We start from the raw sequence: 56,832 nt of genomic DNA, 5'->3' as shown, positions 1-56,832 counted from the left end.
GGGCGGAACGGGCGAAAACGGGAACGCTTGCCGGGGGCGGCGATGTGGTCAAGCTGGCCGATGCTGCCGTCGCCCTCAACATGAAGCTGGGCACGCTTCGCCGCCTGGTCAAGGAAGGCATGCCGACCGTCAGGCGAGCGGACGCGAGGGGCGGCAGGGGCAGCACGACCTTGTTGCACTTGCCGACCTGCCGGCAATGGCTGGCTGCCCGGCAGCAACCGGGGCAGCCGGTTGAAGTCCTGCTGCTTCAACTCGCTGGCGAGCTACCCGCCGTTGTCGCTGCCGGACTGGACGATGCCGCCCGACTGTGCGACGGCCCGCACAAGCACGCCCTGCTGCGTATGCTACCGGGCATCTGGTGGCTGGTGGCGACCGCGCTGCGCGATCATCTGACCGAGCACGGGGCACCCACGCTGCGCGACCTGACGCATGCCGACCTGCCGCCGGCACTGGCACGTCTACTTAATAGCGAACTTCAATCGAAACGTTGAAGTTTATAGCGTTCGCGTATTCTGATTTCACACTAACCCCTCAGGAGATATTCAAAATGGATTCCCTTCAACAAGCAATGATTTTCCGCGCTCAGGGCGCCTTGCAAGCCGCCGTCAGCGATCTGCCGAACCGCCGCAAGGCCGCTGCCGGCTTTATCGAAGTCGCCAAAGAGATCATGCTTCAACCCCGTGCCGGTATGACCCGGCGGGCCTTCGAGTCGCTGGCCGGGCATGAAAATCCCTACGTCGCCAAGGCGGTCGGGGCGATCAGTTACCGAGAAGAAATTTTCGACACGGCAGAAGTCAAAGCGATGGTCGACGCCTACCTGGAGACGCTGGCCGAAACCTGTCTGCTGGACGCGCTCGCCCTGTTCGTTCCGACGCTGAACGTCAGCACGCGCAATGCCATGCTGGCGTCTGGCAGTGCCGGCAGTGCGACGGAAGGCGGCATGAAGATCGTTACCAAGCCGACCTTGACCCGCACCGATGCCGAGCCGTCAAAGGCTGCCGCCATCGTTGCGATGAGCAAGGAATTCTTGACGCTCGGGGGCGATGCCGCGCTGGGTATGGTGAAAACCGAAATGTCGACCGCCATCTCGAAAACGGTCAATCAGATGCTGGTCGCCCAACTGATCGACTCCAATACCGTGGCCATCCCGGCTTCCGGCGATGCGGTCGCCGACCTGAAAGCCGGCATTGCCGCTGCCGGTGGCGCCGCCGGCTACGTGATCGCCGCAGCGTCTGGCGTCGCTGCCGCGCTGGCTTTGAGCGTTGAGAACCGGGGCGGCATGGGCGTTCGGGGCGGTGCATTCACCACCGACGTGCATGTGGTTGCCACCGACGAGGTCGACGGCATGATGGTGATTCCCTGCCGCGATCTGGCGATCTTCGACAGCAAGCTGGAGTTGCATCCGTCCGGCGAGGCCGCCATCGAAATGTCCGACTCGCCGACCGGCGACGGCACGCTTGTCAGCCTGTTTCAGACCGGCAGCGTTGGCCTGCTGGCGGAGCGTTCGTGGCATATCGGCGGTGATGCGGTGGCCGTTATCGTGGAGGGTTCGTAACATGAGCGCCGTAACCTTCGAGCAATATCTGGACGATCCCGACGCTGCCGCTACGCTGATCGAAGCCGAAGTCGAACGGGAGCTACAGGCCAAGGGCTTGCCCAAAACGACCAAGGCTTCGTTCCCCCACCTGCTGACCCACATCAAAACCAACGGCTTCGAGTTGCAGCGCCTGCATCGGCGTATCAAGGCGCTCGAAGCCGAGGCCGCAAAGCCACGCCCGGTGATGGTTTTCGCGGGCGATTGGATCGAGGGCAGCGAGTATGACGCCGGTTCGCTTGTCCAACACGCTGCCGACCTGTGGCTGGCGATTCAACCTATCGAGCCGAAAGCACCGCCCTCCCGTGCGACTGGCTGGACGCTGCTTGTCCAAGGGGCACAACCGTGACCGACCACGACGCCCACGAACTGCTGGCAATCGTCCGCGCGACGATCCGCGAACTACTGAAGGAGTACCAATCATGACCAGCTATTTGAACGACGACCTACGCACCGCAATCATGAACCGTGTGTTCATGCAGACCCACCACACCCTGCATGAGAACTTCGCGCCCGACATTGCCCGCCAACTGTTCAGGCAATCACGTGTGTCCGAAGGCATCCGCAACCTGACCGGCGAAGTCATGCACTCGGTTTGCGAGAACGAAGACGCGGTCGACGAGGTATTGCACGAGGTCTGCCAGCGCCTGCACGAGTTTTGCGAAAGCAACGGCATTGCATGCGACATCAACCTGCTTGCTGCCGAAGCAGTAGCAAGCCGCCTTGTGTGTCACGGTGAAAGGATCGGCCATGCTGCCCCGGTCTGCTGACATCGGGCACGCGATGCACCTGGCGCAGCAGGCCCGCGTGTTCGTCCAGAAGCCGCGCCGCCCCGGCCTGCCGTTCAGCGTTCATGAACGCCGGAACATGCCGCCATGCTTCCAGACGCTGCACGTCAGCGAGTTGACGCGCTACCTCAAGCAGCGACTACTGACGGTCGAGAAGTGACCGACCGGCCCGAACCCCCCTGCCCACAAGGCATGGGGGGCAGTCCGTACATTTCCTATGAATAAAATACTGGAAATCGCGCGCCTCCCCATCTAAATATTATGTCGTCCCCACGGCTTTTTGCTAACCAGACTCTGATATGCCGCTGACATTCAAGAAACGCAAGTTCGCCGAAGCCCTGACCCGTGGATTACCCGCCCAGCAAGCCGCGCTGGCCGCTGGCTATCGAGATGGCAGGGGCCTGAAGGTGACGGCATCCCGACTGCTGCGCGATAGGCATGTGGTGGATCACATGACCCGGCTGGAACAGTTCGCACACCTGCCGGCCCGACCGGCGACCACCGACCCGCTGAAATTCTTGCTGGCCCTGATGGCCGATCCGAGAGAGCCGCCCGTCCTGCGGCTTGAGGCGGCTATTGCCGCCGCGCCGTACAGACACCCACGGTTGCCAGCAAAGCGCCCGGCCCGCTGACCCGCCCCCAGCGTGACCACCGCCCCCCGAAGCCCGGCGACCTGTCGGGCTTTTTGCCGTCAGTGACGGTAACGAAGAACCAATGACACTGGATAACAAAACTAGGTATATGCCATTATGAAGGTGCTAAAAAAAAGGAACTCTATATGTCTCCGGCAATCTTCCTCCCCTTATTTCTACTTCCTCTGGCTGCGCACGCAGAGCGAGACTGCGACCTTGAAGTAGCAGAGGCGAAGGTGGCCATGTATCACCGTCAGTACATCAATGACTTGCAAGACCTGCTTAAGCCTGGTCTTTCGCCAAGGTCACGAGCCTTATTGATCCGCGCTTTTCAGCAACCCCGCGAAACCTCGATCGATAGAATCAGCGATGCGGTCAAAGACTTCGGCAACGAGGCGTTGCTGTCCTGTCTTCAATCCAAAGAGAAAAAATCAAGATGACTTCGATTTTCGAGGAATGCACACTCTGCAAAACCTACATTTGCTCAGATTGAATTTTACTTAAGGGGTAGCGAAATGTTTTTTATACGCTTTGTGGTTTTGCTTTTTTGGGTTGCTTACAGTTGGAGCATGGGGCAATTTCCTACAAGCGAGTTGAACGAGTTCGGGCGAATTGTCTCCCTGAGTTTCTTCTTGGCACTACCGGCACTCTACTTTTTACCGACCTTTGAGGCATGGAAGAAATCGCACCCAAACCTTACAGCGATATCGTTGGTGAACCTCTTTCTAGGCTGGTCTCTTTTGGGGTGGGTTGTGGCCGTCGTTTGGGCTTTCAAGCGCACGGAGCACGTTAGTAATTCCGAGACGCCCAAGTTCGACACAAAAAAATGTCCTTTTTGTGCTGAAGAAATTCTAGTAGCTGCGATTAAGTGTAAACACTGTGGAAGTGAGTTGCCCGAGACCCCACAAACGTCAGACTGACTGGCTACACGGTTTTACGCTGTGTTACCGCAACCGATCCGCCCGGTAACATAAATGGTGACACGACAGAAACGAAAAAGCCGCAAACCCTTGCAGGATGCGGCTTTACGCTATTTGACTGGCGGAGAGGGCGGGATTCGAACCCGCGGTGGGCTATTAACCCACACACGCTTTCCAGGCGTGCGACTTAAACCGCTCATCCACCTCTCCGGAAGCCGCGCATTGTAGCAGAAGCGCGGCGCCGGTCAAACCGATTTGCCGAAAATTCAGGGATCAACCGACCCAGCGGCGGGCGTTGCGGAACATCCGCATCCACGGCGAATCCTCGCCCCAGTTTTCTGGGTGCCAGGACATCTGCACGGTACGGAAGACGCGCTCCGGGTGCGGCATCATGATCGTGAACCGGCCGTCGGCCGTGGTCACCGCGGTCAGGCCGCCCGGCGAACCGTTCGGGTTGTACGGATAGACCTCGGTCGGCTCGCCCTTGTTGTCGACGTAGCGCACGGCAGACAGGCACTTGACCTGGTCGTCGGCCTTGTCGAACACGGCGCGGCCCTCGCCGTGCGAGACGACGATGGGGATCTGCGAGCCTTCCATGCCTGCGAAGAAGATCGACGGCGAATCGAGCACCTCGGTCATCACGAAGCGCGCCTCGAACTGCTCGACCTGGTTGCGGCGGAAGGCGGGCCAGTGTTCGGCACCGGGGATGATGGACTTGAGCGCGCTCATCATCTGGCAGCCGTTGCAGACGCCCAGCGCAAAGGTGTCCTTGCGGTTGAAGAAGGCAGCAAATTCATCGCGGCAGCCGTCGTGCATCAGGATGGTCTTGGCCCAGCCCTGGCCGGCGCCGAGCACGTCACCGTAGGAGAAGCCGCCGCAGGCGACGAGGCCCTTGAAGTCCTTGAGGCTGACGCGGCCGGCGAGGATGTCGCTCATATGCACGTCGACCGAAGCGAAGCCGGCGCGGTCGAAGGCGGCGGCCATTTCGTAATGGCTGTTGACGCCCTGCTCACGCAGGATGGCGACGCGCGGGCGGCCGCTGATGTCGCGATAGACCTGGGTGAAATCTTCCTGCGCATCGAACGTCACCTTGGGCGTAAGGCCGGGGTCGGCGACGTCGAGGATGCGGTCGAATTCCTGCTGGGCGCAGTCCGGGTTGTCGCGCATCGCCTGCATGCGGAAGCTGGTTTCCGACCAGGCGCGTTGCAGGTCAACACGCTTCTCGCGCAGCACGCGCTTGGCGTTGCGGGTGACGCGGATTTCGTCCCACTCATTCATGTGGCCGACGAAGTGGTAAGGCACGCCGCAGGCGCGCAGGATCGGCGTGACCGCGGCACGGTCGGCGCGGCGGATCTGGATCAGCGCGCCGAGTTCTTCGTTGAACAGGGCGCGAACGATATTCTCGAAATCGCGGCCGGCCATCAGGTCCGGGCGCTTCTCGGCGCCGTCGACGTCGAGCGCGGCGGCGTCGAAACAGACGCCGTCGAGGTCGAGCGAGACACCGCGGCGGCTGGCGAAGGCCATTTCGCAGGCGGCAACGAACAGCCCGCCGTCGGAACGATCGTGATAGGCGAGCAGCAGACCGTCGCGGTTGAGTTTCTGCACGGCGTCGAACAGGCCCTTGAGCTTGGCCGGTTCATCGACGTCCGGCGCATCGTCGCCGGTGGCGTCATAGACCTGCGCCAGACAGGAGCCGCCAAGGCGGTTCTTGCCGAGGTCGAGCAGCAGCAGTTCGGTTTCGCCCTGGTCGGTGGCGAGCAGCGGGGTTTTCGTCTTGCGCACGTCGTCGACGGCGGCGAACGAGGTGACGATCAAGGATAGCGGCGACACCACCTGTTTCTTCTCGCCGCCCTCTTCCCAGGCAGTGCGCATCGACAGCGAATCCTTGCCGACCGGGATCGACACACCGATCTGCTTGCACAGCTCGGCAATGCCTTCGACCGTCGCGTACAGGCGGGCGTCCTCGCCCGGCACGCCGCACGGCGCCATCCAGTTGGCGGACAGCTTGACCTTATCCAGGCTGCCGACATCGGCCGCAGCCAGGTTGGTCAGCGCCTCACCGATGGCCATGCGGCCGGAAGCCGGCGCGTCAAGCACGGCGAGCGGCGTGCGCTCGCCCATGGCGAAGGCTTCGCCGAGATAGCCCTGGTAACCCATCGTGGTCACCGCGACGTCGGCCACCGGCACCTGCCACGGGCCGACCATCTGGTCGCGGGCGGTCATGCCGCCGACGGAACGGTCGCCGATCGAGATCAGGAAGGTCTTGTCGGCGATGGTCGGCAGACGCATCAGGCGGTAGGCGGCGTCCTTCAGTTCGATGGAAACCGCGTCGAAAGGCACGAAGGTCGACGGCTGCGACGTGACATCGCGCGTCATGCGCGGCGGCTTGCCGAGCAGCGCTTCCATTTCCATGTCGACCGGATTGACGCCGAAGTGCGCGTCGGTGACGGTCAGGTGACCGTCGCCGGTGGCTTCGCCGACCACGGCGAACGGGCAGCGCTCGCGCTCGCACATGGCCTGGAATTCACCGATACGGTTCGGCGGAATGGCCAGCACGTAGCGTTCCTGCGATTCGTTGGACCAGATTTCGGCCGGCGACATGCCCGGCTCCAGGGTCGGCACCTTGCGCAGGTCGAATTTGGCGCCGACGCCGCCCGAATGGGCGAGTTCCGGCAGGGCGTTGGAAACGCCGCCAGCACCGACGTCATGCACGGAGAGAATCGGGTTGTCCTTGCCCATCTGCCAGCAGCGATCGATGACTTCCTGCGCACGCCGCTGGATTTCCGGGTTGCCGCGCTGGACGGAGGCGAAATCGAGGTCTTCGGCATTGACGCCGGCGGTCATCGACGAGGCGGCACCACCACCGAGGCCGATCAGCATGCCGGGGCCGCCCAGTTGCACGAACAGCGTACCGACCGGGAAGGTTTCTTCCTTGAATGATTGCTCGGCCTGGATGGAACCCAGACCGCCAGCGATCATGATCGGCTTGTGGTAGCCGCGCACGGTACCGGCGACGTCCTGCTCGTAGGTGCGGAAGTAGCCGGTCAGGTTCGGACGGCCGAATTCGTTGTTGAAGGCAGCGGCACCGATCGGGCCTTCGAGCATGATGTCGAGCGCCGAGGCGATGCGCGACGGACGACCGTAGGCGTGTTCCCAGGGTTGCGGCGCATCCGGCAGATTCAGGTTGGAGACCGAGAAACCGCAGAGGCCGGCCTTCGGCTTGGAGCCCTTGCCGGTGGCGCCTTCGTCGCGGATTTCGCCGCCGGAACCGGTCGACGCGCCGGGGAAAGGCGAAATCGCGGTCGGGTGATTGTGCGTTTCGACCTTGGTCAGGATGTGGGTCAGCTCTTCCTTGTACGAATAGCCACGGTCGGCATCCGGGTAGAAACGCTGGATGGTCGCGCCTTCGATGATCGAGGCGTTGTCGGCGTAGGCCATGATCGTGCCTTGCGGCGCCGCAGCATGGGTTTCGCGGATCATGCCGAACAGGGTCTTGTCCTTCTTCTGCCCGTCGATCACCCAAGAGGCGTTGAAGATCTTGTGGCGACAGTGCTCCGAGTTGGCCTGCGCGAACATCATCAGTTCGACGTCGGTCGGGTTGCGGCCGGCCTTGGTGAAGATGTCGAGCAGGTAATCGACTTCGTCGTCGGACAGCGCCAGGCCCAGCGTGCCGTTGGCCTCGACCAGCGCCGCCTTGCCGCCGGCCAGCACGTCCACGGTGTTGAGCGGCTTCGGCTCGAAATGGCGGAACAGTTCGCCGGCTTCGGCAAAACCGGCGAGCACCGATTCGGTCATGCGGTCGTGCAGCAGGCCGGAAACGATCTTCTTCTCGTCAGCAGAAAGCGCCCGGTTTTGCTTCACAACCACGTGGAAGGCGATAACGCGCTCGATGCGCTCGATGGCCGGTTCCAGGTCGCAGTTGAAGGCGATGTCGGTGGCCTTGGACGACCACGGCGAAATGGTACCGATGCGCGGCGCCACTAGGAACAGTTCGCCCTTATCCTCGCCTGCCGGCAGTTCTTCCAGCAGCTTGGCCAGCTTGGCGCGCTCGTCGGCGGACAGTGCGCGCTTTTGCGCGATCACGTGCCAGTAGTCGGCGGTTACCGCCTCGATGTCGCTCACCGCCGCATTCAGGCGGGCGAGCAGGCGTTGCAGGCGGAAGGCGGAAAAGGCGGCGTCGCCCTTGAGGCAAAGAATGTCGGCCATGAGGTGAATTCGGCGGTGGCGGAAAGGCGGGCATTATACCCGACGCCGTCACGCCCCCGTGCCGCGCCTTGCCGTCCGCCGCGTCGCTAACTCACCAGTTGCTGCCGGCGCCACCGCCCCCGGAACTGCCACCGCCCCAACTGCTGCCGCCGGACGACGAAGACGACCCCAAACTGCCGCCCGCCCCCGCCGCGCTTTCCCGCACCAGCTTGGGAATGCGATAGGAAGTCGTCTTGCGCTTGCCGCAGAACTTGCAGACATGGATCGTCTCGCCCCGGCCCTGGCTTTCGTAGCTCGCCTTCTCCAGCACGGTGTCGGATTCGAGCGTGTAGGCCAGGCATTTGCACGACGGACATTTCGTGTATTTCGATTCAGTTCCCGGATAGGCCCAGGTCGCCGTCGCGCCGCAGGCCGTGCACAGCCAGACGTCGTGATCGGCCGACTGCAAAGTCTCCTCCATCTGTCGGGCGCGCGAGAGAAATTCGTCCTCCGCCGCCTCGTCGAGTTTGCGCATCGGCGCCTGACACTTCGGACAGGCGCGCGGGTGATTGCGGTAATGCATCCGGCGCTGCCGCTGAAAGAGGTAATGAAACAGGAAAGGCAGCGGAAAAAGGACCGCCATCCAGCCCCAGAAGGCTTGCTCGCGGGCGACCAGTTCGCCGGCGGCGAAATACTCGCCCCGGGCCGCTAGCTGACGCAGCGCCACCTGCTGCCGCCAGGCCTGGAAAGCCGCCAGCAGCGCGAAATACCCGTACAACGCGGCGCCGCAGACAAGCAGCGGCGAGGTCAGCGGCAAGAGGTTACAGGCGACGATGATCGCCGCCGGGCCGAATGCGAAGCCACCCAGCCAGGCCCGCCGCGACCAGCCCGGGGTAATGGGCGGGTTTTCGGGCGCCGCCGCATCGCCGGAAAAGTAACCGTTGGCCGACTTGAAGCCGAAGACCAGCACCAGCGCCACACCACCCAATGCCGAGGCGGCGACGCGAAAGACCTCCCAGGGCGTCGCTTCGGCCGACACAGGCAGCGCCGGCAAAGCCTGGACCTGCGCCGGATCAGCCAGGATGCGATCGACCTTGACGATACCGGCAAGCAGACCGCCGCCGAAATCGCCACGCTGGAAGGCGGGCACCATGAATTCCCGCTGGATGCGCTTGCAGACCACGTCCGGCAGAGCGCCTTCGAGGCCGTAACCGGTATGCAGGCGGATCGCCCGCTGGTCGCGCACCAGCAGCACGAGCAAGCCGTCGTCGCGCCCGGCGTGGCCGATGCCCCAGCTTTCGAACAACTGCTGGGCGAAACTGAAAACCTCGACATCGCCGATCGAATCGAGCGCCACCACGGCCACCTGGACGCCGCTGCGTTGTTCCAGCTGGCGCAGGCGGGCATCGATGCGCACCAGGGTTTCGGCGCCGATGATCTGGTCGGGATCGGCGACATGGCTGCCGTTGACCAGCCGCGGATTGGGCACGCTCTGCGGCGTGTAGGACACGGCCCAGGCGGGCAGCGCGATCAGGCAGAAGAGGAAGAGCAGGAGGCGCATTGCGGGACACCGGAAAAACCGTTGCGGCACCCCCACCCGGGTTGCCGGAAACCGCCCGCGCGCGATGAGCGGCAGGGCAAAGACAGCGGCCAAGCGCAATTCGGCGCCAAGCGGATGAGAAAACTTGCCGGCGGGCGTCGCCGAGCGCCGCTCAATCCTTGTACTTGTCGGTCTTGCGGCAGAGCACGGAAACCGTGCCGTCGTTGTTGCGCTGACTGTCCCGGTATTCAAGACCGATGGCTTCCAGCTTCTCGGCGAAGAACAGGCTCATCGCCTTCGCACGCAAGGTCACCATCGCGTAATGTTCGGACTCGTCCTGCACCTGATATTCCATTGCGATCCCCGGTTATGTCGATTGGCATATTCTAACCGCAGACCGGGGATTGCTGACTACTTGCGGATCGGCGCGTTGCGTCCGGACATGCTGTCGCTCATCCGGTAGGCGGCGTCAATGAACAGGCCTTCCGGATTCTTGCGGCAGTATTGCTCGATGTTGCGCTCGACGGTACCGGCCGAAACATCGGTCACCTGCTGCTTCTGGTTGGCGTAGTTGTGGCCGCTGAGAAAACCGCGCGCCCAGGCCACCTGCGCGGCACGCCGGTCGGGATCGTCGGCCGCCTGCTTCCAGGCGGCGCAGGAATTGTCGTCGAAGGCAAGAATCTTCAGATCGGCCGCCAGCACCGGCCCCATCGCGGCAAGCGCCAGCAGCCCGGCGGCAAGCATTTTACCCATCGCACTCTCCAGGATCGGGATCGTCATCAGGCAGAGCATAGACCAGCTTGCCGGTGCCGGGAACGTCGATTGACCGTGAGCCCGGCGAGCCGGTACTCAACGCGATTGCCAGCCCCCGGCACAGGAACGCAACACCTCGTGCGCAAATGCTGCAAATGGCAAAAGAAGCAAAGCCAGCGCTGCGCACCTGCGCCATAATGAAAAAAAGTTTCGCGCTCAAGCGCAGCGATTCAAGCCGGGCAATCCCGCAGAGAGGAGATGCACAGGCCATGGCAAATTATGAAATGCGCAAGTTCGTCGTCCCCGAATTCATTTTCGGCGCCGGCGCCCGGCACCGGGTGGGCGACTACGCCCGGCACTTCAGTGCGCGTCGGGTCCTGATCGTCAGCGACCCCGGCGTGATCGCCGCCGGCTGGCTGAAGGAGGTGCAGGACAATCTGGCACAGGCCGGCGTTCCGTGGGTGGTCTTCCAGGCCCTGACGCCGAACCCCAAGGATCACGAAGTCATGGCCGGCGCCCTCGTCTATGGCCGCGAACACTGCGACGTCATCGTCGCCGTCGGTGGCGGCAGCGTCGTCGATTGCGCCAAGGGGATCGGCATCGTCCATTCGAATCGGTGCAACATCACCGCCTTCGAGGGCGTAGACCGGGTCAACATTCCCGGCCCGCCGCTGATCTGCATCCCGACCACGGCCGGCGCCGCCGCCGACGTCTCGCAGTTCTGCATCATCTGCAACACGCCGGGCCGCTACAAGATGGCCATCATCAGCAAGAGCATGGTGCCCGACGTTTCGCTGGTCGACCCCGAAACCACGCTGACCATGGATCCCTACCTGACCGCCTGCACCGGTCTGGATGCCCTGACCCACGCCATGGAGGCCTATGTATCGACAGCCAGTTCGCCGATTGTCGACCTGCACGCACTGGCCGCCATCAAGCTGCTCTGGCACAACATCGAAACCGCCGTCAGCCAGCCGATGCTGATGGCAGCGCGGGAAAACATGGTGCTCGGCAGCCTGCAGGCTGGCATCGCCTTTTCCAATGCCAGCCTCGGTGCGGTCCATGCCCTCGCCCATCCGCTGGGCGGTTATCTCGATCTGCCGCACGGCGAATGCAACGCCCTGCTGCTCGAGCACGTGATCCGTTTCAATGCGGCGGCGGCGCCGGAACGCTATCAGCAGATTGCCGAAGCCATGGGCATCGACCCCCGTGGCCTGAGCCCGCGCGAAGTGGTGAGCCGCATCACCGACGCCATTCTCGCCAGGCGTATCCAGCTGGGCGTTCTCGGTAGCCTCGAAACGCGCGGCGTGCGCGCTGCCGACATTCCCGAACTGGCCAGCCACGCCGCCAAGGACGCCTGCCTGGTGACCAACCCGCGACGAGCGACGGTCGACGACATCAAGGCGATTTATGGCGAAGCCCTCTGACATGAACGACGACGAAGCCAGACTCAAGGACATGATCGTCGGCTTGAGCGGGCGTTCTTTCCGCAAAAGCTACTACCCGCAGCTCAGGCAGAATCTTGAGCACCTGGAACGCTTCCGGACGCTGCTCGACCACACTTCGGATTTCGTCATCCTGATCGCCCTGCCGGAGGACAGCGTCGCCGACGCCAATGCCGCGCTCGGCCAGTTGCTCGGCCGGCCGGTCGATACCCTGGTCGGCCTGCCTTTCCTGTCGCTGGGCCTGACCGATGCCGAAAACGTCCTTGCCGTGCTGCACCGCGAGATGGAAAACACCGGTAGTGACGGCGAATCGCCGGCCTATTCCCAGGTCATCGCCTTCACCTCGATCCAGGGCGCCGTCTGGCTCGAAATCTCGTATCGACTGGCGCTGCTCGGCGAGCGCAATTACGGCGTCCTGGTCGGCCGCGACATCACCGAACGCCAGCGCAACGCGCAGATGCTGGCCGAAGTGCTGGCGGAAAAGGCCGCGCTGCTCGACAACGCGATGGTCGGTATCGTGCTCCTGCACGACCGCCAGATCGTCAGTTGCAACCGGCGCTTCGAGGAAATCTTCGGCTATCCGCCGGGGAGCATGCTCGGCCTGCGCACCCGTCAGCTCTATCCCACCGAAGCCGCCTTCCGGACACTGGGCGAAGAAGCCTACCCGCAACTGGCGCACGGTGAGAACTTCAGCCACACACTGAACCTGGTGAAAGCCGACGGCAGCACTTTCTGGGCCGAAATCACCGGCCATTCGCTGAATCCGGCTTCGCCACAGGAAAGCAGCATCTGGATCGTCAACGACATCACGGAGAAGAAGCGGGCGCACGAACTGAGCGTTGCCAAGGAAGCCGCCGAAGCCGCCAACCAGGCGAAAAGCGCCTTCCTGGCCAGCATGAGCCACGAAATCCGCACCCCGCTCAACGCCATCACCGGCATGGTGCATCTGGTGATGCGCTCGGGCGTGACGGCAGAGCAGCAGGATCGCCTGGAGAAAATCGACGCCGCCAGCAAACACCTGCTGGAAATCATCAACGCCATCCTCGATCTGTCAAAGATCGAAGCCGGCAAGTTCACGCTGGAAACGGCACCGCTCAAACTCAACGAAATCTTCAGCAGCGTCGCCACCATGATCGCCGAGCGCGCCCATCTCAAGGGGCTGAGCCTGCTCACCGAAATCCACCCCGTGCCCGACAACCTGCTTGGCGATCCGACCCGCCTGCGCCAGGCCCTGCTCAACTATGCCAACAACGCGGTCAAATTCACCGACCACGGCAGCGTCACCCTGCGCGCCAGCCTGCTTGAGGATGCCACCGATCATGTCCTGGTGCGCTTCGAAGTCAGCGACACCGGCCACGGCATCCCGCCGTCCGCCCTGCCACGCCTGTTTTCCAGTTTCGAACAGGCGGACAACAGCATCACCCGCAAGTACGGTGGCACCGGGCTCGGGCTCTCGATCACCCGCAGCATCGCCGAACTGATGGGCGGCGAAGTCGGCGTCAGCAGCATACCGGAACAGGGCAGCACTTTCTGGTTCACCGCCCGCCTGCTCAAGGACCAGCGCCAAACGCCAACCGCTCAGCCGGCCAACGGCATCGACAACGAGGCACTCCTGCGCTCGACTTACGCCGGCACCCGCATCCTGCTCGTCGAGGACGACCCGATCAACCGGGAAGTCGCCCAGATCATGCTGGACGATGTCGGCCTGCGCATCGACCAGGCCGAGGACGGCGCCCAGGCCCTGCAACTGGCGGCAGAAAACGACTACGGGCTGATCCTGATGGACATGCAGATGCCCAACGTCGACGGCCTGACAGCGACCCGCCGGCTCCGCCAGGACCCGCGCCAGCAGGCCGTGCCGATCATCGCGATGACCGCCAATGTCTTTGCCGAGGACCGACAGCACTGCCTCGACGCCGGCATGGACGATTTCCTGGCCAAGCCGGTCGATCCCGACGAGCTTTATTACAAACTGCTGACCTGGCTGCCGCGCACCGCCCGGCGCACTTAGCGCCAGCGGCACAGGCATCCGCCCGGCCGACGGCAAGGCTAAAATGCCTTCCTTTTTCTCCGGCCAGCCCGCATGCGCCTCCTCCACACCTCCGACTGGCACCTCGGCCAGCATTTCATGGGCAAGAGCCGGCAGGCCGAGCACCTGGCGCTGATCGGCTGGCTGCTCGAACAGGTGGCGGAACACAGGGTCGATGCCGTGCTGATCGCCGGCGACATCTTCGACACCGGCACGCCGCCCTCCTACGCCCGCGAGCTGTACAGCCAGCTGGTCGTCCGCCTGAACGAGGCGAGCGTCGCGCTGCTGCTGCTCGGCGGCAACCACGATTCGCCGGCGACGCTAAGCGAGAGCCGCGAACTGCTGGCGCGCCTCGGGACGACGGTGATCGCCGCGACGCATGCCGATCCGGCGACGCAGGTGGTCGTCCTGACGCAGCGCGACGGCGCGCCGGGCTGCATCGTCGCCGCCGTCCCCTTCGTCCGCCCGCGCGACGTGCTGCACAGCCAGGCCGGGCAGAGCGCCGAGGACAAGCAGTTGTCGCTGCAGCAGGCGATCCAGCAGCACTATGTCAAGGTCGACACCGCCGCCCGGGCCAAGATGGCCGAACTCGGCGTTACCCTGCCCCTCGTCGCCACCGGCCACCTGACCACGGTCGGCGCCAGCGCCAGCGAATCGGTGCGCGAGATCTACGTCGGCGCGCTCGAAGCCTTCCCCACCGCCGCCTTCCCGCCGGCCGACTACATCGCGCTGGGCCACATCCACCGGCCGCAGAAGGTCGGCGGGCTGGAACACATCCGCTATTGCGGCTCGCCGTTGCCACTCGGCTTCGACGAAGCGAAGCAGCAGAAGGAAATGCTCCTGGTCGACCTTGGCGCCGACGGTCTGCAGGCGGTGACGCCGCTGCCGGTGCCGCGCTTTCAGGGGCTGGTGGCGATTGCCGGCAAGCTCGCCGACCTGCCGGCGCAGATCGGTACCGCCGCCGCGCAGGGCACGCCGGAGCGCCCGGCCTGGCTGGAAGTCACCGTCGCCGAGGACGACTACCTCGCCGACCTGCCAGCGCGCATCGAGAAGATGACCGAAGGCTGGCCGGTCGAAGTCCTGCGCATCCGCCGCCAGCGCGGCAACGCCGCCGCCCGGCTGGCAGCCGCCGCCAGCGAGACGCTGGACGAACTCGACCCGCACGAAGTCTTCGCCCGCCGCCTGCAGCAGGAGGAACTCGACGCCGAACTGCAGCAGGCGCTTTGCGAGCGCTATCGCAGCGTCGTCGCCAGCCTGCATGGGGAGGAAGCATGAAGATCCTGACTCTGCGCCTGAAGAACCTCAATTCGCTGAAAGGCGAATGGACCATCGATTTCACCCGGCCGCCGTTCACCGACAACGCGCTGTTCGCGATCACCGGGCCGACCGGCGCCGGCAAGTCGACGCTGCTCGACGCCATCTGCCTCGCGCTCTACCACCAGACGCCGCGCCTGAAGACGATCTCGGCCGCCGACAACGACATCATGACGCGGCACACCGCCGACTGCCTGGCCGAGGTCGAATTCGAGGTCAAGGGCGCCGTGTACCGCGCCTTCTGGAGCCAGCGCCGCGCCCGCGACAAGGCCGACGGCGCGCTGCAGGCGCCCAAGGTCGAGTTAGCCGCCGGCGACGGCAGCATCCTCAGCACCCAGACCAACGACAAGCTGAAGCGCATCGCCGAAATCACCGGCCTCGATTTCCCGCGCTTCACCAAGTCGATGCTGCTCGCCCAGGGTGGCTTCGCGGCCTTTTTGAACGCCAGCGCCAACGAGCGCGCCGAACTGCTCGAAGAACTGACCGGCAGCGAAATCTACGGCGAAATCTCGCGCAAGGTCTTCGAACAGGCGCGCGAGGCCAGGGACAAACTGGCCCAGCTCAAGGCCCGCGCCGACGGCATGGAACTGATGAGCGACGAGCAGCGCGCCGCGATGCAGATGGAAAGCGCCCGCCTGGAAAACCAGCTCGCCGACCTCCAGCGCCGGCACGCACAGACGCAGGCGCAGCGCCAGTGGCGCCTCGACCTGGCCCAGGCCGAACAGGAAGTTGCCGCCGCGCTCACCCGCCAGCAAACCGCCGACGCCGCGCTGGCCGCCGCCGCGCCCGAACTCAAACGCCTGAGCGACAGCGAACCGGCCGAAGCACTGCGCCCACTGCATCAACAATGGCAGCAGGCCGACGCCGCCGCCCGCCAGACCGCCGCCGAACAGCAGGCACTGCTCGGCGAACGCAGCCGCCTGCAGGCCGCCCAACTCGCCGGCCACGACGCCGCCGCCAGCCACGCCGCCGCCGTCGCCGCCCAGGCGCAACAGGCCCTGCAGCAAAGCCGGCGCGACGCCAAGGAGATCGACGACTTCTGCGCCACCCACCCACAGCGCGCCTTGCTCGGCGAACGCCTTGGCGCCTGGCGCCAGCAGTTCGAGCAGCGCGCCCGGCTCGCCCGCGAACTCGCCGCCCAGCGGCAGGCGCAACAGAAACTCGCCGCCGAGCAGACCGCCAACGAAGGTCAACGCGCCACCCAGCAATTGACGGTCGACGCCGCGCAAAAGGCAAAAACCGCCGCCGACGCCGCGCTCGAGACCAGCCGCGCCGAACAGAACCAACGCCTCGCTGGGCAAACATTGGCCGAACTGCGCGCCCACTGGCAGCGCGAACAGGCCGCCGGCAACCGCTGGCAGCAGCTCGACGCCCTCGCCCGCCAGCGCCGCGAGCTCGCCGCCCAGCAGGGCGCGCAGGCGCAGCAACTGCAGCAGGGCGAACCGCAGATCGCCGCTCGGGAAAGCAGGCTGGTCGCGCTGCGCGAGCAGCACAAGGTGCTGAGCGCCCAGGTCGCCGACAAGCAGAAGCTGCTCGAACAGGAACGCCTGATCCGCAGCCTCGCCGACCACCGCCGCCAGTTGCAGCCGGGCCAGCCCTGCCCGCTGTGCGGCGCACACGAGCACCCGGCAATCGCCGACTACGCCGCGCTCGACGTCTCGGCCACCGAGGCCGCGCTGCTGGCGGCGCAGAAGTCGCTCGCCGAGTTGGTCGAAAAAGGCCAGCAACTGCGCGACGAGCAGACCAAGGCGAAGACCGCGCACGCCGCGCTGCAGGAACTGCAGGCGAAGACCGCCCGCGACCTCGACCGCCTCGCCGAAGACTGGCAAGCCCAGCTCGCCGCGCTACCGGCCGGCACGCTGCCGGTCGACGCCTGGCAGGAGGAACCAACTCTCGCCGCCGCCCGCAATCTGGCCGAGCAGTCGCTGAACGCGCTCGCCGCCCGCCTGCAAGCCGCCGAACGCGGCGAACAGGCGCTCAACGCCACCGCCAAGACCGCCGCCGACGCCGCCCAGGCCCTGCTCGCCGCCGGCAACCAACTGCAACTGCTGACCCAGGCCGGGCAAACCGCAGCGCTGCGCCAGGCGGAAATCGCCAAAGCCAGCCAGGGCATCGCCGCCGAACAGTCCGCACTTGACGCCCGGCTCAAGGCAACGCTGGCCGACATCCCCGCCGACCCGGCCGCCTGGCTGGCCGGGCGCGACGCCGAATGGCAGCACTGGCAACAGACCCAGCGCCGCCGCCAGGAACTCGCCACCCAACTCGTCCAGCAGCAGGAACGCGCCGCCGCGGCGCAAACCCAGGCCACGATCTGGGCTGAACAAGCGGCACAACGGCGCGCCGAGCTTGGGGAAAAGACCGCTGAAACGGCATCGCCTGCGGCAACAACCGCCGAATTCATTGCCACCGAAGCCGACCCCGCCGCCGCCCTCGCCCGCTGCGCCGCGCAACTCGCCGAACTCGGCCAGCAACTCGCCGCACTGCAGGGCCGGCAGGCGCAACTCGACGCCAACCTCGCCCGGCAGCAGCAAACCCTCGCTGACGCCACCAACGCCTGGCAAACGGCGCTCGCCGCCAGCCCGTTCAGCGAGCTAGAGGCCTACGCCGCCGCGTTGCTGCCGGCGGAGGAACGCCAGCGCCTGCAACAAGCCCGGGAAACCCGGCAAGCCGCCAAACAGCAGGCCGACGCGCTACTCCAGGCGGCGCGCGAAAAGCTCGCCCGCCTGCAAGCCGCGCCGCCCGCGCCGGTTGCCGCAACGAGCAACGACCAGACGCTCGCCCACCCGATAAGTGACCCAGCCACGCCGTTACCACCGCTCGCCGACCTCGACGCCACCCTCGCCCAACTCGACCAGCAGCGCCGCGAACTCAGCGAACAGCTCGGCGCCCGGCGCGCCCTGCTCGCCCGCGACCAGGAGGCGCTGCAGAGCCAGCAGGCGCTGTTCCAGGAAATCGCCGCGCAAACCGCCGATGCCGACCTCTGGCAGCGCCTCGACGGCCTGATCGGTTCGGCCAAGGGCGACAAGTTCCGCAAGTTCGCCCAGGGCCTCACCCTCGACCACCTGCTGCACCTCGCCAACGGCCACCTGGCCCGCCTGCACGGCCGCTACCTGCTGCGCCGCAAAAGCACCGGCGAACTCGAACTCGACATCGTCGATAGCTGGCAGGGCGAAGTCGCCCGCGACACCCGCACCCTATCCGGCGGCGAAAGCTTCCTGGTCAGCCTGGCGCTGGCGCTCGCCCTCTCCGACCTGGTCAGCCACAAGACCAGCATCGACTCGCTCTTCCTCGACGAAGGCTTCGGCACACTCGACGCCGACACCCTGGAAATCGCGCTGAACGCCCTCGACACGCTCAACGCCAGCGGCAAGATGATCGGCGTGATCAGCCACGTCGACGGGATGAAGGAGCGCATCCCGGCGCAGATCCGCGTCGAGAAGGGCGGCGGGATCGGGTATTCGCAGCTAAGGATATGAACGCATGAGACAAAGGAACGACCTGAAGATCTTGCTCACGTTACTGCTGGCTGCTCAGTTGGCAGCTTGCCAGAAGGAAGTCGTTGTACCGGAAGAATGGCTGCGGGTCGGATCATTTGAAATTGGTCGGTGGAAAATCCACTTCCAGTCGGGGGAAAACAACGCGCGGCCTGATGACTATTACTGGAACAGCATCGTCCGCTTTCAGGGGAAGCCGATCGACTTTTGCACGCCCGCTGGTTGGGGTGGCGAGAGCCTGTGTTCCGAAAAGAGCCGTCGGGGCCGCTTCGCTCACGCCTATGTGGTATCTGATGCACCTCCGGCAATCCTGTTGCAATACGGCGGATCATCCGGAAACAGTGACGGCGAGCTGTGGTTATTCACCGAGAAGGACCAACAGATCGAGCGCAGGCGAATCGCCATCAACTACAGCAATCGATTGCAAGAGCGCAACGATGGCCGCTTCGGCCGCGATGACGATTGGGATTTGCGGAAACAGGCCTTTGTGGTCGTCGATGATGACGTCTGGCTCGAAACCTCGCCCTTTCGTCATCTGGAACTGTCCCACCCGGTCGGCACGAATTATCTGAGGCTGGCCTCACGCTCTCCGGATGGCCAACGCATCGCGCGAATCGGCTATTCCGACTTGTTGGGCACGGAAAACAGATTGCTCATTCTGGTACTTTCGACCCTGTCGAACCCGCTTGTGCCCGAGGTGTACGTGCTGGAAGGCCCGGCAGCCGGCAAAGCAGACGCCCGGGATGAGATCGCCGGACGTTTCGCGGATTATTTTGAGTGGAACACGGAAAACAACGGCCTGCGCGCCTCGGACAGCCTGAAGGACGTCCCGCCGGACAAGCGTTTCCATAACCAGACCCGATTCGTGCCGAGCGCGGACACGACACATCTGCCCGCTTTTTGCGAAGCAATTTTTGCGGGCGTTCCCGACGCCTCTCGCTCAATCGATCTGTCGCCTGCCGAACGAAGCATCGAAATGCAGGGATGGGGCACCATTCACCTGCGTGCCACCGAACGGGGAATCGAAATTTCGGAGCCTTCTTCCAACCATTCTGCGCATGGGGATGCATCGATGAACTACGTCGCATGGGTGCTGCAGAAAGCCTTGTATCGCGGCGAAATATCGTTGACCAATCCAAAAAACCGGGCCATTCGGCCGGCGTGTCAGCGCGCTGGATGAAACGTCCTGGATGACAGGCAACCGGGCAACCGCTTTTTATCTAAACAGCCCCAAAATCTCCCACCGAGGGAACCTCATTCCCTCAATGCACCACAATTTCCACCAAGCCCAAGCTCGTAGCGGCAGCCAGCAGCCGTTTATCACGCGTCCACAACGCGGTGCCCGGGGCGAGACGTACCGCAGCCAGCAAGTGTGCGTCGATGTAGCCGATGCCCATACCGTAGAGGGCATTTTTCTGGATGAAGCTCAGGACCTCGCCTTCCGTGGCGACCGGGGCTTGCGGCAAATCCTGTAGCGCGCCGAGGATCACCACGCGGTTCTGCAGACTCCCCAAGGCCAGTTCGCCGATTACAAAAGGATGGGCCAGCACCCGCCCCTGATTGAGCAGCTTGCTCAGGCGCTCGTCGCGCTGACGTAAATGGTCAATCCAGATCGAGGTATCGACCAGGATCATCTCTGCTCCGTCTGGCGCCTTGGTACGGCGTCGAGTTGCGGCTCGGAACCACCGAGCAGAGCCAGGCGCTTGGCGCTTTCGCGCTGGATCAGCGCGCGCAGGGCTTCGCGGATCAAGGCAGTTTTTTCCGAAAAACCCGTCAAAGCCTGGGCCTTGGCAAGCAAATCATCATCAAGGGCGAGCGTCGTGCGCATGGAGTTCTCCTTTTATCGAACGCTTCAACCATAGCATCACATGATGACAAATTCCATGCTTGAATGAATAAAAGGAGCCCGGATCACATGGTGCTAACTTAAGCCGCACTGTCCGGCGGCGAAAGCTTCCTGGTCAGCCACAAGACCAGCATCGACTCGCTCTTCCTCGACGAAGGCTTCGGCACGCTCGACGCCAGCGGCAAGATGATCGGCGCCATCAGCCACGTCGACGGCATGAAGGAGCGGATTGCGGCACAGATTCGGGTTGAAAAGGGCGGAGGGATCGGCTATTCGCGGCGCCACCTGGCCGGTAACCCTGCCTGGTTCCGGATTGTCGTGACAGCGACGCGACAATCCGGCACGGGGACATTCGGCCACCCCGCCGCAACCTTCACGGACAGGTGACCGCCACACGGACCTGATGCACACCAAGCTGCGGGATCGCCGGCGGGGGCTGCAGGCAGTAGGTGCTTCCGTCCGCGCTTTCGACCTTGACCATGCCATTGCTGTACTGGGAAATGCTCGTCCCAGCACCCTTGTTTTCAAGCGCCTTTGCCAAGCCGGGCAGCAGGGGGCGATCAGCGATCGGCGCCGCCTGTCGCGATGCGCCGTGGCCATCGAGCGGCGCTTCGCTCCGCGCGATTTCCCGCGCCGCGGCGAGAATGGCATCGCGGGAAACCGTGCGGGAAGGAGTCACAACGACGCGGTTCACAGGTTCGGCCAGCGGCTCGCTCGGCGCGCGTCCGACTGCAGGCTACCGAGCTGCGCGTTTCGGTTCGACCGGCGGCGGCGGCGGTGCGACCCGGACGACCGGCGCTGCCGGCAACAAGCGCGCCACCAAGACCACGACCGGCGCAGCCCGGGGCACTGGCGGGGGACGGACAGCAATCGCCACCGCCAGATGCAGCAACGACGACAGCGCCAGTGCCGGAAACAGCCGGAACCTCACGACAACTCCCGTCAGCCGCCGCCCGCATCCCCCGCTGTCTCAGTCCCAGCTTCCGCCGGCACATGAACGAGCAAGTCGCCGGGCTGGCAAGCGAGGAATTCGCAGATTCTTTCCAGGGTCTCGAAGCGGACCCCCTTGACCTTCCCCTGCTTGAGCAGGGAAATATTGGCTTCGGTAATACCCACGTACTCGGCAAGATCCTTCGACCTGGCCTTGCGTTTGGCGAGCATGACGTCAATACGGACAACGATGGGCATGAGCTTTCCTGGCGCGATCAGACAAACGACGCGTTTTCGTCGGCCAGCGCCAGCCCCTCGCCGATGACACCGGCCATCAGCCATACCAGCGCGGCGAAGAACAACAGGAAAAACTGATCCGAGCCCAGCCCGAGCGCCAGCATGCGCTGCCCGGGCAGGTTCGCCAGCGTCACCACCACCGACGCGGCCGCGTCGCAGAAAATCCTGGCAATCGCCGAAGCCACCGACCAGGCGGCAAAACTGCGCAGATAGCCGATTGACTCAACAGTGAATACCCGGCCGCTACCGAGCAGCAGGAAACACTTGCGCGCCTGCCAGACGCCGACCAGCAACAGGCCCAGCGGCACCTCCATCAACAAACCGCCGAGCAGGCGCTGCCAGGTCTGCAGTTCTCCGTGCACGGCGCTGGGCGCCAGATTGGCCCGCACCGCCAGCGTCCCGGCGTCGCTCAACGTCCAGTAGAGGGCGACCGACAGGGGCAACAGGACGATTGCCAGCAGCCCCCCCGAGGCCAGACGGCGAGCGAGTTCGGGAAGATTGGACGTGGCCGGGAAAGGGGTCGCAGTAAGACAAGACCGGCCGACAATAGAGCATCGCCCATCCTATCCTGCTGGCTGCGCCGTCCGCCGCGCTGTCGGCCACACCAGCCACAGCGCCGCGCCGGCGATCATCAGGCCACCTAGCCAGGCGGCGCCGGCCAGCGATTCGCCCAGCCAGAGGACGGCGAAGAGCGCGCCCCACAGCGGTTCACTGCCGAGCAGCAGGGCGACCTTGCTCGGGCTGCCGGCGGCGAGCGCGCGGTTCATCGCCCAGAAGGCGAACAGCGTGCAGGCCAGCGTCAGCCAGGCAATGGCGCCCCAGAATTCGCGGCTGCTCGGTAGCGCCGGCAGGCCGGCGGCGAAGCACGGGGCGATAGCCAGTGCGCCAGCGCCGACGAGCAGGCCCTGGGCTGCGGTCAGGCCCATGCTGTCGATGGCGCGGCCGGCGGTCAGGCGCGTGGTCAGGCAGGTCTGGAAGGCGCGAATCAGCGCCGCCAGCAGCATCAGCAGGTCGCCCGGGTTGAGGCTGCCGCGGCCGATGCCAGTGAGCAGCGCGGTGCCGAGCAGCGACAGCGCGCCGGCCAGCCACAGGCGGGCGCCGGGGCGCTTGCCGAACCACGCCCACTCGACCGGCGGCGTCAGCAACAGGCAGAGGTTGACCAGAAAAGCCGCGTTGCCGGCGCTGGTCTGCGCGACGCCGGCGGTTTCGGCGAGGAAGATGGCGAGCAGGCCGAGGCTGGTCGGCAGCGCGACGAGGAAGGTGTCGCGCCGTTGCGCCGCCGGCAGCGCCAGCCAGTAGCGACCGAGCAGCAGCGCGGTGAGCAGGAAGCGGATGGCGATCACGCCGGCCACCGGGTAATGCAGCAGCGCCGTCTTGACGACGCTGTAGCTGCTGCCCCAGATGGCGGCGATGAGCAGCAGGAGCGGTTCGGGGGGCAGGCGGCGGAAAAGCATGGTGCGGTCCTCATCAGGTCTGGCCGCCAGTATGAAAGCTGGCGATTTCAGCGATAATCCACCGTCAAAGCAAATTATCTTTGCCTCATGAGAACAAATGAACTCCTACCGCTCTTGCCCGACCTGGCCGTGCTGGTCAATGTCGTCGAAACCGGTTCGTTCAGCGCCGCCGCCCGCCTGCAAGGCGCGACGCCGTCGGCGGTCAGCCGGCAAATCGCCCGGCTCGAGGCGGCGCTCGGCCTGACTCTACTCGAACGCAGCACGCGCCGGCTGCGCCTGAGCGCCGGCGGCCAGGAGGTCGTGCGCCACGCCCGGGTCATGCTCGACGCCGCCCGCGCCGCCTGCGACGGGGCAGCCGGCCACGCCAGCCGGGTCGAGGGGCGGGTCCGCCTGTCGGCGCCGAAGGCGGCGCTGCGCCAGCTGATCCACCCGCGCCTGCCGGAACTGCTGGCGGCGCACCCGCAACTGGCGCTCGAACTGCAGGTCACCGACCAGGTCGTCGACCTGATCGCCGAGGGCGTGGACATCGCCCTGCGCCTGGGCGATCCGCCGCCCGGCTACGTCGCGCGGCCGTTCATGGAAGTGCGCACCCTGCTCTACGCGACGCCGGCCTACCTGGCCACCGCCGGCACGCCGCAGCAGCCGGCCGACCTGGCGCAGCACAGTTGCCTGCACCTGGCCGAACTGCCGGGCGACGACGAGTGGTGCCTGGTCAACGGCGACCGCCGCCAGGTGGTCAACGTGCGCGGCCGTTACGCCAGCAACCACAGCGAGATGCGCCGCGAAGCCGCCGAGGCCGGGCTGGGCATCGCCTGCCTGCCCGACTTCAGCGTCCGCCGCCAGGTCGCCGACGGCACGCTGGTCCGCGTGCTGCCCGAGTGGCAGTTACTCGGCCGCTACCAGGGGAGCAGCTGGCTGGTGTATACCGCCGACCGCTACCGGGCGCCACGGGTGCGCGTGGTGGTCGATTTCCTGCTGCACATCGCCGATCGCCTGGGGCGCGGCGAGGCGCCCGCTTGATCGGCTTCTTGGGCAGCGGCAGAAAAAAACCCCGCTGTTTCCAGCGGGGTTCCTTGGCGACTGCCCCCCGGGCTTGCGCCCGGCATGGCGTCAGCGGGTAGCCAATCAGGCAACCTTCTTGGGCGCGGCAGCCTTCGGGGCGGCAACGTTGGCGGCCTTGATGGTCGCTTCGGTGGCGGCGGCAACCGAAGCTTCGGCAACTTCAGCGGCTTGCTTGGCAACCTTGTTCAGGCCGTCCATCGCTTCGTTGGCCGACTTCATCGCGGTCTTGACCGCGGCGACGGCAACTTCGGAACCGGCCGGAGCGGATTCCAGGGCCTTTTCGACGATGCCGGAAACCTTGGCGCTGGTGTCGGCGACGTGGGTTTCGACCTGCTTGGCGATCTTTTCCTTGGCGTCGGTGGCGATGGCGATCACGTTACGCGAGTACTCGATACCCTTTTCCAGCGTCGGCGCAGCCAGATCCTTCTGGACTTCGACGAAGGACTTGAAATCCTTGACGCCGAGCAGCGTGTTGACGTTGCTGACGAAGGCTTCGAAAGCCGAACGCGAGGCAGCCAGGTTGAGGACAGCCAGACGCTCGATGCCGTCGAAAGCGGTGTTGGCAAAGAACAGGGCGAAATTGAAGCCGGACTTGGCGAACTCTTCGGGTTTGATCATGATGAATCTCCAGGATGGTTGGGGGCGAATCGGGATTGGAATCTAACTTGCTTGATCCACACCATCAACATGGTGCGCCGCAGCATGATTCAATTCTATACATCGACGAACAGGAGTCAAGCGCTTTTTGTGCAGTGCAACATACGGACTGAAAAAAGGCCTTGGCAGTGAACAAAAACTAACCAAAGCGCGTTGCAGGGATAAGTCAGCGGGATGACAACCTGGCGTGCGACGGCGCCGCGGCAAACCGCCGACGCCGGGCGAAACTCGCCTCAGCGCGTGGCCGGATCGATCGATTCGCTGTAATGCCGGAAGGCGTCGCGGACGGTATGAATCATCTCCGCATCATCCCAGGGCTTGGTCAGGAACTTGTAGATCTCGCCGCGATTGATCGCCTCGGTCAGGCTGTCCAGCGCGGTGTAGCCGGAGAGCACCATGCGTACCGTCTTCGGATGCATGGCCCGGGCGCGGGCGAGCAGTTCGGTACCACTCATGCCGGGCATCCGCTGATCGATGATGATGACACCGACCTGATGCTCGGCCAGTTTCAGCAGCGCCTCCTCACTGGTCGTCGCAGTCAGGATGCGGTAGTTCTCCCGGCGCAGCAAGCGGGACAGTGAACTGAGGATGCCCGGCTCGTCATCGACCAGTAACAGCGTGGACAGCCCCTCATTGTCGGCGGGGATTTTTGCCGGCTCGTAGTCCTGCAGGAAACGGGTCATCTCCTCCGCCGGCAACGGCCGGCTGATCAGATAGCCCTGCATGACGTCGCAGCGCAGCGAGCGCAGGTAGCGCGCCTGCCCGTTCTCCTCGACGCCTTCCGCGACGACTTCGAGGCCGAGGCTATGACCGAGGGCGATGACCGCCTTGACGATCGACGCGTTGCCGAGGTTAGTGGTCATGTCGCGGACGAAGGAAATATCGACCTTCAGCTTGTCCACTTCCAGACGCTGCAGATAGCCGAGCGAGGAATAGCCGGTACCGAAATCGTCGATCGACAGGCGAATGTTGAGCGCCTTCAATTCTTCCAGCACCTTGAACGACTGGTCGCGGTCGGCCATCACGAAACTCTCGGTGATTTCGAGCTCTAGCTGCTGCGGAGGAATGCCGGTTTCCGCCAGAACCTCGCGGACCGATTCGACGAGCCGGCCGCGACTGAGCTGGACCGCCGAAACATTGACCGCGACCTGGCGCGACGCCAGCCCGCTGTCTGTCCATTGCTTGATCTGCCGGCAGGTTTCGCGCAGCACGCAATCGCCCAGCGGCACCACCAGCCCGCTTTCTTCGGCAAGCGGAATGAACTCCGCCGGCGACACCAGGCCGCGCTCGGGATGCTGCCAGCGGACCAGTGCTTCGAGGCCGATGATTTCGCCGCTGATCAGATCGACCTGCGGCTGGTAATACACACGCAATTCGTTGTTGGCCAGCGCCTGCCGCAGTTCTGCCTCGAGCTTCAGCCTTTGCTTGGCGTGTTGTCCCATTTCCGGCGAGAAAAAACGCAAGCCACCGCGTCCCTGGATCTTCGCCTGATGGAGCGCGACATCGGCGTTGCTCTGCAAGGTTTCAGCGGTACTGCCATCGCCCGGAAAAACGGCAATGCCGATGCTGGCGCCAACGTAGACCTCCTGCCCCTTGAGCGCGAAGGACGCGGCCAGGGCATCGATCATCCGCTGCGCCTGCAGGTCAATCGCCGGCGCTTCGCTGCCGCAGTCGAGGATGATGCTGAATTCGTCGCCGGCCGTGCGGGCGATGGCATCGCGTTCCGGCAGCAGGTTCTGCAGGCGCTGGCCGACTTCGACCAGCAACAGGTCGCCCAGGCTGTGGCCGAGGCTTTCGTTGATCATCGCGAAATTGTCGAGATCGATGCTGAGCAGCGCAAACTGGCTCTGGTTATTGGCTGCATGCAGGATTGCATGCTGCAGCATCTCGGCGAACAGGACGCGGTTGGCAAAGCCGGTCAGCGGATCACGGTAGGCCAGGGTGCGGTACTTCTCCTCGCTGACCTGGAGCAGCGCCGTGCGCTGGGCCACCAGATCTTCCAGGAAGCGGCGCAGGCGCGCCAGTTCGAGGTGGGTGCGAATGCGCGCCCGCACCTCGTCGATGTCGAAGGGCTTGGTGATGTAGTCGGCGGCACCGAGATCGAAGCCCCTGACCTTCTCCTCGGTGGCGTCGATCACCGTAACGAAGATCACCGGGATCCGGTTACCTTGCGGCAAGGCCTTGATGCGCCGGCAGGTTTCGTAGCCGTCAATTTCCGGCATCACGATGTCGAGCAGGATCAGGTCGGGCAGCACGCTGCCCTGCATGACGTCGAGCGCCTTGGCGCCGCTGCATGCGACCATGATCGTGTACTCGCCCTTGAGCGCTTCGAGCAGTTCGTGGATGTTCTCCGGAACGTCGTCGACGACGAGCAGGGTCGGCGGATGCGTCGGGTCTGCATGGGCGGCGATGTCGAACAGCACCGGATGCTGGCGGTAGCGCCTCAGCTCCAGCTGGTTGCGCACGCGCGCCTTGAGCAGATCGGCATTGACCGGCTTGGTGATGTAGTCGGCCACCCCGAGCGAGAAGCCACCCGCCTCGTCGGCCGCCTCGGCGAGCGCGGTGACGAAGATCACCGGAATTTCGGTGGTAACGGGATTGATCTTCAGCGCGGAGAGCACCGAATAGCCGTCCATGCCGGGCATCTTGATGTCGAGCAGGATGAGCTCAGGCTGCGGCTGCATCTGCGCCAGCTCCAGCGCCTTTTCGCCGTTGGTGGCGGCAACGATCGCATAGTTGTCGCGCAGGATGGCCATCAGCGCGTGCAGGTTTTCCGGCACATCGTCGACGATCAGGATGCGCGGGCGCAGGACACTCGTTTCACTGGGAACTGGGGTCATGACGGCAAACTCTCGTCGCGGGCGATTTTCTTCAACTGGGCAACCGCGTTGTCGATATCGAACACATCGACGCGGGCGGCGACCGCAGCGACCGCCGGCGCCAACGGCGTCCCCGCCACCCCGGCACGCAGTTCGTTGAGCAGCGGCTCGGCGGCACCGAGGTCGTACTCCAGCGCATTGGCCAGGCGATCGAGCAGGCTGCGCAAGACCTCGGGCGGCAGCGGCGCAGCCGTCGGCGCCACCGCCGGCGCGGCCGGCGCAGCCAGCGAATCGATGGCCTGCATCGCCTGCTGCAGCAGCATCTCCACTTCGTCGAGCTGTTCCGCGGCGGGCGTCACGCCGCGCTTGAGCAGATCGTCGATGGCAGTGAAACGGTCGTAAAGCGCGTGCGCCCCGAGGTTGCCGGTAACACCCTTGAGCGCATGGCAATGCGCCTCGGCGGCGACCGTCCCGTCGTCGGCCAGGCGTTGCCGCAGAATGCTCACCGCGTCGGCGTAATTTTCGCGGAAACGCCGCAACTGCTTGCGATACGAGGCCACCTTGCCGCCGATCCGGCGTACCCCTTCACGGGCATTGAAAGCGGTCTGGGCCAGCAGGTCGGCCGGTAGATCGTCCACCGCCAGGGCGGCTTCCACCACCGCTGCCGGGCTGGCGGCCGGACGGCTGAGGGAACGGTCGATCCATTTACCGAGGACCGCCATCAGCCGGTCGGGCGCAATCGGTTTGGTGACGTGATCGTTCATCCCCGCCGCCTGGCTTTGTTCGGCGTCCTGCGCCATGGCCAGCGCAGTCATGGCGATGATCGGCAGGCGGGCGTATTTCTCGTCCGGCAGCGCCCGAATCTGGCGCGCCGCTTCCAGGCCGTCCATCACCGGCATCTGGATGTCCATCAGGACCGCATCGTAATCCTGCTGCCTGACCTTGCTGACGGCGACCGCGCCGTTTTCCGCCTCATCGACGACGATGCCTTCGCCACGCAACAGCTCGGTGGCGAATTCGCGGTTGATTTCGTTGTCCTCAACCAGCAGCAGGTGAGCCCCCGCCAGCTGGCCGCTGGTCGCCAGATTGGGAGCGCCCGGGCTGCGACCGTCCTCGTGCGGCTGACCATCGGTGCCGAAGATCCGGCCGCGGCCGAGCACGGTCAGGATCGTGTCGAGCAGCGTCGACGGTGACACCGGCTTGATCAGGAAGGCGTCTACGCCGGCCTGCTCCGAGCGCTTGAACACATCCTCGCGCCCGTAGGCGGTGACCATCAGGATTTTCGGCTGGCGCGGCAGCGCGAGCTCGCTGTGGATGCGCTGCGTCGCTTCGTCGCCATTCATGCCCGGCATGTGCCAGTCCATCAGCACCAGGTCGTAGGGCGCGCTGCTCGCCGCACGCAGGGCGGCCAATGCCGCCGCGCCGCTGGCGGCGGTGCTGACGTCGAGCCGGAAGAAACGCAGCATCTCGGCCATGATCTCGCGCGAGGCTTCGCTGTCATCGACGACCAGCACGCGGATGCCCTGCAGCAGCGGCCCGGCCTGCTCGACCAAGGCCCGCTGGTGCGCCTGCGCAGCCTGGGCGATCGGCAGACGGACGGTGAAACAGATCGTCGTGCCGACGCCGGGCTGCGTATCCTCGACCCAGATCCGGCCGTTCATCATTTCGACCAGATTCTTGCTGATCGCCAGCCCCAGGCCGGTGCCGCCGAAGCGGCGGGTGGTGGTCTGGTCGGCCTGGGTGAATTTCTCGAACAGCCGCTGCTGGACGTCGGGCGTCATGCCGATGCCGGAATCGCGCACGCAGACCTGCAGCGTGACCTCGTCGTCGTTGGCGCTGACACAGTGGAAGGCCAGCTCGACCTCGCCCTGCTCGGTGAACTTGACGGAGTTGCCGCACAGGTTGAGCAGGATCTGCCCCAGGCGCAGCGGATCGCCGATCAGCCGCGACGGAATGCCGGGGTCGTAACGGATCAGGAACTCGATGCCCTTGTGTTCGGCCTGAAAGCCGATCGCATCGGCCAGCCGTTCGAGCACGGTATCGAGGCCGAATTCGATCGCTTCCATTTCAAGCTTGCCGGCCTCGATCTTCGAGAAGTCGAGGGTGTCGTTGATGATGCCGAGCAGCGAATGCGCCGCCCCCTGCGCCTTGCCCAGCTGGTTGCGCACGCTCGGCGGCAGTTCGCCGTTTTTCAGCGCCAGGTAGAGCATGCCGAGGACGGCGTTCATCGGCGTGCGGATTTCGTGGCTCATGTTGGCCAGGAACTCGCTTTTCACCCGCGTCAGGCGCTCGGCTTCCTCCTTGGCGGCGACGTACTGGGCGGTGCGCTGGCTCACCTGCTGCTCCAGGTTGGCGCGTTCCGCCTCCAGTTCGCGGGTGCGCAAGGCCACCTGCCGGCGCAGCAGGAAACTCGCCGCCAGCAACAGCAACAGCGCACTGCCGCCCAGCCCGAGCGACCACAACAGCCAGTGCGGCGCCAGGACTTCCGGCGGCATCGCCATCGCCCGGTGCAGCGCGTCGAAATAGAGCGAGCCGGCATCGCGCCGCCAATCCACCAGATGCTTGTCGATGGCGTCCAGCAGGTCGCCGTTCTGCCCCTTGGCAGTCGCGAAGTACAGCGTCGACGGCAGAAAGACGATCGGCGTCTCGATCAGGTTGTAATTCTGCCCGTTACGGGCGGCGAAGAAACTGTTGGTGACCACCGCATCGGCCTCGCCGGCGCTAACCAGGCGATAGCCTTCGTCAAGCGACTTGACCTGGACCAGCTGGTAGTCAATCCCGCCGTTATCGAGCAACTGCGCGATGAAAGCGGCCTGGATGCCGCCGTCGAGCACGGCGACGCGCATCCCGGCGAGGTCGGGCAGCGTCTGGATGTTGCGTTTGGGGTGAGCATAGATTTGCGACCAGCTGCTCGCCACCGAGAATTTGTGGAAGGAAAAGATCCTCGCCCGCTCGACCGAAAAGGCGACATCGGGCATCAGGTCGATCTCGCCCTGCTGCAGGGCTTCGAGGCATTTGACCCAGTCGCAGCGGACGTACTGCAGCTGCCATTTTTCGGCGCGGGCGATCGGCTCGAGCAGCTCGCCGAACAGCCCGCCGGCCTTGCCCTGCGGGGTGCTAAAGATTTTCGGCGAATTCTCGTACAGGCCGACGCGCACGACGCGCCCCTGCGCTGTGCTGTCTACCCCGTCGCAACCGGACAGTGGCAACAGCAACACCGTGAGCCATGCAAGAAAAATCAGTCGCCGCTTCATGGCAAGAAGTCTAACTCCATTTGCGACGCAGGGTCAGCGATTTGCGGGCAAGCACGGCGATCGCGCATGACATGCAATTTCCTGTCAGCAAGCCGCGGGTCGCCAATTTACGATTCCGGAAAAAACCCTGACTCTGACCTCAGTTATAATTGCGCCCTTTGCCGATCCCGTTCGCGCATGGAGTACCGGTCAATGTCCCAATCCCGCTTCCCGTCCTTGCTCCGCCGCCTCTGCGGCGTGTGCGCGGGAATAGCCGCGTTCGTCATGCCGTTTGTCGCGAGCGCTGACCTCGACGTCCACCCGCGTTTGCAGACCTCGATCCCGTCGTCCTTCCCGACCCTGGGCGAAGGGCTCAACATCATGGAAATCGGTCCGCAACACGAGCTGCCGCTGACCATCGACCTGACGCTGCGCTCGACCGACCTCTGGGAGCGCGTGCGCAACGGTTTCGCGATGACCGATCTCAACGACGATCTGGTCCTCCATTACCAGCAGTGGTACATGGCGCGCCCCGGCATGCTGCGGCAGATGATCGAACGCAGCCGTCCCTACCTGCACCATATCGTCGAAGCGCTCGAAGAGCGCGGCATGCCGACCGAACTGGCACTGCTGCCGATGGTCGAAAGCTCGTTCAACCCGATGGCGCATTCGCCGGCCGCCGCTTCCGGGCTGTGGCAGTTCATCCCGGCCACCGGCCGCCGCTTCAACCTGGAGCAGAACTGGTGGCAGGACGAGCGGCGCGACGTCTTCGCCTCGACCAACGCCGCCCTCGACTACCTGCAGACCATTTACGACATGCACGGCGACTGGCATCTGGCGCTCGCCTCGTACAACTGGGGCGAAGGCGCGGTCAAACGGGCGGTCGAACGCAACGCCGCGAGCGGCCTGCCGACCGACTACCCGAACCTGCGCATGCCCAAGGAAACCCGGCACTACGTGCCGAAGCTGCAGGCGCTGAAGAACATCATCGGCAATCCGGAAACCTTCGCCCGCCTCAACCTGCCGCTGATTGCCAACGAACCCTACCTGGCCACCGCCGCCGCGCCGCGGCCGATGGACGTCAAGACGGCGGCCCGCCTGGCCAACATGAGCGTCGAGGAATTCCGCCACCTCAATCCCTCGCACAACCGGCCGATCATCAAGGCGCACACGCCGCTGATCCTGCCCGCCGACCGTATCGCCATCTTCAACGCCAATCTCGCCAACAACCAGGCGCCATTGACGCAGTGGCAGGCCTACGCGGTGAAGTCGCCGCAGCGGATCAACGACATCGCCAGCCAGCTCGGCGTCAGCAGTCGCGAGCTGATCCAGGCCAACGGTCTGCCCGGCAATGTCCGCCTGGCCGCCGGCTCGAAGCTGCTGGTTCCCGGCAACGGCAGCCAGGAAGGACTGCAGCGCCTGCTCGGCATGCAGTCATCACCGGCCATCATCGCCCCGGAACCCCGGGCCAAGGGAAAGAAGGGAAAGAAGGGCAAGGCTGGCAGCGCCAAGAACAAGAAATCGTCGGCGGGCAAGGCCAAGGCCGGCAATTCCCGGGCAAGCAAGGCGCGCAGCAGCAAGTCTGGCGGCAAGGCAAAAGCGCGCGGCGGCAAGAAGAAGCGCTAAGGCGCTTTCCCGGCCTGCAGCCGACGGCGCCTGGCGCCCTGCTCGCTCAACCGGTGAGCACGCAGGCCACCGTATGCGTCGCCGAGACGGCGACGCTTTCCGGATAACGCTGACGACAGACCTCGCTCGCCCGCGGACAGCGCGGGTGGAAATGGCAGCCGGCCGGCGGCTTGGCCGGCGACGGCGTTTCCCCGGCCAGCGCGATGCGCTGCCCGACGCCGTCGAGGCGCGGCACCGGCACCGCCGAAAGCAGCGCCTGCGTATACGGATGGCGCGGCTGACCCAGCACTTCTTCCGCCCTGCCCTGTTCGACGATGCGACCGAGGTACATCACCGCGATGTCGTGCGCCAGGTATTCGACGACGGCGAAATTGTGGGTGATGAACAGGTAGGCGACGCCCAGCTCCGCCTGCAAGGTTTTCAGCAGGTTGAGGATCTGCGCCTGCACCGAGACGTCGAGCGCCGACGTTGGCTCGTCGCAGACCAGCAGTTGCGGCTGCACCGCCAGGGCGCGGGCGATGGCGATGCGCTGGCGCTGGCCGCCGGAGAATTCGTGTGGGAAACGCTGCGCCGCGTCGGCCGGCAGACCTACCTGCTGCAACAGCACCGCCACCAGCGCCGCCGGATCGCCGGCGACGCCGAGCGCGGCGATCCCCTCGGCGATGATCTCGCCGATGCGCAGGCGCGGATTAAGCGAGGCGAAGGGGTCCTGGAAGATCATCTGCGCCTGCCGGCGGGCGGCGCGCAGCGCGCGGCGGTCGGCACCGACCAGCTGGCGGCCGGCCAGGGTGACGCTGCCGACACTCGGCGCGATCAGTTGCAGCAGCGCCTTGCCCACCGTCGTCTTGCCGCAGCCGGATTCGCCGACCAGCGCCAGCGTGCGGCCGGCTTCGATGGCCAGCGAGACGCCGTCTACGGCGCGAACGTGGCCGACGACGCGCTGCAGGATGCCCTTGCGGATCGGGAAATGCACCTTCAGGTCGGCCACTTCGAGCAGGGGCGCGGCGGACTTCGTCGCCCCCGCCTCCGCCTCCGGGACGGGATCGGCCAGCGCCGCACTGCCCTGCCAGTGGCAGCGCACGGCGTGCCCGGGCGCCGCTTCGCGCCAGTCCGGCGACTGCTCGCGGCAGACCGGCATGACTTGCGGACAACGCCCGGCGAAACGGCAGCCAGCCGGCATCGCCGCCAGCGCCGGCACCTGGCCGGGGATCGTGGTCAGCGCCGTGCCGCGCCGCGACACTTCCGGCAGCGCCGCGAACAACGCCTGGGTGTAGGGATGGCGCGGCGTCGTGAAGAAGTCCGCGCGGCTCGCCACTTCGACCAACTCGCCGGCGTACATGACGCCGATCCGCTGCGCCATGCGGGCAACCACGCCGAGGTCGTGGGTGATCAGCAGCATGCCCATGCCGCGCGCCGCCTGCAGGCCGGCCAGCAGGTCGAGGATCTGCGCCTGCACGGTGACGTCGAGCGCCGTCGTCGGCTCGTCGGCAATCAGCAGTTCCGGCTCGCCAGCCAGCGCGATGGCGATCATCACCCGCTGCTTCATGCCGCCCGAGAGCTGGAAGGGATATTCGTCGAGGCGCCGCTCGGGATCGGCGATGCCGACCTGGCGCAGCAGTTCCAGCATGCGCTGGCGCGCCGCCGCACCGGCCAGGCCGCGGTGGCGTTCGAGCACCTCGCCGATTTGACGGCCGACGGTGAGCACCGGGTTGAGGCTGGTCGCCGGCTCCTGGAAGATCATCGCCATGCGCCCGCCGCGATAGGCGCGCATCTCGGCTTCCGGCAAGGCGAGCAGTTCGCTGCCGGCGAAGCGCACCGAGCCGCCGGCGATCCGCCCGGCCGTCGGCAGCAGGCGCAGGATGCCCTGCGCGGTCGCCGACTTGCCGCAACCCGATTCGCCGAGCAGGGCGAAGGTCTCGCCGCGGGCGATGGCAAAGGAAATGCCGTCGACCGCGTAGAGCAGCCGCTCGCCGGCCAGGAAGCCGAGGCGCAGGTCGGTCACGGTGAGCAAGGGGGTATCGGCCATGGCGGGAATCGGTGACGGTGAGTTCAAACGCAACGGGCCGGATCGCGCCGGATCAGGATGCCGGTGCCGAGCGCAGTCAGCGCCGCCTCGCGGCAGGCCAGTTGGCGGAAATGGCGGCGGCAGCGGTCGGCGTCGCGCAGGACGAGATTAGGCGGCTGATCGTCGTTGCCACTGAAGAAGGCCAACCCGGCCGCGTGCAGCAGTTCGGCCATGCGCTCCGGATCGGCATCGCCGGCCGCGAATTCGGCTTCCGGCATGGCGAACACCCAGGCCGCGGCATGTACCGTGACGCCTGGCGCCAGTTCGCTGGCGAGCAAGGCCTGGACCGCTTCCGGCCCCTGGCGCTTGTAATCGGCGAGATGGATCAGTTCGGACATCGGCTCGGGCTCGGCGTTGAATGGCGGATCATGCGGCACGCGGATCGAAAGCGTCGCGCACCGCGTCGGCGAACAGGTTGGCGGCGAGCACCAGGATGAACATGGCGACGAAGGCGGCGATCAGCGACCACCAGACGACCGGCTCGCGGCCGAGTTCCATGCGCGCGTTGTTGATCATCGTGCCGAAGCTGGTCATCGTCGGATCGACGCCGATGCCGACGTAAGACAGCACCGCCTCGGCCAGCACCAGCCCGGAGAAATCCATGACCAGCGCGATGATGACGATGTGCATGACGTTGGGCAGGATGTGGCGGCCGATGATGCGCCCGCTGGAGACGCCGAAGGCCTGCGCCGCCTGGATGTATTCAAGCTCCCTGAGTTTCAGCGTCTCGCCGCGCAGCAACCGGCACAGCCCGGTCCACGAGGTGATGCCGAGGATGAAGCAGAGCGCCAGCAGGCGCAGGTCGGCGCGCTCGGCGGCGGTGGCAAACCACTGCGGGTGGGTGTCGATCACCACCTGCATCATCAGCACGGCGGCGGCGATCAGCAGCACGCCGGGGATCGAGTTGAGCACGGTGTACACATACTGGATCAGGTCGTCGATCCAGCCGCGGAAATAGCCGGCGACGATGCCGAGCAGCACCGCCATCGGCAGCATCACCAGCGTCGTCACCAGGCCGATGATGAGCGCCGTGCGCACGCTCTTGAGAATCTGGTAGAGCACGTCCTGGCCGACTTTGTCGGTGCCGAAGACGTGGTAGTGGCCGGCCAGCGCGAACAGCGGGCCGAGCGTCAGACAGAGGACGAGCAGGGTCAGCAGCACGGCGTCCCAGGCGAAGACGGTTTCGCGGCGGCGGATTTTCTGCCAGCCGCCAACCGCCGCCGCGCTGGCGCCAGCCACCGCCAGCCAGACCAGGAAGCCGATCGCCGCGCCACGAAAGGCGCGAAAAGCGATGTCGACCGCCGCCTCGGCCTCGCGCTCGCCGAGATGGGCACCGCCGAACTTGAGGCGCGGGAACTCGCGCAGCGTCCCGACACCAGGCCGCTCGACCGTTTCCTTGGCGTAGAGCCGGGTCGCCAGCGGCGCCGAATAGGTCTTCTCGTTTTCCGTGCGCAATGGGCCGGCCAGCGCGTCGAGCGCCGACAGCACCTCGATCGAATACTGCGCCTTGTCGCCCGGCTTGCCGGCCAGCGCCGGCCGGTAATGCAGCGAATCGAGCAGGCCGACGAGCAGGAAGAGCAGCAGCACGGTGGCCGACGCCATACCGGCGCGGCTGCGCCCGACTCGCCGCCAGGCAGCGAGCAGCGCCGGCGTACGGGCGATCAACACACCGACGGCGACGCCGGTAACCAGCAGCAGCCAGACCAGCAGGTCGGACCAGAGGACGACGATCTGGAAGCCCATCATGAGAGACGAATCCGTGGATCGACCAGGGTGTAGGAAATGTCGGTCAGGATCAGACCGACGATGTAGAGCACCGAGCCAATGAAGACCATCGAGCGCACCACCGCGAAATCCTGCGCCTGGATGGCGTCGATCGTGTAGCTGCCGAGACCGGGGATGCCGAAGAAGGATTCGGTGAGCAGCGAGCCCATGAACAGCGTCGGGATGACGACGACGACGCCGGTCAGGATCGGGATCAGCGCGTTCCTCAGGATGTGGCGGAAGAAGACGACGGTTTCGCCCAGCCCCTTGGCGCGCGCGGTGCGCACATAGTCCTTCGATACTTCCTCAAGGAAGATCGTCCGGTACCAGCGGGCCGAGGCGCCGATGCCGGCGACGACGCCGATGACCACCGGCAGGACCAGAAAGCGCCAGGCGTCGAGCCCGTCGCCGTAGCCGGAAATCGGCACCAGGCGGAAGACCTTGGCGAACAGGTACTGGCCGCCGATGATGTAGAACAGCCCGGAAATCGACATCGCGGCGACGCACAGCACGACGCCCCAGACGTCGAAGGCGGTGGCGCGGAAGAAGGCCAGGGTCAGCGCCAGGCTGATCGTCACCAGCAGGCCGAGGACGAAGGTGGGCAGCGCGATGGCCAGCGACGGCCCCATCCGCATGCCGATCTCGCGGGCGATGTCGCGACCGTCCTCGGCGCGGCCGAAATCGCCGACGAAGAGACGGGCCGACTTCTCGAAGAAGATGGTCTCGGTCAGCGTCGCCAGCCCGGGCGCCGCGCCGTTGATGAAGAGCGGCTTGTCGTAGCCGCGCTCGGCCTTCCACTGAGCGATCGCTTCCGGCGTCACGCGCTTGATGCCGAGCTGCATGCGCGCCATGTCGTCGGGCGTGTTGACGACGAAGAAAAGCGCGAAGGTGATCAGGTTCACCCCGATCAGGATCGGGATCGCGTAGAGCAGGCGGCGGAGGAGGAAGGCGAGCATGGCAGCGGATTATCGCAGAAGTCGCCGCCGCTGCTCAGCGGCGGGCGCGCAGATCGGCGAGGAAGCGGCCGTAGATCGTCGCCAGCGCCCGCTCGCTGGCTTCGACGTGGGCGCGCAGGCCGTCGCCGCTGGCCGTTTCCTCGGCAGCATAACGGCGGTCGAAGATCGCCTCGCGCCCTTGCATCACGCGCAGTTCGAGTTCGACCACGGCCTGCCGGCCGACGCGGTCGAAGCGCAGCACGCGGCCCTCGATCCGCCGTTCGGCGAAATCAGCCTGACTGGCGTCCAGCGTCCGCACCAGGTGGTCACGCACCAGTTGCGCCGGCGGATAGAGCCACAGGTGATAGTGGTACTGGCGGGCGGTATGCGGATCGCCCGGATCGCCATAGACCAGCGGCCGCTCGGCGTAGATGCTGTCGGCACTGAAACGGCCGAGCGCCAGGCCGGCGGCGGCACCGACGTCGGCCAGCGGCGTCGCCTGCAGGCGGTAGAACTGCTCCTGCGGCGCCGGCGCGACGTTGCCGCCGCAGGCGGCGAGGCCGGCGACGAGGACGAGGATGGACAGCAGGCGGATCACGGCTTTTCTCCCTGGGCGGTGGCGGCATCGACCGGCGGCCGGCTCTGGATCAGCGCCGCCGGGTTGTTGCGGATGGTGCGGCTGAATTCGTTGAGGTTGCGGCCGGCGGCTTCCAGCTGGTGGAGCAGCGCGTCGGCGTGGCGCAGCGACTGCTGCAGGTCCTGCCCGCTGCCGGCGACGATGACCCGCGAATCCTTGAGCAGGCCTTCGAGTTCGCGGCTGGCGCCGAGGATTTCCTGCGATAGCTGGGCGATGCGCAACGAGGCGTCGTGGCCGTTCTTCAGCATGCCTTCCATGTGCTGGCGGTTTTCCGCCGAAAACATCTGGTCGACGCGGCCAGCGGTGGCGTTCAGACGGGTCATCGCCGAGCGCAGCTCGCGCAGCGTCGCCGGCAGGTTTTCCTCGAGGCTGCCGCCGACGCGGTCGACGCGGCCGGCAATCTGCTCGACCAGCGGCCGGATACCGTCGTTGGCCAGCGTGCGCAGATCGCCGGCCAACCCGGTGACCGAATCGCTGAGGCTGCCGCCGGCTTCGCCCGGCAATTCGGCGCCAGCGGCCAGCATCTCCTGGCTGGCACCGCTGCGGATGTCGACCAGCGGCGCCGCCAGCATGCCCGGCGCCGTGATGCGCGCCCGGCTGTCGGCCGGGATGCCCACCGCTTCGCGCAACTGCAGCGTCACCCGGTAGGCGTTGCGGCCGTCGCGGCGCACCGGCTCGATGCTCGCCACGTTGCCGATGGCGTAGCCGTCGAGCGTCACCGGCGAGCCGGCCTTGATCCCGGCAACGTTGGCGAAATGGGTGACGAAAGGTTCGCCGTTCGCCGCCTGGCCGGTGATCCGGTACAGCGCGTAGAGCAGGACGATGCCCATCAGCAGCACGAAGCTGCCGACCAGCAGGTAATTGACGTTGTCGCGTTTCATGCTCGGAAAATCTCCCGGGTCAGTCGTTCCAGGTAGGCGTCGGCGTCGACCGCGTCGCTGCGCGGCGTGCGGTCGAGCAGCGCGCGGATGCGCGGATGGTCGGAAGCGCGCACCGCCGCCGCCGCGTCCGACATCAGGATGCGCCCCTGGTCGAGGACGGTGATGCGGTCGGCGATCTTGAAGGCGCTTTCCAGTTCGTGGGTGACGACGACGATGGTCATGTTCATCGCGTCGCGCAGGGTCAGAATCAGTTCGTCGAGTTCCGCCGAGACCACCGGGTCGAGGCCGGCCGACGGCTCGTCGAAAAAGAGCAGCCGGGGGTCCATGACGATCGCCCGGGCCAGTGCAGCGCGCTTGATCATGCCGCCGGACAGCTCGGCCGGCATCAGGTCCTCGAAGCCGGCGAGGTTGACCACCTCGAGCTTCATCCGGCTCATGATGCGGATCGTGTTGTCGTCGAGCCGGGTGTGCTCGCGCAGCGGCAGTTCGACGTTCTCGCCGACCGTCATCGAATTGAACAGCGCGCCGCCCTGGAAGGCGACACCCATGTTCTTGCGCAGGTCGTACATCTGGTCGGCGGTCAGCTTGGTGATGTCGTGGCCGAGCAGGCGGATGCTGCCCGAGGTCGGCCGGTGCAGGCCGAGCAGGTGACGCAGCAGCGTGCTCTTGCCTGAACCGCTGCCGCCCATGATGACCATGATCTCGCCCTGGCGGACGCTGAAATTGATGTCGTCGAGAATCTTGCGCGCGCCGTAGTGGGTGACCAGGTGCTCGACCTCGATCGCGTATTCGAAGGCGGATTCGGTGGCGGCCATCGTTCAGCGGCTGGTGAAGAAGGTGAACACCATGTCCACCAGGATGATGGCGATGCAGCACAGCACCACCGAGCGCGTCGTCGCCCGGCCGACGCCCTCGGCGCCGGCGCTGACCGCAAAGCCGTTGCTGGCGCCGATCAGGGTGACGACGACGGCGAACAGCAGGCTCTTGGTCAGGCCGTCGAGGACATCGGCGACGCGCAGGATGGTGAAAGTCCGTTCGAAGAAGATGCCGACCGGCAGGTTGAGGTCGCCGGCGCAGTAGAGCGCGGCGCCGAGCAGCGCCAGCAGGTCGGCGAGCACGGTCAGCGCCGGCAGCGTCAGCAGCATCGCGGCGAGGATCGGCGCCACCAGGTAGCGCACCGGGTTGATGCCGATCACGCGCAGGGCGTCGATCTCCTGCGAAATCTGCATGGTGCCGATGCGCGCCGCGATCGCCGAACCGGAGCGGCCGGCGACGAAGATGCCGGTGATCAGTGGCCCGAACTCGCGCGCCACCGAGAGGGCGACGCCGATCACCACCTGCTCTTCGGCGCCGAAGGTGCGCAGCGTGTAGACGCCCTGAATCGCCAGCATCATGCCGGTGGCGAAGGCGGCCAGGCCGACCACCGGAATCGCCGCGACGCCGACCCCGACAGCCTCACGGAAAACCGCCGGCAGGCGCACCGGCTGCCGCCGCCAGTGGCCGAGCAGCAACCAGTAGCAGGCCTCGACGAGGAGCGCCGCGATATAGCCGAATTCGGCCAGCGCCGCCGTCGTCCGGCGGCCGAGCGCCGCTACGCGCTGGCTCAGGAACTCAGCGGCCACCAGCCAGCGCCTCGTCTTCCGTGGCGTAGAGCGTGAATACCTTGTCCAGCCGAGCCAGGCGCAGCACCGCGAGGACCGGCGGCGCCACCGCCAGCAGCGCGAAACGGCTGCCCTGGCGGCGCGCCGTCTGGAAAGCCTCGACCAGGCAGGCGACGCCCGAACTGTCCATGTAACTGACAGCGGCCAGATCGACCAAAAGGCCGTTCTTCCCCTGCAGCGCGTCGAGCAGCGCCTTGCGCACCTGCGGCGCGGCGTGCATGTCCACATCGCCGGACAAACCCAGCCAGTCGTATTCCCCCGCCTTGCGCGTACTGATTTCCACCCTGTCCCTCATGCCTTGAGTCGTTTGCTGATCTGCAACAGATTATCGTAGCCCGGCGGCGGCGGCAGGTAGGCGATGCCGTCGCTCAACTGGCGCATGAAATGCACCCCCAGCCCCCCCGGGCGCAGCTCGTCCAGCGCCCGCGGACAGAGGTCGTCCAGCCTGGCCGGGCGGCCGTGGTCGAGCAGGTGCACCTGGAGCATGCCGGCATCGCGCCACAGGCGCAAGCGGAAAACCTGACCTTCGGCATAAGCGTAGCCGTGCTGGATGATATTCATGCAGGCTTCGTTGACCGCCAGCACCAGCTCGCCAACCGCTTCAGCGGCAAGGCCGACGCCGTTCAACGCCGCCTCCAGCGTCGCCCGAACTTCGGCGAGGACGCCCGATTCGGCCGGGAACTCGCGGTCGAGCAAGGGCGGCGGGGCGATCGCCAGCAAGGTCAGGTCGTCGCGCAGGCGGCGCCCGCCGGCCTGCAACGTGTCAGCCACTGCCGCCAGCTGGTCGGCAGCGGCGGCACCGGCGTGGGCGTCGAAGATCGCCTGCAGGCCGCTGAGGCCGAGCATGCTGCCATCCTCGCGCAGACCTTCGGTGACGCCGTCGGTAAACACGAACAGGCGGCCGCCATCGAGTTGCAGCGTCACCGCCTCGTAGCTCATGCCGGGCAGCACGCCGAGCGGCGGCCCGGCGGCGGCGAACTCGGCGTAGCTGCCGTCGCGCCGGCGCAGGAGCGGCGGCTGATGGCCGGCATTGACCAGGCGCACCGCACCGCTCGCCGGCTCGTAGGTGCCCAGCACCATGGTGACGAACATGCCGAACAGCGCGGTTTCGGCAATCTCGTCGTTGAGGTCGGCGAGCAGGCGGCCGATGTCGGGCTCGCGCTTGCCCAGGCAGCGGAACAGGCTGATCGTCTTGGCCATGAGCAGCGCGGCGTTCATGCCCTTGCCCGAAACGTCGCCCAGGCCCCAGACGATGCGGCCGTCGGGCAGCGGGAAGAAATCGTAGAAATCGCCGGAAACCTCGAGCGCCGGCAGGTTGATCGCGCACACCGGAAACCCGGGCGGCGACTGCGGCAGCAGGCCGCGCTGGATTTCCCGGGCGAGGTCGAGGTCGCGCCGCATCCGCTCCTGTTCGACCAGCGCCTCGGCCATCCGCGCATTGTGGATGGCGAGCGAGACGACGCCGGCCAGCGCCTGCAGCAACTGGCAATCGTCGGCGTCGAAATTGGCGTCGGCGGCGCGCTTGTTGATCACTTCCAGCGCCCCCAGCTTGCGCCCCTTGACCTGCAGCGGCGCGCACAGGATGGAACGGGTGCGAAAGCCGGTCAGCGCGTCGATCGCCCCGGAAAAATCTCCGTCGGCGGCGACGTCGCGCACCAGTTGCGGCTGGCCGCTGCTCACCGCGCGGCCGACGATGCCCTGGCCGTTGGCGACGGTCAGACCGCGGATGTCGACGGCGCCGGCGCAGGCCAGGCAGGTCAGCGTTGCCTCGCCGGGGTCGAGCAGGAAGATCGACGCCGCTTCGACCTCGAGGTAGCTCATGATGCGGGCGATGGCGTTGTCGAGCGTCTCGGGCATCGACAGCGAGGCGGCGAAATCCTGGCTGAGGCTGGCCAGCCACTGGATGTCGCCGGCGGCGTCGGGCGTCAGGGAATGGTTGCTGGAAGTCACGGCGGCGCTCGGAGGTCAGCGGAATGACCGCGAGGGCGGTCAGCGCCAATGTAAACCCAAGCGCCGCCCGGCTCAAGCCGGCTGGGCGCGGTGGCAGGCGAAAAAAAGCCCCGTCGGCAGGGACGGGGCGCAAGCAGCACAGTGGCTGGAGGAGATCCTTGGCCGCTCAGTGGTGGGCGGTGGCTGGCTGCGGCGTGTGCGCGATGTCCGGCGCCGGCGCGTCGTCGAGGACCAGTTCGGGATGGTCGGCCTCGTCGACCGTCTCGTTGTTGAGGACGGCGCGCAGGCGCTCCTGGTCGAGGGCACCGCACCACTTGGCGACAACCAGCGTGGCGACGCTGTTGCCGACGAAATTGGTCAGCGCGCGGGCTTCCGACATGAAGCGGTCGATGCCGAGAATCAGCGCCAGGCCGGCGACCGGCACGGTGCCGACGGCGGACAGCGTCGCCGCGAGCACGATGAAGCCGCTGCCGGTGACGCCGGCAGCGCCCTTCGAGGTGAGCAGCAGGATCAGCAGCAGGGTGATCTGATGCTGCAGGTCGAGCGGCGTGTTGGTCGCCTGGGCGATGAAGACCGCCGCCATCGTCAGGTAGATCGAGGTGCCGTCAAGGTTGAACGAGTAGCCGGTGGGGACGACCAGGCCGACCACCGACTTCTGGGCGCCGGCGTTTTCCATCTTCGCCATCAGGCGCGGCAGCGCCGATTCCGACGACGAGGTGCCGAGGACCAGGAACAGCTCCTCCTTGATGTACTTGATCAGTTTCCAGACCGAGAAGCCGTGACCCATGGCGATGGTGCCGAGGACGCCGAAGACGAACAGCACGCAGGTCAGGTAGAAGGCGCCCATCAGGCTGGCCAGTTGGGCCAGGCTGCCGACGCCATGCTTGCCGATGGTGTAGGCCATGGCGCCGAAAGCGCCGACCGGGGCGACCTTCATGATGACGCCGACGATGCGGAAGAAGACGTGCGAAAGGCGCTCGATGAAATCGAATACCGGCTTGCCGCGCTCGCCGAAGGCATGCAGCGCGTAGCCGAAGAGGACCGAGAAGAACAGCACCTGCAGCATGTCGCCCTTGGCGAAGGCATCGACGACGCTGGTCGGGATGATGTTCAGCAGGAATTGCGTGGTCGTCTGCATCTGGCCGGGCGCCGCGTACTTGTCGATGGCCGAGGTGTCGAGCGAGGCCGGATCGACGTTCATGCCGACGCCGGGCGCCCAGACATTGACGACGATGAGGCCGATGACGAGGGCGATCGAGCTGACCACCTCGAAATAGAGCACGGCCAGGCCGCCGGTCTTGCCGACCTTCTTCATGTCTTCCATGCCGGCGATGCCGACGACGATGGTGCAGAAGATGATCGGCGCGATGATCATCTTGATCAGCTTGATGAATCCGTCGCCCAGCGGCTTCATCGCCGCGCCGGTTTCCGGATAGAAGTGCCCGAGCAGGACACCGATCGTGATGGCGATCAGTACCTGGACGTAGAGGCTCTGGAAAATCTTCTTCACTGCATTCCCCCTGGATGTAAAAAGGCCGGAACCCCTTCCGGCGCAAGGGGCGGAAGTATCCATGCAGGGCATTGACCGGGGAATTGTGGCTTTCCGTATTGTGGTTAACCACAAGTCTGACGGGAAAGTGGTGCGTCCTGACGGATTCGAACCATCGACCTCCACGATGTCAACGTGGCGCTCTAACCAACTGAGCTAAGGACGCCATAACGGAAAGGCTGTGGAGCGGCAGAAGAGTCTCGAACTCTCGACCTATACCTTGGCAAGGTATCGCTCTACCAACTGAGCTACTGCCGCGTTTCCGTGTGCGAGGCGCGCATTCTACCGATTTTCCGGAAAACGCCAAGACCTTGACAGCGACAGGCTTTCCGGGTTTGGCATCAAGCCGCGCCGAGGCCGGCGCGGTGGCGCTGGGCGCGGACGATGCCAAGAAAGACGAAAGCACCGAGGTTCATCGTCAGCGCATAGACGACGCTCGGCACCGCCAGCTCCGGGCGCTGGAAGACGGCGAGCGCGACGAAGATGCCGAGACCGGCGTTCTGCAGGCCGCATTCCAGGCTGATGGCGATCGTCTCCCGGCGCCGCAGGCCGCCGGCCCAGGCGAGCAGCGCGCCGCCGAGCATGGTCAGCAGGTTGAGCAGGACGGTGGCGCTGCCGACTTCCGGAAAACCATCGATGATGGTGCTGCGGTGCGAAACGAAGGTGACGACGACGATGGCGACGAAAAAGCCGGTCGCCAGGCGGCCGACGATGCGTTCGCCGCGCTCGCCGATGAGCTTGAAGCGCAGGCGCAGCAGCATGCCGACGACGATGGGCAGCGTGGTGACGACGAGGACGCCGCCGAACAGCTTGCCGAGCGGCATGTCGCCCGGCGTGAACGGCGCGGCATCCACGGCCGCCGTCTGCCAGTCGAGCAGCAGCTTGATCACCAGCGGCAGGCTGAACACCGCGAGCAGGCTGCTACATGCCGAAACGACCAGCGACAGCGCGGTGTTGCCGCGCGCCAGGTGGGTCAGGAAGGCGGAACTGACGCCGCCGGGGCTGGCGGCGATCAGCATCAGGCCGAGCAGCATGGTCGGCGACAGGCCGAGGCCGACGCCCAGCGCGCCGGCCAGCAGCGGCAGCATCAGGATCTGGCCGGCGAGGCCGATGAGCAGCGCCCGCCAATGGACGAAGACGCCACGAAAATCGTCCGCGCGCAGCGCCAGGCCAAGCGAAAACATGATGAAGGCGAGCGCCAGCGGCAGGAACAGGGTGTCGATCATGGTCGGGCGATTATACGGAGACCCCGGCCAGGCCAACAGGCTTACAATACCCCCACAACATGAAAGCCTTACGACAGACCAAGCCACCACGGCGAAACGGGAGAACGATGAAATTCTGGCTGGCGCTGTTCCTTGCCGCCCTGCCCCTGTGCGGGCTGGCGGCAGAGACCCTGACGCTGGGCATCTTCGCCTACCGCCCAAAGACCGTGATGGCCGAGAAATTCGACATGCTCGGCATCTATCTGAGCGGCGCCACCGCCGGCCATGTCGTCCGCGTCGAATACCTGGACCACGCCGAAATGAACGCGGCAATCGCCGCCGGGCGCATCGACCTGGTGTTCACCAATCCGGCCCACTACATCCAGTTGCGCCACAGCAACCGCCTCTCCGGCGCCATGGCCACCCTGCAGACACTGGAGAGCGACCAGGCCACCGCCCAGCTCGGCGGCGTCATCGTCACCCGGGCCGACAGCAACATCCGCAGCCTGCAGGACGTCCGTGGCGCCCGGCTGGCAACGCCCGGCGCCGGCGCCATGTTCCTTGGCGGTTACCAGACGCAGGCTTACGAACTGCACCTGGCCGGCGTCGAGTTGCCCGATGACGCGGAAGTGATCGAGGTCGGCAGTCACGACCGGGTGATCCGCGCCGTACTGGCCGGCGAAGCCGACGTCGGCTTCGTCCGTACCGGCATCCTGGAAAGTCTGACCCACGAGGGAAAACTCCAGCCCGGCACGCTGCGCGTCATCAACCGCCAGCAGTTCGCCGGTTTCCCCTTTGCCACTTCGACCCGGCTCTATCCCGAGTGGGCGCTCGCCGCGCTACCCAAGGTGCCGGAAGACACCGTCAAGCGCATCAACCGGGCGCTGCTCCTGATCACGCCGGACATGGCGGTGGCACAGGCGATGGGCATTCACGGCTTCACCATCCCCGGCGATTACCAGAACATCGACCAGCTGACCCGCGCCCTGCGCCTGCCGCCGTACGAGGAGGCCGATTTCCGCATGCGCGACGTCTGGCAGCGCTACCGCTGGCAGATTCTGATCGGCGTTCTCGGCCTGCTGACCATTTCGACGCTGACCGCACGCCTCTGGCACATGCGGCGGCGCCAGGCGCGCGAGGCCGAACGCCTGCGCGCGATCACCGACACCATTGCCGACGGCATCTACGTGCTCGACCGCGGCGGCCGGGTGACGATGGTCAACCCGGCGTTCACCGAACTCCTCGGCTATTCGACCAAGGACGTGATCGGCGCCATCGGTCACGACCTTTTCCACGACCACGGCAGCAATCCGCTGCCGCTGGCGCAGTGCCCACTGTTCGAGGCAGTACGTAACGGCCACGCCTTCCATGGCGAAGTGCAGTTCCGCCATCGCAACGGCAGCCTGCTCGACATCGAGATCGCCGCCCGGCCAATCCGCGACCCGATCGGCCAGGCCACCGGCGGTTCGGTCAGCGCCTTCCGCGACATCAGCCAACGCAAGCGCACGCAGGCGGAACTGCACCGCCACCGTGACCACCTCGAAGCCCTGGTCGAGGAACGCACCGCCGCCCTCATCCAGGCCAAGGAAAACGCCGAACAGGCGAGCCGCGCCAAGAGCACCTTCCTCGCCAACATGAGCCACGAACTACGCACGCCGATGAACGCGATCATGGGCATGACCAGCGTCATCCTGCGCCAGAGCGGCGACCGCCAGTTGCGCGAGCAACTGGGCAAGATTGAAGGCGCGTCGAAACACCTGCTGCACGTCATCAACGACATCCTCGACATCTCCCGGATCGAAGCCGAGCGGATGAAGCTCGAGGAAACCGATTTCCGGCTCGGCAGCGTGCTCGAGAACCTGCACAGCCTGACCGCCCAACGCGCCGCCGAAAAAGGACTGACCTTACGCGTCGAGGTCGACGCCGCCAGCAAGGCGCTGTCGCTGATCGGCGATCCGCTGCGCCTGGGTCAGGTCCTGCTCAACCTGACCGGCAACGCGATCAAATTCACCGACCATGGTCAGGTCACCGTGCGCTGCCAGACCGGCAAGGTTGTCGACGGCAAGGTCAGCCTGCGCTGCGAAGTCGCGGACAGCGGTATCGGCATCAGCCCGGAAACGCAGCGACGGCTATTCACCGCCTTCGAGCAGGCCGACAACTCGATGACCCGAAAGTACGGCGGCAGCGGTCTCGGCCTGGCCATCAGCAAGCGCCTGGTGCACCTGATGGGCGGCGAAATCGGCGTCGACAGCGTCGCCGGCCAGGGCAGCACCTTCTGGTTCACCGCCTGCCTGCGCCACGACGACAACGCCCAGGTGACCGACACCCCTGCCTGTCCAGCCGAGCAGCAGATCATCCGCGAGTTCCTGGCCAGCCGCATCCTGCTCGTCGAAGACGAGCCGATCAATCGCGAAGTGGCGCTCGGCCTGCTCGAGGATTGCGGCCTCTGCGTCGACACCGCGGAAGACGGTGCCGAAGCGCTGGCACTGGCGCAGCGCGAAACCTATGCGCTGATCCTGATGGACATGCAGATGCCGACGCTGAACGGCATCGAAGCGACACGCGCCATCCGCGCCGAATCGCACAACCGCGCCACGCCGATCATCGCCATGACCGCCAACGCCTTCGCCGAAGATCGTCAGCGCTGCCTGGACGCCGGCATGAACGACCATCTCGGCAAACCGGTGGCGCCGGAACGGCTGTTCGACACCCTGCTCAAATGGCTGCGCCAGACCCGGCCGGCGCATTGAGCCGGTACGACCATCGTACAATTCACCGGGAATCATGAAATACAGATAATTGAGGGATGTTGAACACCCTCATTATCCTTCCCCTGGTTTTCATCGGCAGCGCCCTGATGCTGCTCTACCTGCTTGGCTGGATCTGGCCCGGACCCGAGCATTAGGGGGTGTTCGCGGCAGGCGGCGCCGGCAATCCGTTGCTGGTGCGCTGGCGGCAATGCGGTAACATCCGCGCAATAACTCAGCCAGGAGGGGAATCCGTGCCAGCCAGCCGAAATCGGGACGAAAAAAAAGCCAGCCTGAAAAGGGCCGGCATTGCGATTACTGATTCCATCGTCAATCGTTTGCTGGCGGAGAGGGAGGGATTCGAACCCTCGGTACCTTGCAGTACGCCTGATTTCGAGTCAGGTACAATCGACCACTCTGCCACCTCTCCGCAGCGGCCGGCATAATAACACAAGTTATGGCGCGGATTAACAATCTTGTCGCATTTCTCGCCATCCTGACGCTCGCCGCCTGCGATCGGGGCTGGCCGGTACCGCTGCCCTACCCGACACCAGGCAAGCAGAATCTCGTGGTGCTGACCCGTCCGGGACCGCTGACCTACCAGGTCGACGAATCGGGCAGCATCAGCGGTCTCGAATACGATTTGGTCAAGGCTTTCGCCGAGGAACTCGGCGTTCCGGTGAAATTCCACGTGCTGGCGCCGGGCGAAATCAGCCGCCAGCTGCGCAACGGCTCCTATCACATCGCTGCCGCCTGGCTGTCGCCGGGGATCAATCCCGAGATGCAGACCGGCCCGCCCCTGTTCAGAACCCACGACATCCTCGCCCAGCACGAAGCCTCGCTACCCCTGACCTCGCTCGAGCAACTCTCCGGGAAAACCGTCCATGCACTGGCCGGAACCCGCCAGGCGGCAACGATCCGGCAACTGATGGGGAAGATTCCCGGCCTGCAACTGGTTGAAGTCGGTCACGGCGACGTCATCGACCTGCTCGAAGCACTTGGCGAACAAAAAATCAGCTACGTGGCGATGGACAGCGAATTTGCCGACGTCGCCAACCAGTATGTCCCCAGCCTGCGCGCCACCCTGCCGCTGAGCGGCGACGCCGCCATCGCCTGGTGGCTAGGGCCGGTGCCCGATCCCGAATTGAAAGTACGGATCGAAGCTTTCATCGAAAAAATCCGTAGCGACGGCACCCTGGCTCGCCTAGAGGAGCGCTATTTCGGTCATGTCCGCCGGCTGCAGCAGGACGACATCGAGAAATTCCTCGCCCACATCAAGACCACGCTGCCCAAGCTGAGCAAACACTTCCACGACGCCGAACGGCAGACCGGCATCGACTGGCGACTGATAGCCGCGCTGGCCTGGCAGGAATCGCACTGGGACCCGTTTGCCACCAGCTACACCAATGTCCGCGGCCTGATGATGCTGACCGAGGAAACCGCCGACCGGCTCGGCGTCAGCAACCGCCTCGACCCGCGCGAAAGCATCCTGGCCGGCGCCCGCTACCTGAACCTGATCCGCAACGGCCTGCCGCACGACATGCCGGAACCGGACCGCACCTGGCTGGCGATCGCCGGCTACAACATCGGCCCTGGCCATCTCAACGCGGCACGGACCATCGGCAAGCAGTTGAACGCCGATCCCGGCGCCTGGTACGACATGAAGCGTATCCTGCCGCTGCTGGCCAAGCCGCAATATTACAAACGCCTGATCTCCGGCCGGGCGCGCGGCGGCGAAGCGGTGATCATGGTCGAGAACATCCGCAGCTATTACGACATCCTGGTCCGCAACGCGCCGCCGCTGACCACCGCCATCCCGCCGATGGAAGGCAAGATCGGCATCAGCGGCAGCAGCGGCGAAGCGCCGGGAATCAAGCTCAGACGCTGAACCGGCGCCGAGATAGTCAGCGCGCCGGGGTCAGGCTTTCGAGACCGCCCATGTAGGGACGCAGCACGGCCGGGATGGTGACGCTGCCATCGGCGTTCTGGTTATTCTCAAGGATGGCGACCAGGGTGCGGCCGACGGCGAGGCCGGAGCCGTTCAGGGTGTGGCAGATTTCCGGCTTGTTCTTGTCGTTGCGGAAGCGCGCCTGCATGCGGCGGCCCTGGAAGGCGCCGAAGTTGGAGCAGGAGGAAATTTCGCGGTAGGTATCCTGCGCCGGCAGCCAGACTTCGAGGTCGTAGGTCTTGGCGGCGGAGAAGCCCATGTCGCCCGAACACAGCACCATGCGGCGGTAAGGCAGTTCCAGCTTTTCGAGGATGGTTTCGGCGTGACGGGTCAGTTCCTCGTGCGCTTCAGCCGACTTTTCCGGATGGACGATCTGGACCAATTCGACCTTGTCGAACTGGTGCTGGCGGATCATGCCGCGCACGTCGCGCCCGCCTGACCCAGCTTCGGAACGGAAGCACGGCGTGTGGCAGACAAACTTGAGCGGCAGCGCCTCGGCGGCAAGGATTTCGTCGCGGACGATGTTGGTCACCGGCACTTCAGCCGTCGGAATCAGGTAGAGCGGGTCCTGTTCGCCGCGCAGCACCTTGAACAGGTCTTCCTCGAACTTGGGCAACTGGCCGGTGCCGTACAGGCTGGCGGCGTTCACCAGGTAGGGCGCGTACAGTTCGGTGTAGCCGTGCTCGGCGGTGTGCGTGTCGAGCATGAACTGGGCGAGCGCGCGGTGCAGGCGGGCCAGCCCGCCTTTCAGCAGCGAGAAGCGGGCGCCGGAAATCTTGGCGGCGGTGGCGAAATCGAGCTGGCCAATGGCCTCGCCAACATCGGTGTGGTCCTTGACCGGAAAATCGAAGACGCGCGGCGTGCCCCAGCGCTTGATCTCGACGTTGGCGGTTTCGTCGGCGCCGACCGGCACCGATTCGTCGGGGATGTTGGGCAGCGCAGCGAGGATCGCGTTGAACTCGCCGAGCAGTTCGGTCAGGCGCGCTTCGGACGCCTTCAGCTCGTCGCCCAGGGCGCCGACCTGGGCCATCACCTCGGAGGCATCCTTGCCCTGTCCCTTCAACATGCCGATCTGCTTGGACAGGCTGTTGCGTTGCGCCTGCAGGTCCTGGGTGCGCGTCTGCAGCGTCTTGCGCTCGGCTTCCAGCGCCGAGAAGGCAGTGAAGTCGATGGGTTTGCCGCGCTTGGCCAGGCCAGCGGCGACGGCGTCGAGGTTGGAACGGAGTTGTTGGATGTCGAGCATGATATTTTCCTGGATGGGGCCGGGTGGCAGCGGATTCCCGGGGACTCCGCCAGCGCCAGATCAGCCGGCGATTATACGCGACACGTCAACGCCCCGAATCCGCCTGACCCGGTTATCATTACGTCTCCCCGATAAATATTCAAAACGCATGATCCGTCATTTCACCCCAACCCTGCTTTCCGTCAGTCTTGCCGCCGTCTGCATCGCCTCCGCTTCCGCCTCTACCCCCCCTGCCAAGCCCGCCCCGACCAGCGCCAGCGTCACCGATGCCTGGTGCGACGATCTCGGCGCCCGCCTGCATAGCGTCGACGCCGAACACTGCCGCAAACAAGCCTTTGTCGCCGATAGCGAACGCACCGCTGGCGGCCGTCCCCTGGTCTGGCGCGACATCATGGCAGTCAGCAAGCACCCGGACAAGGCGCCGCGCGTACTGGTCGTCGGCGGCATCCACGGCGACGAACTGACCGCCGTTTCCATCGTTTTCCGCTGGCTCGAATGGGTCGGCGAGGACGCCGGCAAGAAATACCACTGGCGGATGATCCCGGCGTCCAACCCGGACGGCCTGCTGATCCGCCCATCGACCCGCGTCAACAGCAAGGGCGTCGATCTCAACCGCAACTTCCCGACCCCGGACTGGGACAGCGACGCCAAGAAATACTGGATCGAACGCACCGGCCGCGACCCGCGGCGCTTTCCCGGCGAATCCGGCGGCTCGGAAATCGAGACGCGCTGGCTGGAAAAGCAGATCGCCGACTACAAGCCGGACGTCATCATCAGCATCCACGCCCCGTACAACCTGCTCGACTACGACGGCCCGGCGCCGCAGCCGCTGCGCTTCGGCCGCCTGGCGCTCAACCGCCTCGGCGTCTATCCCGGTTCGATGGGCAATTACGGCGGCCTGCACAAGAACGTGCCGGTGGTCACCATCGAACTGCCGAACGCGACGATGATGCCGTCGCCGCGCGATCAGCGGGCGATGTGGGTGGACATGCTGAAATGGATGGACCACAACATCAAGGCCGGCAACGGCAGCGCCAAGGAAAGCGCCAAGCGCCCGGAAAAATACGGCGAGCCCGTATTCAAGGGCAACATCGATCACAAGAAGATCGACTGAACCCTACTTCTTGCCCGCCTTGCGATCCAGGTCGCGCAGGTGGGCAAGCTTTTCGCCGATCTTGCCTTCCAGCCCGCGCGGCGTCGGCGCGTACCAGCCGGGTTCCGGCATGCCGTCCGGCAGGTAGCTCTCGCCGGCGGCGTAGGCTTCCGGCTCGTCGTGCGCGTAGCGGTAGGCCTTGCCGTAGCCGAGTTCCTTCATCAGCCTGGTCGGCGCGTTCCTGAGATGCAGCGGCACCGGCCTTGAACCATCCTTGGCAACGAAGGCACGCGCCGCGTTGTAGGCGTTGTAGCCGGCGTTCGACTTGGCCGCCACCGCCAGGTAAGTCACCGCCTGCGCCAGCGCCAGTTCGCCTTCCGGCGAACCGAGGCGCTCGTAGGTTTCGGCCGCGTCGTTGGCAATCTGCATGGCGCGCGGATCGGCCAGGCCGATGTCTTCCCAGGCCATGCGGATGATGCGCCGGGCGAGATAGCGCGGGTCGGCGCCGCCGTCGAGCATGCGGCAGAACCAGTAGAGCGCGCCGTCCGGGCTGGAGCCGCGCACCGACTTGTGCAGCGCCGAAATCTGGTCGTAAAAGGCGTCGCCGCCCTTGTCGAAACGACGCAGGTTCTGCGCCATGGTCGCTTCGATGAAAGCGCCGTCGACCGCCGCAACACCCGCCGCCCGCGCTGCCGTGCGCACCTGTTCGAGCAGGTTGAGCAGGCGCCGCGCATCGCCATCGGCCAGGCCGATCAGGCGCGTCTTCGCTTCCTCGTCAAAACCCAGGTCGGCCAGCGCCCGCGCCTGGGCGCGGTCGAACAATTGCCCCATCTCGGCTTCGTCGAGCGACTTCAGCACATACACCGAAGCCCGCGACAACAGCGCCGAATTGACCTCGAAGGACGGGTTTTCGGTGGTGGCGCCGATGAAAGTGAACAGCCCGCTTTCGACAAACGGCAAAAAGCCGTCCTGCTGCGACTTGTTGAAACGGTGGATCTCATCGACGAAGAGGATGGTCCGCTTGCCCTGCGCCTTCCACAGCTCGGCCTGCGCCACCGCCTCGCGCACTTCCTTGATCCCGGAAAACACCGCCGACAACGCGATGAACTCGCACTGGAACTGCGTCGCCATCATCCGCGCCAACGTCGTCTTGCCGACCCCGGGCGGACCCCACAGGATCATCGAATGCGGCAGGCCGGACGCAAACGCCAGGCGCAGCGGCTTGCCCGGCCCGAGCAGATGCTGCTGACCGATCACCTCATCCGGCGTCTGCGGGCGCAACTGTTCGGCGAGTGGCGCGGAACGGTCGACTTCGTTGGTGGAAAACAAATCGCTCAAGCGGATAGCCCTCGTAACGTTCAGGCCACCGGCCCGACGATATCCAGTTTGGGGAAATAACTGCGGTAGCGACGCACGTCGCGCGTCAGCAAGCACATGCCGCGCACCAGCGCATGCGCGCCGATATAGAAGTCCGGCATCGGCGACGTCTTCACACCGGCCGCCAGCCGATAGACACGAAAAGCCTGGCCGGCGAGAAAAGCCGCATCCCACGGCAGAGGTTCGCGCAGCAAGGGCAAACCGGCCAATGCCGCTTCCAGATCGGCCGCACGTTCATAACGCGCCGCCAGTTCGGCCAGGATCAGCGGGTTGATCACCAGCGGGCCAACGGCTGCCTGGTGTTCCAACTGGTCGAGCGACCACCCGGCCCATTGCGCATCGTCGGCCAGTACGTCGATCAGCACGCAGCTATCGACCAGCGTTGCCGGCGCGCGCAGCGAATATCCCGCCACCGCCTCGTTGACCGCCAGATCGCCCATACCCTCAACCACGCAGGAAATTCATGAACTCATCGGTGCTCATGCCCTTGAACTGCGCCGCATTGGCCGAACCGCGCACACGCGCAAATGCCGCGCGCACCCCACCGACAGCTGCCGGCACCGGGCGGATAACCACTTCACCGTTGTCACGCAATTCAAACTCGACCTCGCCATGCGGCAACAAGCCTGCCTTCTCGCGAATGTCCTGCGGGATTGTCACCTGACCTTTGCTCGTGATCCTCATCAGTTACTCCAAAATTCTTACTCTTACCAAAGAGTATTACCGAACCCAGCCGCTGTAAAGCCAACGTCGTCCCGCCACCTTCTCTCAAGCGATCAACCCCAGGCGCACGAAAACACTTCATCCAGCGCGGCGACGATGGCCTCGCCCTCGCCAGCCAGCGAAGCGACACAAGGCCCCAGCACATCGAGCGGCACGGAAACGATCTCCAGTGGATTCAGGATCACCTTGCGCCCCTCGACGAAAAACTCCGGCGTCACTCGCGACGCCGGCAAACTCACCTGCTGCTGCGCCACATCGCTGGCCACCAGCGGCACCACGACCCGGCGTCGACGCTCGTCGAAGACCGCCGACTGCACGACCACGACAAAGGGAATCAGCGCCGCGTGCCGCCCGGCGTTGCGATGCACGTCGAACTGGCTCATAGCGTCGAATGCTCGTCGGCAAACGAACCGTTCAGCGCCTCCAGGCGGTTCCACGCCTCGGCCACCGCCGCATAATGCTGGCGCTGCTCATCGCGGCGCAGTCGCTCGCGCTCGACGAACTCGGCCAGCAAGGCATCGACCGTGGCCGACAGATTGGCGGTGTACTGCCGCGCCCGCTCGACGTTGCCCTCATTGAGCAACAAATTGACCGGGCGCTTGGCCGGCGAGGTTTGGGGCAGCGGTTTCATCAGGCAATCTCCTCTGCGCATGGTATGCGCAGCAAACAAATAAATCCACTCAGCGCACCGCATCCAGTGGCGACACCACGCCCCGCCCGCCCCGGTTGAGCACATGCGTATAGATCATCGTCGTCGACACATCCGAGTGGCCCAGCAGTTCCTGCACGGTACGGATGTCGTAGCCCGACTCCAGCAAGTGGGTGGCAAAGGAATGGCGCAAGGTATGCGGCGTCGCCGGCTTGGCAAGACCAGCCTCGCGGACGGCCTGCTTCATCGCACGCTGGAATGCCTGGTCAAGGAGATGATGGCGCCGAACCTCGCCAGTGCGCGGATCTTCCGACAACCCGGCGGCCGGAAACACATACTGCCACCCCCACTCACGCCCGGCCCCCGGATACTTCCGCGACAGGGCATAAGGCAGGAAAACCGGCGCCACAGCATCAGCCAGATCGCGCTCATGCAGTTCGCGAACCCGCAGCAAATGCGCCTGAAGCGGTTCAATGGAGGAGGCAGGAAGCATGGTGACCCGATCCTTGAAGCCCTTGCCATCACGAATGAGGATTTCCCGACGCGAAAACTCGATGTCCTTCACCCGGAGACGCAAGCACTCCATGATGCGCATGCCCGTGCCGTACAACAAGCCACCGATCAAACGATGCGTTCCGATCAAACGACTCAGGACGGCATGCACCTCATCCCTGGTCAGCACCACGGGCAAACGTTTCGGCGCCTTGGCGCGCTCGACGTTATCCAGCCACGGAAGATCGATTTCAAGAACTTCGCGATATAGGAACAGCAAGGCGCTTTTGGCCTGATTCTGCGTCGACGCCGCCACCTTTCCCGCCACCGCAAGATGCGTCAGAAACGCCGCCACCTCAACAGCGCCCATCCCATCAGGATGGCGCTTGCCATGATGCAGAATAAATCGTTTAATCCAGTCGGTATAAGCCTCTTCGGTGCGCAAACTGTAGTGCTTCAAGCGAATTTTCTCGCGCACGCGGTCAAGCAACCTGGGGGCCGTAGTGCCAAGAGGCTTCTGCAACGAAGGATTCGAGGTGTTCATACAACGCCCCCCTAAAATCTGCCAAGTCACTGAAACAACATGATACTGTTTTTTTATACAGCCTACATGACGGATAGTTTCCCGTCAATTAGGTTCCACACTTAACGTTAAGCCACAACAAAAATTCACCATGAATATCGCCACTAGAGAAGCTCGCAATACAGACATCCCCGCAATCGCGGAACTATTCGATCTTTATCGCCAGTTTTATAAACAGCGACCAAACTTATCGTTGGCTCAACGGTTCATCACTGATCGTTTGTCAAATGGGGAGTCTGTGATTCTCGTCGCCGATTCAGCCTCGTCTGGCTTGGTTGGTTTTTGTCAGCTCTATCCAACTTTTTGTTCTGTCGAAGCACAACCTATTTACGCACTCTACGACCTATTCGTATTGCCATCCGCTCGAAGGTCTGGTGTTGGTCGCATGCTCCTGCTTGCTGCCGAAGCGAAGGCAGCGAAAGAGGGTAAAACACGCATGGACCTAACCACTGCACGGACAAACAATACTGCCCAGTCTCTTTACGAGGCCCTCGGCTGGGTACGTGACGATATATTTTTCGCATACAACCGCCATTTGGCTTAAACATGAGCACGGCAACCCACAATGCGCTAGCTAATGGCGGCCTAACGATTAAGGTTAGATCGTGATCGCGAAGCGAGCCGCGATCTGAACCGGTTGTTGAACAAGCCCGGCTCGGTTTCTCTGGAAACAGCTTTTTGTGGTCAGCCCGGAAACCGGGCTGAAGGTCCG

At 65.2% G+C, this 56,832-nt stretch carries 53 protein-coding genes and 4 tRNA genes (1 of these 57 only partly in view); 20 read left to right on the top strand and 37 right to left on the bottom strand.

Features of this window, described 5'->3' with window-relative positions; all coding sequences use genetic code 11:
• From ACE3OV_RS17025 to ACE3OV_RS16990, 8 genes are all read left to right on the top strand, one after another.
• Positions 1-491 carry the 3' portion of a hypothetical protein gene (locus ACE3OV_RS17025; protein ID WP_374328687.1) on the top strand. The gene continues 28 nt to the left of window position 1, outside the view, so the window shows 491 of its 519 coding nt (coding positions 29-519); its start codon lies beyond the left edge, outside the window; its stop codon occupies positions 489-491.
• A 101-nt stretch (positions 492-592) separates the two neighbouring features.
• Positions 593-1,555 carry a hypothetical protein gene (locus ACE3OV_RS17020; RefSeq protein WP_374328686.1) on the top strand — a complete coding sequence of 321 codons (963 nt, stop codon included), beginning with the start codon at positions 593-595 and terminating at the stop codon, positions 1,553-1,555.
• A 1-nt stretch (position 1,556) separates the two neighbouring features.
• Positions 1,557-1,943, top strand: a complete 387-nt coding sequence (locus ACE3OV_RS17015; protein WP_374328685.1) for a hypothetical protein — start codon at positions 1,557-1,559, stop codon at positions 1,941-1,943.
• Between the two features lie 73 nt (positions 1,944-2,016).
• On the top strand, positions 2,017-2,364 hold the full coding sequence (locus tag ACE3OV_RS17010; protein WP_374328684.1) for a hypothetical protein: 348 nt from the start codon (positions 2,017-2,019) through the stop codon (positions 2,362-2,364).
• Positions 2,345-2,542: a hypothetical protein gene (locus ACE3OV_RS17005; RefSeq protein WP_374328683.1), complete on the top strand. Its 198-nt coding sequence runs from the start codon at positions 2,345-2,347 to the stop codon at positions 2,540-2,542. The genes ACE3OV_RS17010 and ACE3OV_RS17005 overlap by 20 nt, the downstream gene beginning before the upstream one ends.
• A 139-nt stretch (positions 2,543-2,681) precedes the next feature.
• Entirely contained in the window at positions 2,682-3,014 is a 333-nt protein-coding gene (locus tag ACE3OV_RS17000; protein WP_374328682.1) for a hypothetical protein, read from the top strand.
• Between the two features lie 146 nt (positions 3,015-3,160).
• Positions 3,161-3,454 (top strand): hypothetical protein, encoded by a 294-nt coding sequence (locus ACE3OV_RS16995; RefSeq protein WP_374328681.1) that lies wholly within the window; start codon positions 3,161-3,163, stop codon positions 3,452-3,454.
• Between the two features lie 75 nt (positions 3,455-3,529).
• Complete coding sequence (locus ACE3OV_RS16990) at positions 3,530-3,934, top strand: superinfection immunity protein (RefSeq protein WP_374328680.1); 405 nt, start codon at positions 3,530-3,532, stop codon at positions 3,932-3,934.
• Positions 3,935-4,053: 119 nt separating this feature from the next.
• On the opposite strand, the gene ACE3OV_RS16985 is transcribed toward ACE3OV_RS16990, so the two are convergent.
• From ACE3OV_RS16985 to ACE3OV_RS16960, 6 genes are all read right to left on the bottom strand, one after another.
• Positions 4,054-4,144: transfer RNA gene (locus tag ACE3OV_RS16985), tRNA-Ser, on the bottom strand.
• A gap of 63 nt (positions 4,145-4,207) precedes the next feature.
• Positions 4,208-8,140, bottom strand: coding sequence for a phosphoribosylformylglycinamidine synthase (gene purL / locus ACE3OV_RS16980; RefSeq protein WP_374328679.1), 3,933 nt, complete (start codon positions 8,138-8,140; stop codon positions 4,208-4,210).
• Between the two features lie 91 nt (positions 8,141-8,231).
• Entirely contained in the window at positions 8,232-9,680 is a 1,449-nt protein-coding gene (locus ACE3OV_RS16975; protein ID WP_374328678.1) for a YgcG family protein, read from the bottom strand.
• 151 nt (positions 9,681-9,831) lie between these two features.
• A complete protein-coding gene (locus tag ACE3OV_RS16970; protein WP_374328677.1) occupies positions 9,832-10,014 on the bottom strand; it encodes a hypothetical protein in 183 nt (60 codons plus the stop codon).
• 56 nt (positions 10,015-10,070) lie between these two features.
• Positions 10,071-10,412 carry a hypothetical protein gene (locus tag ACE3OV_RS16965; RefSeq protein ID WP_374328675.1) on the bottom strand — a complete coding sequence of 114 codons (342 nt, stop codon included), beginning with the start codon at positions 10,410-10,412 and terminating at the stop codon, positions 10,071-10,073.
• On the bottom strand, positions 10,405-10,632 hold the full coding sequence (locus ACE3OV_RS16960) for a hypothetical protein (protein ID WP_374328674.1): 228 nt from the start codon (positions 10,630-10,632) through the stop codon (positions 10,405-10,407). The genes ACE3OV_RS16965 and ACE3OV_RS16960 overlap by 8 nt, the downstream gene beginning before the upstream one ends.
• Positions 10,633-10,681: 49 nt before the next feature.
• On the opposite strand from ACE3OV_RS16960, the gene ercA reads away from it, so the two are divergent.
• From ercA to ACE3OV_RS16935, 5 genes are all read left to right on the top strand, one after another.
• A complete protein-coding gene (ercA, locus tag ACE3OV_RS16955; protein WP_374328673.1) occupies positions 10,682-11,839 on the top strand; it encodes an alcohol dehydrogenase-like regulatory protein ErcA in 1,158 nt (385 codons plus the stop codon).
• Position 11,840: 1 nt separating this feature from the next.
• Positions 11,841-13,868: a response regulator gene (locus ACE3OV_RS16950; RefSeq protein WP_374328672.1), complete on the top strand. Its 2,028-nt coding sequence runs from the start codon at positions 11,841-11,843 to the stop codon at positions 13,866-13,868.
• Between the two features lie 72 nt (positions 13,869-13,940).
• Positions 13,941-15,161, top strand: coding sequence for an exonuclease subunit SbcD (gene sbcD, locus ACE3OV_RS16945; protein ID WP_374328671.1), 1,221 nt, complete (start codon positions 13,941-13,943; stop codon positions 15,159-15,161).
• Positions 15,158-18,676, top strand: coding sequence for an AAA family ATPase (locus tag ACE3OV_RS16940; protein WP_374328670.1), 3,519 nt, complete (start codon positions 15,158-15,160; stop codon positions 18,674-18,676). The genes sbcD and ACE3OV_RS16940 overlap by 4 nt, the downstream gene beginning before the upstream one ends.
• Before the next feature lie 4 nt (positions 18,677-18,680).
• Complete coding sequence (locus tag ACE3OV_RS16935) at positions 18,681-19,874, top strand: hypothetical protein (RefSeq protein WP_374328669.1); 1,194 nt, start codon at positions 18,681-18,683, stop codon at positions 19,872-19,874.
• A gap of 82 nt (positions 19,875-19,956) precedes the next feature.
• Here the strand turns inward: ACE3OV_RS16935 and ACE3OV_RS16930 are convergent, their stop codons facing one another.
• A complete protein-coding gene (locus ACE3OV_RS16930; RefSeq protein ID WP_374328668.1) occupies positions 19,957-20,328 on the bottom strand; it encodes a type II toxin-antitoxin system VapC family toxin in 372 nt (123 codons plus the stop codon).
• Complete coding sequence (locus ACE3OV_RS16925) at positions 20,325-20,522, bottom strand: type II toxin-antitoxin system VapB family antitoxin (protein WP_374328667.1); 198 nt, start codon at positions 20,520-20,522, stop codon at positions 20,325-20,327. Before ACE3OV_RS16925 ends, ACE3OV_RS16930 begins: the two co-directional genes overlap by 4 nt.
• A 204-nt stretch (positions 20,523-20,726) precedes the next feature.
• On the opposite strand from ACE3OV_RS16925, the gene ACE3OV_RS16920 reads away from it, so the two are divergent.
• Positions 20,727-20,927 carry a hypothetical protein gene (locus ACE3OV_RS16920; protein WP_374328666.1) on the top strand — a complete coding sequence of 67 codons (201 nt, stop codon included), beginning with the start codon at positions 20,727-20,729 and terminating at the stop codon, positions 20,925-20,927.
• On the opposite strand, the gene ACE3OV_RS16915 is transcribed toward ACE3OV_RS16920, so the two are convergent.
• From ACE3OV_RS16915 to ACE3OV_RS16900, 4 genes are all read right to left on the bottom strand, one after another.
• Complete coding sequence (locus ACE3OV_RS16915) at positions 20,914-21,234, bottom strand: hypothetical protein (protein WP_374328665.1); 321 nt, start codon at positions 21,232-21,234, stop codon at positions 20,914-20,916. The genes ACE3OV_RS16920 and ACE3OV_RS16915 overlap by 14 nt on opposite strands.
• Before the next feature lie 248 nt (positions 21,235-21,482).
• On the bottom strand, positions 21,483-21,728 hold the full coding sequence (locus ACE3OV_RS16910; protein ID WP_374328664.1) for a helix-turn-helix domain-containing protein: 246 nt from the start codon (positions 21,726-21,728) through the stop codon (positions 21,483-21,485).
• A gap of 17 nt (positions 21,729-21,745) precedes the next feature.
• Positions 21,746-22,210 carry a DUF2975 domain-containing protein gene (locus ACE3OV_RS16905; protein WP_374328663.1) on the bottom strand — a complete coding sequence of 155 codons (465 nt, stop codon included), beginning with the start codon at positions 22,208-22,210 and terminating at the stop codon, positions 21,746-21,748.
• Between the two features lie 120 nt (positions 22,211-22,330).
• Positions 22,331-23,221 (bottom strand): DMT family transporter, encoded by an 891-nt coding sequence (locus ACE3OV_RS16900; protein ID WP_374328662.1) that lies wholly within the window; start codon positions 23,219-23,221, stop codon positions 22,331-22,333.
• Positions 23,222-23,308: 87 nt separating this feature from the next.
• Here ACE3OV_RS16900 and ACE3OV_RS16895 point away from each other — a divergent pair, with 87 nt between their 5' ends.
• The gene (locus tag ACE3OV_RS16895) at positions 23,309-24,241 is read left to right on the top strand and encodes a LysR family transcriptional regulator (protein ID WP_374328661.1); all 933 of its coding nucleotides are present in this window, start codon (positions 23,309-23,311) and stop codon (positions 24,239-24,241) included.
• A gap of 105 nt (positions 24,242-24,346) precedes the next feature.
• Here ACE3OV_RS16895 and ACE3OV_RS16890 read toward each other — a convergent pair whose 3' ends face one another.
• The 3 genes from ACE3OV_RS16890 to ACE3OV_RS16880 form a co-directional block, all read right to left on the bottom strand.
• Positions 24,347-24,901 carry a phasin family protein gene (locus ACE3OV_RS16890; RefSeq protein WP_374328660.1) on the bottom strand — a complete coding sequence of 185 codons (555 nt, stop codon included), beginning with the start codon at positions 24,899-24,901 and terminating at the stop codon, positions 24,347-24,349.
• Positions 24,902-25,173: 272 nt separating this feature from the next.
• A complete protein-coding gene (locus ACE3OV_RS16885; RefSeq protein WP_374328658.1) occupies positions 25,174-27,780 on the bottom strand; it encodes an EAL domain-containing protein in 2,607 nt (868 codons plus the stop codon).
• Positions 27,777-31,013, bottom strand: a complete 3,237-nt coding sequence (locus ACE3OV_RS16880; RefSeq protein ID WP_374328657.1) for a response regulator — start codon at positions 31,011-31,013, stop codon at positions 27,777-27,779. The genes ACE3OV_RS16885 and ACE3OV_RS16880 overlap by 4 nt, the downstream gene beginning before the upstream one ends.
• Positions 31,014-31,277: 264 nt before the next feature.
• On the opposite strand from ACE3OV_RS16880, the gene ACE3OV_RS16875 reads away from it, so the two are divergent.
• The gene (locus ACE3OV_RS16875) at positions 31,278-32,618 is read left to right on the top strand and encodes a transglycosylase SLT domain-containing protein (RefSeq protein WP_374328656.1); all 1,341 of its coding nucleotides are present in this window, start codon (positions 31,278-31,280) and stop codon (positions 32,616-32,618) included.
• 46 nt (positions 32,619-32,664) lie between these two features.
• Here ACE3OV_RS16875 and ACE3OV_RS16870 read toward each other — a convergent pair whose 3' ends face one another.
• From ACE3OV_RS16870 to ACE3OV_RS16805, 14 genes are all read right to left on the bottom strand, one after another.
• Positions 32,665-34,644, bottom strand: coding sequence for a dipeptide ABC transporter ATP-binding protein (locus ACE3OV_RS16870; protein WP_374328654.1), 1,980 nt, complete (start codon positions 34,642-34,644; stop codon positions 32,665-32,667).
• A 23-nt stretch (positions 34,645-34,667) separates the two neighbouring features.
• Positions 34,668-35,021 (bottom strand): hypothetical protein, encoded by a 354-nt coding sequence (locus ACE3OV_RS16865; protein ID WP_374328653.1) that lies wholly within the window; start codon positions 35,019-35,021, stop codon positions 34,668-34,670.
• 28 nt (positions 35,022-35,049) lie between these two features.
• Positions 35,050-36,426, bottom strand: a complete 1,377-nt coding sequence (locus ACE3OV_RS16860) for an ABC transporter permease (protein ID WP_374328714.1) — start codon at positions 36,424-36,426, stop codon at positions 35,050-35,052.
• Positions 36,426-37,403, bottom strand: coding sequence for an ABC transporter permease (locus ACE3OV_RS16855; protein ID WP_374328652.1), 978 nt, complete (start codon positions 37,401-37,403; stop codon positions 36,426-36,428). Before ACE3OV_RS16855 ends, ACE3OV_RS16860 begins: the two co-directional genes overlap by 1 nt.
• Positions 37,404-37,437: 34 nt before the next feature.
• The gene (locus ACE3OV_RS16850; protein ID WP_374328651.1) at positions 37,438-37,980 is read right to left on the bottom strand and encodes an ABC-type transport auxiliary lipoprotein family protein; all 543 of its coding nucleotides are present in this window, start codon (positions 37,978-37,980) and stop codon (positions 37,438-37,440) included.
• Positions 37,977-38,900, bottom strand: coding sequence for an MlaD family protein (locus tag ACE3OV_RS16845; protein WP_374328650.1), 924 nt, complete (start codon positions 38,898-38,900; stop codon positions 37,977-37,979). Before ACE3OV_RS16845 ends, ACE3OV_RS16850 begins: the two co-directional genes overlap by 4 nt.
• Positions 38,897-39,715, bottom strand: coding sequence for an ABC transporter ATP-binding protein (locus tag ACE3OV_RS16840; RefSeq protein WP_374328649.1), 819 nt, complete (start codon positions 39,713-39,715; stop codon positions 38,897-38,899). Before ACE3OV_RS16840 ends, ACE3OV_RS16845 begins: the two co-directional genes overlap by 4 nt.
• A 3-nt stretch (positions 39,716-39,718) precedes the next feature.
• Complete coding sequence (locus ACE3OV_RS16835; protein ID WP_374328648.1) at positions 39,719-40,522, bottom strand: MlaE family ABC transporter permease; 804 nt, start codon at positions 40,520-40,522, stop codon at positions 39,719-39,721.
• Entirely contained in the window at positions 40,512-40,844 is a 333-nt protein-coding gene (locus tag ACE3OV_RS16830; protein ID WP_374328647.1) for an STAS domain-containing protein, read from the bottom strand. Before ACE3OV_RS16830 ends, ACE3OV_RS16835 begins: the two co-directional genes overlap by 11 nt.
• Positions 40,845-40,852: 8 nt before the next feature.
• Entirely contained in the window at positions 40,853-42,511 is a 1,659-nt protein-coding gene (locus ACE3OV_RS16825; RefSeq protein WP_374328646.1) for a SpoIIE family protein phosphatase, read from the bottom strand.
• Between the two features lie 166 nt (positions 42,512-42,677).
• A complete protein-coding gene (locus ACE3OV_RS16820; RefSeq protein ID WP_374328645.1) occupies positions 42,678-44,021 on the bottom strand; it encodes a dicarboxylate/amino acid:cation symporter in 1,344 nt (447 codons plus the stop codon).
• Positions 44,022-44,149: 128 nt separating this feature from the next.
• Positions 44,150-44,226: transfer RNA gene (locus ACE3OV_RS16815), tRNA-Val, on the bottom strand.
• A 16-nt stretch (positions 44,227-44,242) separates the two neighbouring features.
• Positions 44,243-44,318: transfer RNA gene (locus tag ACE3OV_RS16810), tRNA-Gly, on the bottom strand.
• A gap of 83 nt (positions 44,319-44,401) precedes the next feature.
• On the bottom strand, positions 44,402-45,286 hold the full coding sequence (locus ACE3OV_RS16805; protein ID WP_374328644.1) for a bile acid:sodium symporter family protein: 885 nt from the start codon (positions 45,284-45,286) through the stop codon (positions 44,402-44,404).
• Positions 45,287-45,393: 107 nt separating this feature from the next.
• Between ACE3OV_RS16805 and ACE3OV_RS16800 the strand changes: the two genes are divergently transcribed.
• Complete coding sequence (locus tag ACE3OV_RS16800; RefSeq protein ID WP_374328642.1) at positions 45,394-48,015, top strand: PhnD/SsuA/transferrin family substrate-binding protein; 2,622 nt, start codon at positions 45,394-45,396, stop codon at positions 48,013-48,015.
• Positions 48,016-48,354: 339 nt separating this feature from the next.
• Here the strand turns inward: ACE3OV_RS16800 and ACE3OV_RS16795 are convergent.
• Positions 48,355-48,442 (bottom strand) — tRNA-Ser (locus tag ACE3OV_RS16795).
• A 27-nt stretch (positions 48,443-48,469) separates the two neighbouring features.
• Here ACE3OV_RS16795 and mltF point away from each other — a divergent pair.
• On the top strand, positions 48,470-49,900 hold the full coding sequence (gene mltF, locus ACE3OV_RS16790) for a membrane-bound lytic murein transglycosylase MltF (RefSeq protein ID WP_374328641.1): 1,431 nt from the start codon (positions 48,470-48,472) through the stop codon (positions 49,898-49,900).
• A gap of 16 nt (positions 49,901-49,916) precedes the next feature.
• On the opposite strand, the gene serS is transcribed toward mltF, so the two are convergent.
• A complete protein-coding gene (gene serS, locus ACE3OV_RS16785) occupies positions 49,917-51,203 on the bottom strand; it encodes a serine--tRNA ligase (RefSeq protein WP_374328640.1) in 1,287 nt (428 codons plus the stop codon).
• Between the two features lie 148 nt (positions 51,204-51,351).
• On the opposite strand from serS, the gene ACE3OV_RS16780 reads away from it, so the two are divergent.
• On the top strand, positions 51,352-52,317 hold the full coding sequence (locus tag ACE3OV_RS16780) for a M14 family zinc carboxypeptidase (protein WP_374328639.1): 966 nt from the start codon (positions 51,352-51,354) through the stop codon (positions 52,315-52,317).
• Between the two features lie 3 nt (positions 52,318-52,320).
• Here ACE3OV_RS16780 and ACE3OV_RS16775 read toward each other — a convergent pair whose 3' ends face one another.
• The 6 genes from ACE3OV_RS16775 to ACE3OV_RS16750 all read right to left on the bottom strand — a co-directional run bounded on the left by ACE3OV_RS16775 (position 52,321) and on the right by ACE3OV_RS16750 (position 56,081).
• Positions 52,321-53,634, bottom strand: a complete 1,314-nt coding sequence (locus ACE3OV_RS16775) for a replication-associated recombination protein A (RefSeq protein WP_374328638.1) — start codon at positions 53,632-53,634, stop codon at positions 52,321-52,323.
• A 20-nt stretch (positions 53,635-53,654) separates the two neighbouring features.
• Positions 53,655-54,125 carry a type II toxin-antitoxin system VapC family toxin gene (locus ACE3OV_RS16770; RefSeq protein WP_374328637.1) on the bottom strand — a complete coding sequence of 157 codons (471 nt, stop codon included), beginning with the start codon at positions 54,123-54,125 and terminating at the stop codon, positions 53,655-53,657.
• Complete coding sequence (locus tag ACE3OV_RS16765; protein ID WP_374328636.1) at positions 54,118-54,357, bottom strand: AbrB/MazE/SpoVT family DNA-binding domain-containing protein; 240 nt, start codon at positions 54,355-54,357, stop codon at positions 54,118-54,120. Before ACE3OV_RS16765 ends, ACE3OV_RS16770 begins: the two co-directional genes overlap by 8 nt.
• Positions 54,358-54,449: 92 nt before the next feature.
• The gene (locus tag ACE3OV_RS16760) at positions 54,450-54,779 is read right to left on the bottom strand and encodes a CcdB family protein (protein ID WP_374328635.1); all 330 of its coding nucleotides are present in this window, start codon (positions 54,777-54,779) and stop codon (positions 54,450-54,452) included.
• A complete protein-coding gene (locus ACE3OV_RS16755) occupies positions 54,776-55,027 on the bottom strand; it encodes a type II toxin-antitoxin system CcdA family antitoxin (RefSeq protein WP_374328634.1) in 252 nt (83 codons plus the stop codon). Before ACE3OV_RS16755 ends, ACE3OV_RS16760 begins: the two co-directional genes overlap by 4 nt.
• Before the next feature lie 49 nt (positions 55,028-55,076).
• Positions 55,077-56,081, bottom strand: coding sequence for an integron integrase (locus ACE3OV_RS16750; RefSeq protein ID WP_374328633.1), 1,005 nt, complete (start codon positions 56,079-56,081; stop codon positions 55,077-55,079).
• 130 nt (positions 56,082-56,211) lie between these two features.
• Between ACE3OV_RS16750 and ACE3OV_RS16745 the strand changes: the two genes are divergently transcribed.
• A complete protein-coding gene (locus tag ACE3OV_RS16745; RefSeq protein ID WP_374328632.1) occupies positions 56,212-56,664 on the top strand; it encodes an N-acetyltransferase family protein in 453 nt (150 codons plus the stop codon).
• The last annotated feature ends 168 nt before the right edge of the window (positions 56,665-56,832 follow it).

The sequence above is a fragment of the Azonexus sp. genome (genome assembly GCF_041909095.1).
Taxonomy (GTDB): Bacteria; Pseudomonadota; Gammaproteobacteria; order Burkholderiales; family Rhodocyclaceae; genus Azonexus.
Note: the sequence above shows the minus strand (reverse complement) of the source record. Positions and strands in the feature narration are given on the sequence as shown.

Excerpts from the sequence above, each read along its gene's own strand:
- ACE3OV_RS17015 (WP_374328685.1), top strand. The coding sequence starts at position 1,557 with ATGAGCGCCGTAACCTTCGAGCAATATCTGGACGATCCCGACGCTGCC.
- ACE3OV_RS17010 (WP_374328684.1), top strand. The coding sequence starts at position 2,017 with ATGACCAGCTATTTGAACGACGACCTACGCACCGCAATCATGAACCGT.
- ACE3OV_RS17005 (WP_374328683.1), top strand. The coding sequence starts at position 2,345 with ATGCTGCCCCGGTCTGCTGACATCGGGCACGCGATGCACCTGGCGCAG.
- ACE3OV_RS17000 (WP_374328682.1), top strand. The coding sequence starts at position 2,682 with ATGCCGCTGACATTCAAGAAACGCAAGTTCGCCGAAGCCCTGACCCGT.
- ACE3OV_RS16995 (WP_374328681.1), top strand. The coding sequence starts at position 3,161 with ATGTCTCCGGCAATCTTCCTCCCCTTATTTCTACTTCCTCTGGCTGCG.
- ACE3OV_RS16990 (WP_374328680.1), top strand. The coding sequence starts at position 3,530 with ATGTTTTTTATACGCTTTGTGGTTTTGCTTTTTTGGGTTGCTTACAGT.
- purL (WP_374328679.1), bottom strand. The coding sequence starts at position 8,140 with ATGGCCGACATTCTTTGCCTCAAGGGCGACGCCGCCTTTTCCGCCTTC.
- ACE3OV_RS16975 (WP_374328678.1), bottom strand. The coding sequence starts at position 9,680 with ATGCGCCTCCTGCTCTTCCTCTTCTGCCTGATCGCGCTGCCCGCCTGG.
- ACE3OV_RS16970 (WP_374328677.1), bottom strand. The coding sequence starts at position 10,014 with ATGGAATATCAGGTGCAGGACGAGTCCGAACATTACGCGATGGTGACC.
- ACE3OV_RS16965 (WP_374328675.1), bottom strand. The coding sequence starts at position 10,412 with ATGGGTAAAATGCTTGCCGCCGGGCTGCTGGCGCTTGCCGCGATGGGG.
- ercA (WP_374328673.1), top strand. The coding sequence starts at position 10,682 with ATGGCAAATTATGAAATGCGCAAGTTCGTCGTCCCCGAATTCATTTTC.
- ACE3OV_RS16950 (WP_374328672.1), top strand. The coding sequence starts at position 11,841 with ATGAACGACGACGAAGCCAGACTCAAGGACATGATCGTCGGCTTGAGC.
- sbcD (WP_374328671.1), top strand. The coding sequence starts at position 13,941 with ATGCGCCTCCTCCACACCTCCGACTGGCACCTCGGCCAGCATTTCATG.
- ACE3OV_RS16940 (WP_374328670.1), top strand. The coding sequence starts at position 15,158 with ATGAAGATCCTGACTCTGCGCCTGAAGAACCTCAATTCGCTGAAAGGC.
- ACE3OV_RS16935 (WP_374328669.1), top strand. The coding sequence starts at position 18,681 with ATGAGACAAAGGAACGACCTGAAGATCTTGCTCACGTTACTGCTGGCT.
- ACE3OV_RS16930 (WP_374328668.1), bottom strand. The coding sequence starts at position 20,328 with ATGATCCTGGTCGATACCTCGATCTGGATTGACCATTTACGTCAGCGC.
- ACE3OV_RS16925 (WP_374328667.1), bottom strand. The coding sequence starts at position 20,522 with ATGCGCACGACGCTCGCCCTTGATGATGATTTGCTTGCCAAGGCCCAG.
- ACE3OV_RS16920 (WP_374328666.1), top strand. The coding sequence starts at position 20,727 with ATGATCGGCGCCATCAGCCACGTCGACGGCATGAAGGAGCGGATTGCG.
- ACE3OV_RS16910 (WP_374328664.1), bottom strand. The coding sequence starts at position 21,728 with ATGCCCATCGTTGTCCGTATTGACGTCATGCTCGCCAAACGCAAGGCC.
- ACE3OV_RS16900 (WP_374328662.1), bottom strand. The coding sequence starts at position 23,221 with ATGCTTTTCCGCCGCCTGCCCCCCGAACCGCTCCTGCTGCTCATCGCC.
- ACE3OV_RS16895 (WP_374328661.1), top strand. The coding sequence starts at position 23,309 with ATGAGAACAAATGAACTCCTACCGCTCTTGCCCGACCTGGCCGTGCTG.
- ACE3OV_RS16890 (WP_374328660.1), bottom strand. The coding sequence starts at position 24,901 with ATGATCAAACCCGAAGAGTTCGCCAAGTCCGGCTTCAATTTCGCCCTG.
- ACE3OV_RS16885 (WP_374328658.1), bottom strand. The coding sequence starts at position 27,780 with ATGACCCCAGTTCCCAGTGAAACGAGTGTCCTGCGCCCGCGCATCCTG.
- ACE3OV_RS16880 (WP_374328657.1), bottom strand. The coding sequence starts at position 31,013 with ATGAAGCGGCGACTGATTTTTCTTGCATGGCTCACGGTGTTGCTGTTG.
- ACE3OV_RS16875 (WP_374328656.1), top strand. The coding sequence starts at position 31,278 with ATGCCGTTTGTCGCGAGCGCTGACCTCGACGTCCACCCGCGTTTGCAG.
- ACE3OV_RS16870 (WP_374328654.1), bottom strand. The coding sequence starts at position 34,644 with ATGGCCGATACCCCCTTGCTCACCGTGACCGACCTGCGCCTCGGCTTC.
- ACE3OV_RS16865 (WP_374328653.1), bottom strand. The coding sequence starts at position 35,021 with ATGTCCGAACTGATCCATCTCGCCGATTACAAGCGCCAGGGGCCGGAA.
- ACE3OV_RS16860 (WP_374328714.1), bottom strand. The coding sequence starts at position 36,426 with ATGGGCTTCCAGATCGTCGTCCTCTGGTCCGACCTGCTGGTCTGGCTG.
- ACE3OV_RS16855 (WP_374328652.1), bottom strand. The coding sequence starts at position 37,403 with ATGCTCGCCTTCCTCCTCCGCCGCCTGCTCTACGCGATCCCGATCCTG.
- ACE3OV_RS16845 (WP_374328650.1), bottom strand. The coding sequence starts at position 38,900 with ATGAAACGCGACAACGTCAATTACCTGCTGGTCGGCAGCTTCGTGCTG.
- ACE3OV_RS16840 (WP_374328649.1), bottom strand. The coding sequence starts at position 39,715 with ATGGCCGCCACCGAATCCGCCTTCGAATACGCGATCGAGGTCGAGCAC.
- ACE3OV_RS16805 (WP_374328644.1), bottom strand. The coding sequence starts at position 45,286 with ATGATCGACACCCTGTTCCTGCCGCTGGCGCTCGCCTTCATCATGTTT.
- ACE3OV_RS16800 (WP_374328642.1), top strand. The coding sequence starts at position 45,394 with ATGAAATTCTGGCTGGCGCTGTTCCTTGCCGCCCTGCCCCTGTGCGGG.
- mltF (WP_374328641.1), top strand. The coding sequence starts at position 48,470 with ATGGCGCGGATTAACAATCTTGTCGCATTTCTCGCCATCCTGACGCTC.
- serS (WP_374328640.1), bottom strand. The coding sequence starts at position 51,203 with ATGCTCGACATCCAACAACTCCGTTCCAACCTCGACGCCGTCGCCGCT.
- ACE3OV_RS16780 (WP_374328639.1), top strand. The coding sequence starts at position 51,352 with ATGATCCGTCATTTCACCCCAACCCTGCTTTCCGTCAGTCTTGCCGCC.
- ACE3OV_RS16765 (WP_374328636.1), bottom strand. The coding sequence starts at position 54,357 with ATGAGGATCACGAGCAAAGGTCAGGTGACAATCCCGCAGGACATTCGC.
- ACE3OV_RS16760 (WP_374328635.1), bottom strand. The coding sequence starts at position 54,779 with ATGAGCCAGTTCGACGTGCATCGCAACGCCGGGCGGCACGCGGCGCTG.
- ACE3OV_RS16755 (WP_374328634.1), bottom strand. The coding sequence starts at position 55,027 with ATGAAACCGCTGCCCCAAACCTCGCCGGCCAAGCGCCCGGTCAATTTG.
- ACE3OV_RS16750 (WP_374328633.1), bottom strand. The coding sequence starts at position 56,081 with ATGAACACCTCGAATCCTTCGTTGCAGAAGCCTCTTGGCACTACGGCC.
- ACE3OV_RS16745 (WP_374328632.1), top strand. The coding sequence starts at position 56,212 with ATGAATATCGCCACTAGAGAAGCTCGCAATACAGACATCCCCGCAATC.